General features: G+C 52.6%; 39 protein-coding genes (1 of these 39 running past the window's edge). 25 read left to right on the top strand and 14 right to left on the bottom strand.

The genetic code is table 11. The features are described from left to right. Window positions 1-222, top strand: partial view of an alpha-L-fucosidase gene (locus JIN87_RS18975; protein WP_200357188.1) — the 3' end only. It extends 1281 nt beyond the left edge of the window; 222 of the gene's 1503 nt are visible here — the last part of the coding sequence; the start codon falls outside the window, past its left edge; it ends in the stop codon at window positions 220-222. 11 nt (window positions 223-233) lie between these two features. Next, a complete protein-coding gene (locus JIN87_RS18970) occupies window positions 234-2015 on the top strand; it encodes an arylsulfatase (RefSeq protein ID WP_200357187.1) in 1782 nt (593 codons plus the stop codon). 35 nt (window positions 2016-2050) lie between these two features. Here the strand turns inward: JIN87_RS18970 and JIN87_RS18965 are convergent, their stop codons facing one another. The 9 genes from JIN87_RS18965 to JIN87_RS18925 form a co-directional block, all read right to left on the bottom strand. Beyond that, window positions 2051-3040: an alpha-L-glutamate ligase-like protein gene (locus JIN87_RS18965; protein ID WP_200357186.1), complete on the bottom strand. Its 990-nt coding sequence runs from the start codon at window positions 3038-3040 to the stop codon at window positions 2051-2053. After that, window positions 3037-4587 (bottom strand): inactive transglutaminase family protein, encoded by a 1551-nt coding sequence (locus JIN87_RS18960; protein ID WP_200357185.1) that lies wholly within the window; start codon window positions 4585-4587, stop codon window positions 3037-3039. Before JIN87_RS18960 ends, JIN87_RS18965 begins: the two co-directional genes overlap by 4 nt. After that, window positions 4584-5162: an ATP-dependent zinc protease family protein gene (locus JIN87_RS18955; protein ID WP_200357184.1), complete on the bottom strand. Its 579-nt coding sequence runs from the start codon at window positions 5160-5162 to the stop codon at window positions 4584-4586. Before JIN87_RS18955 ends, JIN87_RS18960 begins: the two co-directional genes overlap by 4 nt. A 181-nt stretch (window positions 5163-5343) precedes the next feature. After that, a complete protein-coding gene (locus tag JIN87_RS18950; RefSeq protein ID WP_200357183.1) occupies window positions 5344-5958 on the bottom strand; it encodes a hypothetical protein in 615 nt (204 codons plus the stop codon). A gap of 76 nt (window positions 5959-6034) precedes the next feature. Continuing rightward, the gene (locus JIN87_RS18945) at window positions 6035-6391 is read right to left on the bottom strand and encodes a DUF2200 domain-containing protein (RefSeq protein ID WP_200357182.1); all 357 of its coding nucleotides are present in this window, start codon (window positions 6389-6391) and stop codon (window positions 6035-6037) included. Window positions 6392-6482: 91 nt separating this feature from the next. Next, window positions 6483-6752 carry a hypothetical protein gene (locus tag JIN87_RS18940; RefSeq protein ID WP_200357181.1) on the bottom strand — a complete coding sequence of 90 codons (270 nt, stop codon included), beginning with the start codon at window positions 6750-6752 and terminating at the stop codon, window positions 6483-6485. 123 nt (window positions 6753-6875) lie between these two features. Beyond that, complete coding sequence (locus tag JIN87_RS18935; protein ID WP_200357180.1) at window positions 6876-7511, bottom strand: DUF1349 domain-containing protein; 636 nt, start codon at window positions 7509-7511, stop codon at window positions 6876-6878. Window positions 7512-8000: 489 nt separating this feature from the next. Then, window positions 8001-9416 (bottom strand): BNR-4 repeat-containing protein, encoded by a 1416-nt coding sequence (locus JIN87_RS18930; RefSeq protein ID WP_200357179.1) that lies wholly within the window; start codon window positions 9414-9416, stop codon window positions 8001-8003. A gap of 499 nt (window positions 9417-9915) precedes the next feature. Further along, window positions 9916-11442: a sulfatase family protein gene (locus tag JIN87_RS18925; protein WP_200357178.1), complete on the bottom strand. Its 1527-nt coding sequence runs from the start codon at window positions 11440-11442 to the stop codon at window positions 9916-9918. 258 nt (window positions 11443-11700) lie between these two features. Here JIN87_RS18925 and JIN87_RS18920 point away from each other — a divergent pair, with 258 nt between their 5' ends. The 9 genes from JIN87_RS18920 to yjfF all read left to right on the top strand — a co-directional run bounded on the left by JIN87_RS18920 (window position 11701) and on the right by yjfF (window position 25995). Then, window positions 11701-12546, top strand: coding sequence for a helix-turn-helix domain-containing protein (locus tag JIN87_RS18920; protein WP_200357177.1), 846 nt, complete (start codon window positions 11701-11703; stop codon window positions 12544-12546). Window positions 12547-12924: 378 nt separating this feature from the next. Next, window positions 12925-14643 carry a sodium:solute symporter family protein gene (locus JIN87_RS18915; protein ID WP_200357176.1) on the top strand — a complete coding sequence of 573 codons (1719 nt, stop codon included), beginning with the start codon at window positions 12925-12927 and terminating at the stop codon, window positions 14641-14643. Beyond that, a complete protein-coding gene (locus JIN87_RS18910; RefSeq protein WP_200357175.1) occupies window positions 14640-16928 on the top strand; it encodes an FAD-dependent oxidoreductase in 2289 nt (762 codons plus the stop codon). The genes JIN87_RS18915 and JIN87_RS18910 overlap by 4 nt, the downstream gene beginning before the upstream one ends. 260 nt (window positions 16929-17188) lie before the next feature. Further along, on the top strand, window positions 17189-19567 hold the full coding sequence (locus JIN87_RS18905; protein WP_200357174.1) for a glycoside hydrolase family 2 protein: 2379 nt from the start codon (window positions 17189-17191) through the stop codon (window positions 19565-19567). Window positions 19568-19880: 313 nt separating this feature from the next. After that, on the top strand, window positions 19881-21149 hold the full coding sequence (locus JIN87_RS18900) for a glycoside hydrolase family 117 protein (RefSeq protein WP_200357173.1): 1269 nt from the start codon (window positions 19881-19883) through the stop codon (window positions 21147-21149). Window positions 21150-21367: 218 nt separating this feature from the next. Continuing rightward, on the top strand, window positions 21368-22348 hold the full coding sequence (locus JIN87_RS18895) for an ABC transporter substrate-binding protein (protein ID WP_200357172.1): 981 nt from the start codon (window positions 21368-21370) through the stop codon (window positions 22346-22348). 156 nt (window positions 22349-22504) lie between these two features. Further along, a complete protein-coding gene (locus JIN87_RS18890) occupies window positions 22505-24049 on the top strand; it encodes a sugar ABC transporter ATP-binding protein (RefSeq protein WP_200357171.1) in 1545 nt (514 codons plus the stop codon). Continuing rightward, on the top strand, window positions 24033-25037 hold the full coding sequence (locus JIN87_RS18885; RefSeq protein ID WP_200357170.1) for an ABC transporter permease: 1005 nt from the start codon (window positions 24033-24035) through the stop codon (window positions 25035-25037). Before JIN87_RS18890 ends, JIN87_RS18885 begins: the two co-directional genes overlap by 17 nt. Window position 25038: 1 nt before the next feature. Then, window positions 25039-25995 (top strand): galactofuranose ABC transporter, permease protein YjfF, encoded by a 957-nt coding sequence (gene yjfF, locus JIN87_RS18880; protein WP_345780804.1) that lies wholly within the window; start codon window positions 25039-25041, stop codon window positions 25993-25995. A gap of 122 nt (window positions 25996-26117) precedes the next feature. Here the strand turns inward: yjfF and JIN87_RS18875 are convergent, their stop codons facing one another. The 3 genes from JIN87_RS18875 to JIN87_RS18865 form a co-directional block, all read right to left on the bottom strand. Then, entirely contained in the window at window positions 26118-27941 is a 1824-nt protein-coding gene (locus tag JIN87_RS18875; protein ID WP_200357168.1) for a DUF5060 domain-containing protein, read from the bottom strand. A gap of 46 nt (window positions 27942-27987) precedes the next feature. Then, window positions 27988-28950 carry a Kelch repeat-containing protein gene (locus JIN87_RS18870; protein WP_200357167.1) on the bottom strand — a complete coding sequence of 321 codons (963 nt, stop codon included), beginning with the start codon at window positions 28948-28950 and terminating at the stop codon, window positions 27988-27990. 71 nt (window positions 28951-29021) lie between these two features. Continuing rightward, on the bottom strand, window positions 29022-29699 hold the full coding sequence (locus JIN87_RS18865) for a GntR family transcriptional regulator (RefSeq protein ID WP_200357166.1): 678 nt from the start codon (window positions 29697-29699) through the stop codon (window positions 29022-29024). 589 nt (window positions 29700-30288) lie between these two features. Between JIN87_RS18865 and JIN87_RS18860 the strand changes: the two genes are divergently transcribed. Further along, entirely contained in the window at window positions 30289-32595 is a 2307-nt protein-coding gene (locus JIN87_RS18860; protein ID WP_200357165.1) for a sensor histidine kinase, read from the top strand. 116 nt (window positions 32596-32711) lie between these two features. Here the strand turns inward: JIN87_RS18860 and JIN87_RS18855 are convergent, their stop codons facing one another. After that, window positions 32712-34646 carry a family 43 glycosylhydrolase gene (locus JIN87_RS18855; RefSeq protein ID WP_200357164.1) on the bottom strand — a complete coding sequence of 645 codons (1935 nt, stop codon included), beginning with the start codon at window positions 34644-34646 and terminating at the stop codon, window positions 32712-32714. Beyond that, entirely contained in the window at window positions 34532-35005 is a 474-nt protein-coding gene (locus JIN87_RS18850; RefSeq protein WP_200357163.1) for a glycoside hydrolase family protein, read from the bottom strand. The genes JIN87_RS18855 and JIN87_RS18850 overlap by 115 nt, the downstream gene beginning before the upstream one ends. Window positions 35006-35208: 203 nt before the next feature. Here JIN87_RS18850 and JIN87_RS18845 point away from each other — a divergent pair, with 203 nt between their 5' ends. From JIN87_RS18845 to JIN87_RS18785, 13 genes are all read left to right on the top strand, one after another. Further along, window positions 35209-36741: a sulfatase family protein gene (locus JIN87_RS18845; RefSeq protein ID WP_200357162.1), complete on the top strand. Its 1533-nt coding sequence runs from the start codon at window positions 35209-35211 to the stop codon at window positions 36739-36741. A 90-nt stretch (window positions 36742-36831) separates the two neighbouring features. Next, entirely contained in the window at window positions 36832-37920 is a 1089-nt protein-coding gene (locus tag JIN87_RS18840) for a glycoside hydrolase family protein (protein WP_200357161.1), read from the top strand. A 433-nt stretch (window positions 37921-38353) separates the two neighbouring features. Next, entirely contained in the window at window positions 38354-39283 is a 930-nt protein-coding gene (locus JIN87_RS18835) for a dihydrodipicolinate synthase family protein (RefSeq protein WP_200357160.1), read from the top strand. Further along, complete coding sequence (locus tag JIN87_RS18830; RefSeq protein ID WP_200357159.1) at window positions 39280-40449, top strand: mandelate racemase/muconate lactonizing enzyme family protein; 1170 nt, start codon at window positions 39280-39282, stop codon at window positions 40447-40449. The genes JIN87_RS18835 and JIN87_RS18830 overlap by 4 nt, the downstream gene beginning before the upstream one ends. Window positions 40450-40455: 6 nt before the next feature. Further along, window positions 40456-42201 carry a sodium:solute symporter family transporter gene (locus JIN87_RS18825; protein ID WP_200357158.1) on the top strand — a complete coding sequence of 582 codons (1746 nt, stop codon included), beginning with the start codon at window positions 40456-40458 and terminating at the stop codon, window positions 42199-42201. A gap of 3 nt (window positions 42202-42204) precedes the next feature. Further along, a complete protein-coding gene (locus JIN87_RS18820) occupies window positions 42205-43758 on the top strand; it encodes a sulfatase family protein (protein ID WP_200357157.1) in 1554 nt (517 codons plus the stop codon). A gap of 658 nt (window positions 43759-44416) precedes the next feature. Then, window positions 44417-45820: a sulfatase family protein gene (locus JIN87_RS18815; RefSeq protein WP_200357156.1), complete on the top strand. Its 1404-nt coding sequence runs from the start codon at window positions 44417-44419 to the stop codon at window positions 45818-45820. A gap of 20 nt (window positions 45821-45840) precedes the next feature. Next, window positions 45841-46941, top strand: coding sequence for a glycoside hydrolase family protein (locus JIN87_RS18810; protein ID WP_200357155.1), 1101 nt, complete (start codon window positions 45841-45843; stop codon window positions 46939-46941). A gap of 123 nt (window positions 46942-47064) precedes the next feature. After that, on the top strand, window positions 47065-49014 hold the full coding sequence (locus JIN87_RS18805) for a glycoside hydrolase family 97 protein (RefSeq protein WP_200357154.1): 1950 nt from the start codon (window positions 47065-47067) through the stop codon (window positions 49012-49014). A 9-nt stretch (window positions 49015-49023) separates the two neighbouring features. Then, complete coding sequence (locus JIN87_RS18800; RefSeq protein ID WP_325176398.1) at window positions 49024-50496, top strand: sulfatase family protein; 1473 nt, start codon at window positions 49024-49026, stop codon at window positions 50494-50496. Between the two features lies 1 nt (window position 50497). Further along, window positions 50498-52999, top strand: a complete 2502-nt coding sequence (locus JIN87_RS18795; RefSeq protein ID WP_200357152.1) for a glycoside hydrolase family 2 protein — start codon at window positions 50498-50500, stop codon at window positions 52997-52999. A gap of 19 nt (window positions 53000-53018) precedes the next feature. Then, window positions 53019-55544, top strand: coding sequence for a glycoside hydrolase family 2 protein (locus tag JIN87_RS18790; protein WP_200357151.1), 2526 nt, complete (start codon window positions 53019-53021; stop codon window positions 55542-55544). A 35-nt stretch (window positions 55545-55579) separates the two neighbouring features. Further along, entirely contained in the window at window positions 55580-57613 is a 2034-nt protein-coding gene (locus JIN87_RS18785) for a sulfatase-like hydrolase/transferase (RefSeq protein ID WP_200357150.1), read from the top strand. The last annotated feature ends 58 nt before the right edge of the window (window positions 57614-57671 follow it).

The following is a 57671-nucleotide window of genomic DNA, read 5'->3' as shown; positions in this document are numbered from 1 at the left end:
ACCAACAATGGAAACCTGTATGCGATCGTTTTGGATCCACCATCAACGGATATCACCATCGAATCCCTGACAAAGGATACCATCGGTATCGAGTCAATCGAGCTTTTGGGTTGGGATGGTGAGCTTGAATACAGCCAATCTAGTGATGGAGTGAAGATCTCTATGCCTCAAGGGGTTAATCTGAAGTACTCTTGGGTCTTCAAAATTAAGCCCTCAAAGTAAGCGGAACGAAAATGCTTAAGCACGGAGTTTGCTTGTTCGTTGTCTTGCTGCTCGCAGGTCTCCTATCTGCGAGTCAGCGTCCCAATGTTGTTTTGATTGTGACGGATGATCAGGGCTATGGGGATGTCTCAGCCCATGGCAATCCGGAACTGCAAACTCCGAATCTCGATGCCTTGCACAGGCAGTCGCTTCGTCTGACTGACTTTCACGTCGATCCGACTTGTGCTCCTACACGTGCGGCGGTCATGACAGGAAAATACTCTCATCACGCAGGGGTATGGCACACTGTGCGAGGTGGAAACCATCTCCGTCGTGGTGAGGTAACCATGGCCGAAGTGTTTAAGGAAAACGGATACGCAACCGCCTTATTCGGAAAATGGCACCTCGGGGCAAACTATCCTTATCGCCCGATGGATCGCGGTTTCGATGAATGGCTTGGAATTGGTGATGGCGGCCCTGGGACATCGGATGACTACTTCTGGAACGATCGTGTGAATGATGTGTATTGGCATAATGGGGAACAAGTGCATCGCGAGGGATACAACCCGGACGTGTTCTTTGATGCAGCCTTAGATTATATCAAGGGATACAATGAGCCGAACCCGTTCTTCGTCTACCTGCCGACTTACGCTCCACATGATCCCTGTACCCTGCCGGATCCAGGGCTTGCAAACAAGTACTTGGACGCTGGAACTCCGAAAGGGCGTGCTCTCTTTTATGCGATGATCGAACGTGTTGATCAGAACGTAGGGAAACTATTGGAGACTTTGGATGGCCAAGGCTTAGCGGATGATACGATCGTTATTTTTATGACCGATAATGGGAGCACGCATGGTCGCAGCTCCTTCAATGCAGGCATGTCGGGTGGAAAGGGGAGCACTCAAGATGGAGGTCATCGTGTGCCTTGTTTTATACGTTGGCCTAGCGGTGACCTCGGTGAGGCGAGAGATATTGATACGCTTTCGGCTCACATCGATCTGCTTCCAACACTGACCGAACTCTGCGGTTTAGAGCTTCACAAGAAGATCGACTTCGACGGAACGAGTTTGGTTCCTTTGATGAAAGAAGAAGAGTCCGATTGGCCCGAACGTACCTTGTTCGTGGAAGTCCAGCGGAAGGCGGAGTACGAAAAGGGCTGGCGAAGTGCGGTTCTGACTCAGCGTTGGCGTCTACTTTCACTGGATGAGCTTTACGACATCAAGGCGGATCCTGCTCAGAAAAACAATGTGTCGGCAGAGTACCCTGAAGTGGTTGAGCAACTACGGAAACGGTTTGATGACTACTGGGCTTTGGTCACTCCTGAGGATCGTGTGTTTCCGTTGCCGATTGTGGGGACTGAGTTTGACGAAGAAGTGTACCTTGGGGTCTCCGAACTGAGGGAAGGGACCTTATGGAACCATGCTCACACAGCTTCTGGAAAGCCGATAAGTGGCCTGTGGCATTTTGAAGTAGAAACGCCCGGTGCCTTCGAAATTGAGATCCGTCGCTGGCCGAAGGAGGTGGATGGTGGAACGATTTCTGGTGTGCCTCCGGTTACCAAGACTGTGGATGCTTGGGATTACGGTCCGAAGACGCATTTGCTGTATGGTGATGAGTTTGTGGCCCTCCCGATTAAGGAGGCGTATTTGAGAGTTGGAGACGTTTCGGATTCGAAGCAGGTGACGGTATCGGATGAATCGCTCGTTTTCGAAGTTGAGCTGGGTAAAGGACTCCATGAGCTAGATGCCATCTTTTTGGACGAAGCGGGCAAGCGGCTGACAAGCGCTTATCATGTTTATATTCGCAGGAGGTAGGGCTTTGTGGCCGCTAGGGACAGCGGCCGCTACCTTTAGGCGGCGAATTCCTTTTTGCTGAAATCGACTCGTTCTTCCGGGGTGCGCGGTGTTTCGTGGTCTAGCGACTCGATGCGGCTGAGGCGGGACTGCAGCCCGAGCCCGTTGGCGGTTTGGATCGCTAGGCCGGGGCGAGCGTTGAGTTCGAGAATGAGCGGGCCTCGTACTCTGTCTAGGACGACGTCGGCCCCGAGGTAGCCCAAACCTGCCATTTCGTAGCAGCGAGTTGCTATGAGCAGGTGTTCATCCCACAGCGGGATCTTTAGCTGGTCGAAGGGCTTGCCGGTGTCGGGGTGGCGTTTGATGGACTGGTCGAATTGCACGGCGTAGCGGGCTCGGCCTGTCGCCAGGTCGATGCCGACGCCTACGGCGCCTTGGTGAAGGTTTGCTTTGCCGTCCGAGGCTTCGGTGGAGAGGCGTGACATTGCCATGACGGGATAACCCTTGAAGACGATGATTCGGATGTCGGGGACGCCTTGGTAGCTGTAGCCGTCAAATGTATCCGTAAATTGGATGATTTCCTCGATCATCGCCGAGTCTGTCACGCCGCCAAGCGAATAGAGGCCTGAGAGGATATTGGAGATATGCCGGGTGAGATCGGCTTTGGTGACCTTGGCTCCGCTTGGCTTGAAGTAGAGGTCTCCTTCTCGTTTGGAGATGACGAGAATCCCTTTTCCGGCTGAGCCTTTTGCGGGCTTGATGACGAACTCCGATTTGTTTTTCAGCAGCTCGAGGGCGGAAGGGACCTGGTGCTGGAAATTTATGATCCCGATTAGGTCCGGTGTGGGGATCTTGTGACGAATGGCTAACTTCTTTGTCTGCGTTTTGTCGTCGACGATTGGATACAGTTTACGGTCGTTGTAGGCTTGAATGTAAGCGTGGTTCCTCGTGTTCATCCCGAGAACGCCGTCTTGGCGAAGCGATCGGACTGAGGCGAGTTTCGGAGGGAAGGACTCCTTCAAGCGTTTGAGCCAGTCGATGTTCATTCGCCCTTCTTAGTGTTTTCGACCAATGGCTGGAATCGGTGGAGCTCGGTTAATCGGTAGCCGGTGTAAACGCCGAGGAGAAGGATGATGCCAAGGATTATGAGATTGGCTTCAGGAAAGGCGTACATGAAGTGGGTGATATGCTTGTTGCTCATCGTGAGGTAGACGATGACTGCCACGAACAGGCTGCCGCCTAGCTGGATAAGGACTTCCCGTATGCCTTGCTCTTCGGCGGCGATGGACATTCTTTCGATCGTCCAAGCGATGATGATCATGGGGAAGAAGGTGACTCGCATGCCGGTCTCGAGGCCCATTTTGAAGCTGATGATGCTCATGGCGGCCATGATGAAAATGACCACGATGATGCCGACGGAGATGCGAGGGACGAGTAGGAGGTTCAGTTTGGACAGGTAGCTGCGGATGCCGAGACCGGCGGCGATCATGACGAAGAGGATGATGAGTCCGGGAAGGAGTTTGGTTTCCAGGAAAGCCAACGCGAGGAGGATAGGCATGAAGGTGCCGCTGGTCTTGAAGCCTATGAGGTTGCGAACGATGACGACGATGAGCGCTCCCAAAGGGATGACGAATAGCTTTTTGAATACGTTTTGCTCCTTGATGGGGAGGGTGTAGACGGACAAGTCCCACAGGGCGGACTCGGTGAGGTCTTTTCGTTTTAGGATAAGTTCGTTTGTAGGGCGGGCCTTTTGGATGACGGAGACGGATACCTTCGAGCCGCGTCCGCCTTCGACGTCGAGAAGCGAGCTTTCGCCACGTTGCCAGAGCAGGAAGCGGGAGGGGATTCCTTTTTTGCCGGTAGTCGGGTCGAAAAGCTCCCATGCGTCGCCGGTGTAGATGTCGATGAGCTGGCGCATGGGCTCGAGGCGACTGTCCTTTTCAAGGGATACGCCGCGGGTGAGGCGTGAGGGGATGCCTTCGAGAGCGAGCAATTTTCGCGTTAGGGAGACGAGGTCGGGGTCCAGTTCCAGGAGCGTTTGAAGGGCTTCGTTTCTTTTGTACTGGGATATTTGTCGAATAAGCTCTGAAGCGAAGCTATCGTCGTCGGCGCTGCGTTCGTGAATGGAAGCCACCAAGTCGAGGGCGGTGGTATTGTAGGGCTCTTCGAAGCGCGGTTTGTTTGGGGTGGGGGGCGGATCCTGTTGGAGGAGGACTTGGCCGCCGACGGCGTCGAATACGTCGAGGCGGTAGAAGATCTTTTGCGGGCCTTCAGCGCTCCGCTTCGACCAGATTGCCCGTCGCCCGGAGTCTTGCTCCTGAAGTGAGACGCTGTATCCTGGGGCGATGCTCTTTTCGTCCAGGATGTGGAAGGCCGAGGAGTCCTTGGGGACGGCTAGGGATACCTTTACTGGTTCTCCATCCGCGCGGAAACTGATGGCTGCCTCTACCAGCCAGACGGGCTCTTGGGCCCTTTGGGTGAGGGAGTAGCCGTAGACGGTCGCTTTTTTGTAGATGCTCCAAGAGCCGAGGAGGACGAGGAAGGCGACCCCGAGGTAGAGCGGCCATTTTTTCCCGCTTGATGAGCTGCTCATTGTTGGGACAGGGATTTCCCGAGTGCGAATTCGGTGGAGACGTCGACCATGTACTTTCCTTCGAGGACGTTTCGCCCGATGAGGACGGGGTATTCGTAGTTCTCCCGATTGGTCAGGGTGAACTCCACGAAGACGGGCTCTTGTCCGTTGAAAACGAGTGAGAGTCTGGCGACGTAGCGACGTTGCTTGGGGCCTTGCTGTTCGATAACGGCGACGCGCTCGATGGGACGCTTGAGGCGTAGGCTGGCGTCGCTCTCGCGATCCTTGATGGTGAAGGCTACCCACTCTTTTCCGTCGCGCTCGAAGGGCTTGATATCGCGAGCGTCGATGGAGGAGGTGGTGGCCCCGGTGTCGATGCGCGCTTCGAGCGGGAAGTCGAACTCCTCGAAGCTCGCTTTTTCGACGGCGCCGATGATGATAGAGGGGCGGTCGCGGTCGAATTCGGTGACCGTTTCGGGGCCATTGTCGACCTTAGGCTCGGGAACGTTTTCCTGGGTGGGAACTGATTCGCAGCCGCCGAGACCGAGGGTGGCAAGCAAGGCAACAAGAGATAGGACCGGGAATGGTTGAGACATGTTGGTCTGAGTGGATCGGGAGAAGCCGCAGATAGTTGGGAGTCGGTGTTGCCGAGTCAATATCAGGATCCAGGGGCGCTCTTCGCTCGTGCCGCAGGCTGGTTTGAGGGCCAATCTAGGGGCGGGAAGGGGGAGGTATTAGGCATTTTGTGGCCTGCTCCGCCTCGCTGGGTGGGAGCTCCTAGGTGTTTCTCAAATGGGCCCATCCGATGAATGCGATGGCTAGTACGCCAGCTAGCAGGATCAACCATCCATACCAAGGTGTTCTTGGTCTGGGCGCGGCGAGGTAGTCTTCGTCGAAGGTCTCGTTGGTCTCTCGGTTCAGGCGAATGATCTCGTCGAAGGCTTCGATTATCTCGGGTAGCTCGACGTATGATCCGATGGATACCTTTCCGCGATTCGTTACTAGATCCAACCAGACCGAGTTCCCTTTTCCTTTTGTGATCTTTGATGTGTAGATTCCAGAAAAGGGAACTGCGACCTCATCAAGAACCTTGTCGCCGGCGAACTTTGTTATGAAGCGATAATTTCGGAAGAACGCTAAGCCAGTATCGTAGTCCAATTCTATCTCGGTCTTTTCCTCGCCCTTCGCCGTGTTTCTCAAGATTAGGGCGAAGAAGAGTAGGATGAGGGCGGGAATCGCCAGTATCCACAACTGGTCTGGGGGAATCGATTCGGTACCGAAGTTCGTAATGCCAAGGTAGACGGCGATCGGAGTTGCGAGCGAATAGAACCAGAGGGATTTTGTTCTCTTTTTCCGGTTTGATTCGGATGCTAAGCTCCAGTGTTTGTTCATCGGGGCTGCCGAGGCTGAGTTGTTGCGGTAAGGGGGGCGAGGCAGCTATGCATCAGTCCGCTGCTTTGAATTCTCTTCATAAAGCGGACCGTAGGATCTTTGACATCGGTCTCCCTTTCGCGAGCTCGTCGATCAGTTTGTCCAGGTATCGTATCTCCTTCATGGTTGGCTCTTCGATTTCTTCAATTCTCACACCGCAAATCTTTCCCGTGATCGACTCTCGGGCAGGGTTCATGGAGGGAGCTTCGGCGAAGAAGGTCTCGAAGTCGGTTCCGGTGTCGAGAGCTGCTGCAAACTCTGTCTCGCTGTAGCCCGTGAGCCACTGTATGATCTCATCCACTTCGGACTTGGTGCGTCCTTTCTTTTCTGCCTTCGCCACGTAGTGGGGATAGACGCTTGAGAAGCTTGTTTTGAAGATGCGGTGTGTTGGCATGGCGTGTGGTATTAGTCTGCCCAAGCATTGCCAAGTCGGAGTTGTGAGGCGAGGCGAAGTTTGCGCACCGCTTTGCAAATCGTCCTCTGCTTCAGTGATTTCGGATGATTCTCGGCAACTCGATTCTGGACTGGACAAAGGAGTCTGCGTCTCTCACCTCTTCGGGGAAGCCGTACCGCTCGGCCACCCAATCGAGGGGATGGTGCCCTATGTCATCGAATGCCTGCTCTAGAGTTGATTGGGAAAGAGCGCCTTGGTTTTTCTCTCGCATGGCTTCGAAGGCCGGCTCGTACAGCTTCTCTCCTACGGTGGACGCGGGAGCAAGGTAGTCGTCTAGATCGAATATGAGAGTTCGAATCATGCGTTTTGGTTTCCCTTTTAATAGTAAAACCGTCGTCTGGTCGCTATGTTTTGTTGTTGTTGTTGTTGTTGTTGTTGTCGTTGAAAAGTGGATACGGTTTGTGGGCGTGTCTATCGTACCTTTTTAGGTAGCGGCGTGTGCGTGCCATCTGCAGGGCTCGAACTGGAAGTTCGTGAATTGAGCGGTGAACGATGAATCTAAGGGGCTGCATGCGTAGACGCCAAACTGAATTACGTTTTTTGCAGGAAGAGGTGGGTTCGCTTTCCCCATCTCTTCCGTTGTCTGTTCCAAGCTATGCAAATGAAAGATTCGCATCTGCTTAAAGTCGGTTCCATCGTAAGAAAACTCGATTAGGAAGTCCGGACCTCTTCGACTTAATCGGTAATGGATTTCGGGAGGTAGGGGGATATCGCTTGTCGCCCAGTCAGAGTACCCTGTGTTTGTCACAACGCTACCAAGCCGCGAGAACTGGTCGTTCTCGAATTCGATGGACGCTTTGAACCAGTTTTCGTTGTCCAGGTATACTATCAATCCGCATTGGTCGAACTGTTTTCGATAGTCGATGTTAACTTTCACGGCGAAGGTGAAGTTAGCATCGCTAGACCATAGAAGTGCTGGGGCATTGTCGTTTCTGAAACCATAGAATGATCGCTGCCAGAAATCGGTACCCGGCTCTGTGGTGATCGATACTGTCGTTCCTTTTACTTCGCTGCTTCTAGGCTTATTTAGCCATTTCGCTGACTTTAGGTCTAGTTTCATCTCATTTTTTGAAGGAATTTAGGCGTAAACGGCGTGTTGCCAAGTGATCGCTTAATATTGTTTGTATTCACATTATGATACCTTTGGGGAATGGACGATGTGCTCAGGCTACCGCGAAGCTCCGACCGGAGTTGTATGGGGCGACTGTTTTTCGTCTGTTTTCTCCTTATAGCCTGAAGGGTTCTTTTGCCCCAGCTTCTCAGAGTCTGTCCAATAATGTGGGGATTTCCGAACTGAAGATAGGTGGGAGCATGCTTGTCGCGCGGTTCGAAAGGGGAAAGATAGCTAGCTATCACGCTCCCACAAATACTGGACAGTCTCTTAACGCTCCAGAACGAGCACTTCGTTCGCATGACTCCTAATCACACGAGAATGAGTCTAACTAAATTTTAGCCTACAGGATACGGATAGGATCCGAGGGCGAAAAACGGTTGGTCTCTCAATTTTTGAAGTGAAGGAGCGTATGCCGAATATGTATCGATCGTCTGACTACGAATTCTCGTGAATCAGGAAGGCCTTTGCGGTAGGAAGGTCTTTATCTCTCCATCCGTAAAAGAGAAGCATGCCGTCTACTGGTGTCCCATCGGGACGAGCGATTGGTTGGACGTGGTTAAACCGCCAGCCGGGGTATCGTTCGCGATCGGGTGTGAGGTCACGGTTTTTGCCCCATGTCTTTCCTTTGTCATTGGAGATCCATTCCTCGACGCGACCACCACCACGGCCATCCATATAGCCGCCTCCTAGAAATCCATCTCCTGTGATGAGGTAAGCGTAAATGCTTCCGTCGGTGCGATGAACCATGTAGCCGCCGTTCCAGTTGTGGTTTGAAGAGTTGATCCTCGTCTGAAGCCACTCGCCGTTTTCACGGCGCACGTAGTAGTAGCCATGTGTTTTCAGATCGCCTTCGGAGAGAATGTGCAGAAAAGTCGGATCTCCTTCCGTATCCAGAGCAATTACGGGGGGGATGCCTGAGCCTCGCCCCTCCGTGTCCCAGATCAGGCAATGTTCCTTCGAATAGTCGATGTCGATCGGCGTTCGGAGCGTCTTTTCCTCAGCATTGGTGACCTCGTGGGTTTCGAGGTCGATCTTAACGTAGTGTAGGTTGTATTTCCACTCGTTGCTGACGTTCTGGCCGTAACGGGGATTGTAGAGGCGGTCTGGAGTTAGCTGTGTTTTGTAGTCATCATAGTCTGTGTAGACCATGTGCAAATGCCTACCGTCCTCGCTCGGCAGCACGGTACGGTAAGATGACCAGTCAGTTCGGCCTTTGTTGTCGAGGTCGGTGACATCCTGTTCCGGCCCGGTCCAGGTTTGGCCGTTGTCGTCGCTGATCCGATAGGTCCAAGAACTGGTGTGGCCATTGGTTCGATAAGCGATCACTTCCTTTTCGCTGTAGGCACGGAAGACTGTTGGGTAAGACAGCTTTGGTGCAATCCGAGGGGCTTCTTCCCATTGGATCGCCAACGTTCCCGCGACGACGGGCTTCGCTGAAATAAGGTGAGTGCCTGGCGTCCTGTGACAACCATGGAGCACATGCAGGTGATCCGATTCGTCGGCCCAGATTATCGGGCTGTAATGGTGATCGCTACTTGCTGGGCCGATACGCACGGGCTCTGTAAACTGGCGCGTCTTCGGGGAATAGGTGATCATCATGGGATAGGCTATGCCCTTCTTGTCCTGGGTCGGTGTTGCGTTGGCGTTGAAGACAATGTACACACGACCGTGCAACAACACCGAGTGTGGTCGCTGACGGGCGTCGTAGAGCATGTTGCGTTTGCCGTTGGTGCCAAACTGCAGAATCTGAACTTGCTCGGGAGCTTCGACGGATTGAGATTGGACTTCTACGTTCGTGGAGGCCCACAGCAAGGATGTTATAGCCAGAATCTTGTGGTGTTTTTTAATCATTGCTGAAGGGGCAAGACAACGGGTGCTGGCTGTGGAGAGGTGCCTTTGAGTTTGGGGATTAATTGAGTGCAGAGTCAGATGTTATCCGGATAGTCGAAATACATTCTCCTTTTTCGTTGCCATCGTAGACAATTACAAACCCGTCACTCTTCGAACTTCTTGATTCGATTCGTTTGGTAAGATTTATAACGAGCTGCACGGCGTGAATGTACTGTAATGATATACTGGATACATGCTGCGGTATGTCTCCTTCGCTGGGGTGAGTCGAATATTCTTGGTACTTTTTCCTGAAGGGGAGACAGAAAGAGAGGTGGAGTGGGGTGAAAAGTGGAAGGGGTAGTTGGGCAGTGCGGTGCGTCGCGAGCGACGACCCTACGGAGTGGGGATGGCCGCCGGGACACGTCGGTTGGCGGTTTGTCGCCTCGGCGCGGCGACCTGCAGCTTCTTTGTGCTGATGGCCGTTGAAAGGCGTGGGGCGGCACCCACGCCCTGTCTTGGGTTAGGCGCCGGCGATGCGGGTCATGGGGGTGGGCTCCTTTTTGATTTCGGCGTGGAGCATCTCCATGATGAGTTTGGCCTTCAACTCGGCTGACGCGGGATCGTTCCAGAGGTTCTTGAGCTCCTTGGGGTCGTTCTCGAGATCCCACAGTTCACCGTATTCGTGGCCTGCATACGTGGTGATTTTGTAGCGGGCGTTGATGTACGTCTTTGCATTAATGGTGGTGGGCTGGTGACGATTCTCGACAATGGCGTGGTCGCGCTGGCTGGTTTCTTCACCCGTCCATGCTTTGGCCTGGGAGATTCCGGTCATTGTATTTGGAATCTTGGTACCGGTCGCTTCGAGGAAGGTAGGGGCGAGGTCGACAAGAGATTGGATCTCGGAGCTGGTGGTGCCGGCTTCGATCTTGCCGGGCCAGCTGGCGATGAAGGGGATGCGGATGAGATCTTCGTAATGGAATGGACCTTTGGCTATGAGGCCGTGGTGCCCGAAGAAGTGACCGTGGTCGGAGGTAAAGACGATCAGGGTGTTGTCGGCGATGCCAAGCTCGTCGAGCTTGTCGAGAATCTGGCCGATGTATTTGTCCATGCAACTGATCATGCCGTAGTAGACGGCGATCTCCTTGGAGAGCGACTCGCGGTCTTGAAGATGCGATTCGCAGCCGTGCATGGTGTTGCCGCCTTCTTCCTCCCAATTAGAGAAGTCGGGGTTCTCTTGCTGGGTCTTTTGGAAGTGCTCGGGATTTTGTTCGTGCTCGCCGGGCGTGATCTGTGGGACGGTGACCTTTTCTGGGTCGTACATGGTGTCCCATGGTTCGGGCACGATGTAGGGAGGGTGCGGGTCGAAGAAACTGGACCAGAGGAAGAAGGGCTTATCCTCTTTGACGTACTCTTCCATCAGGGCGTTGGAGCGTTCGGCGATCCAGGTGTTGTAGTGGTACTCTTCCGGGATGCTCCACTTGAGGTACTGAGGTGGGTTTGACTCTTCGGCGAAAGAGAATTCGCACCAGTCGCTCTGGTAGTGCTTGGCCCAGTCGTTGAGGCCTTTTTCTTCCATCCAAATGGCGTAGTGCTGGCCGGCGTGGGTTTCGTCGGTGTGATTGCGAGCGAGCTCCACGTGGTCGAATCCGTAGAAGGGCTGGTCGAAATCTCGCCAGAAATCGAGGTCGCGAAGAATTGGATACGACTCGAGTGAGGAGAATTCTTCGGTTTCGCGAAGAGGCTGGAAGTGTGCCTTGCCGACCAGAGTTGTCTGGTAGCCCGCGTCGGAGAGCGTTTGGCCGATGGTGACGCGGTCTTCTAGGAGCTTGGTCCCAAGCGTGTAGGCGCCATGCTGGCTTGGATACATGCCGGTGATGATGGAGGCACGAGTGGGCGTGCAGGTCGGATTGGGGCAATAGGCTCGGTCGAAGAGGCAGCCTTGCTTGGCGAGCCGATCGAGATTGGGTGTGTGGATCTCGGGGTTGTTGAGACCGATGGTGTCCCAGTGTTGCTGGTCGCTAGTGATGAGGAGAATGTTTGGACGCATGGTTTTGAAAGTTTGGAGTTTGAAGTTTGAAGTTTGGAGTGGGTGCTGGGTGCTGGGTGCTGGGTGCTGGGTGCTGGGTGCTGGGTGCTGGGTGCTGGGTGCTGGGTGCTGGGTGGTTGGAAAAGTGGAAATGTGGAAGGGTGATGTGCTGGGTTCTGAGTTCTGGGTGATGGAGGGGCGTTGTTTCGGGAATTTTAGCAGTTTCTTTTTGGGGAGAACATGCGATATTGTCCGATAAACCTATAAAATCGTCTGATCGTGGAACTGCAACATTCTGTCATTCCTAGTGCTTCGCTTGAGCTTGCGGAGTCGCATCCTATTTTGAGTTCGCTCTTTGTGCGCTCGGTGGGACGCTTGCCGCCTGCAGTAGGCTCGGAGACGAGACGGAAGCGAGGCATGGATGAGTTCATCCTACAGTATTGCGCGGAGGGAGTCGGCTGGGCGGAAAATGGAAGTGATAGGTGGGAACTGAGGCCTGGGACCTGCATTATTGTCCCGCCGAAGACTCCGCATGCTTACGGGGCTATGGAGAGCGAGCCCTGGCTCAACTACTGGGTCCACTTTAGGGGTAAGCAGGCGAAGGCGTTCTCTGAATTGCTGGGTTTGTCGAAGGGGGAATGGAGGGTGGAGCTGCCGCAGGACCCGGAGTGTGTCGCGGAGTTTGAGATGCTCCTGGAATTGTATCGGGGCGAAATCGGTTTCGAACAGCTTTTACGAGCTTCGACGCATTTGCGCCAACTGCTGCAACGGTTCTTTGTCCTATCGCAGCGGCGGTTAGGGGGAGAGGGCTCTAAAGGGGTGGAAGCTGCGGTGCGCTATATGGAGGATCACCTCGGGGAGAAGTTGGATTTGGCGCGGCTGAGTCAGGTGGCCTGCTTGTCTCGAGCTCGATTCCATGAGCTGTTTCGCTTGGAGATTGGCGACACGCCTAACCGGTACTTGACCCGCCTGAGGGTACGGCGGAGCTGCGACTTGCTATTGTCTACGAAGCTGAGCCTGGAGGAGATCGCCTTGCAGTTGGGATTTTCAAGTGCCTTCTATTTTTCGCGGGTGTTTCGGCAGACGATGGGGATGCCGCCGAGCGCGTATCGGCGGGAGTGGTGATGTTTTTGGGGTTAAGGGTTATGGGTTATGGGTTATGGGTTCTGGGTGGTAGGGGAGAGTGTTTTTTGACAGGGGGCCGCCTGCGGGCGGAGCAGGATGGCCTTTGGTCGGCAGGAGTTTTGGGGGATGGCGGGTCGGCGCCCCGCCCTACAGAGGGGGGAGGTTGGGGGCTGGGTTCTGGCTGGATGTCGGTGCGGAGCGAGCGACGACTCTACGGAGAGGGGGGGGGGGCATCGGGGATGATGGCCGCTACCTTGGGCGTGTGTTTGCGGATTGCGCGCAGTCAACGGTTGACGGTGGAAGGGTTAGCCGAGGAGCTTGGGGGCTGCGACACTTCGAAATTACCCGGATTTACCTCCGTCTCTCCCAAACCCAATCATGTCATCTTTAGACTACATCGTCATTCTTGTGTTCACTGCAGGCGTCCTGACTGCGGGCATGTCTTTCTCGAAATCGGGCAAAAACATGAAGACCTTCTTTGCTGGGGGCGGCGCGGTGCCTTGGTGGATTAATGGGCTTTCGCTGTTCATGAGCTTCTTCTCGGCGGGGACCTTCGTCGCATGGGGGTCGCTGGCTTACATCAATGGTTTGGTTTCGATTTCGATCCAGTGGACAATGTGTCTGGCGGGCTTCATCATTGCTGGATTCATCGCTGCCCGGTGGCGTAACACGGGGGTGTTGACCGGGGCGCAGTTCATCAAAGCTCGCCTAGGTGCTGGGGTGCAGAAGGTGTACACTTATCTTTTTGTCGCGATTTCGGTATTTACCAGTGGCGCGTTTTTATACCCGGTGGCGAAGATCGTGGAGGGGGCAACCGGCATTCCTTTCGAATACGCGGTGGTTCTTTTGACGGTGGCGATCGTGCTCTACACGGCGACGGGTGGCTTATGGGCGGTGATCGTGACGGATGTGCTGCAATTTATTATTTTGACCGCGGCGGTGATCATCATCGTTCCGTTGGCCTTCGACAAGATCGGCGGCGTCAGTGGCTTTTTCGAAGGGGCTCCGGAGGATTTCTTCAATTTTACCACCAGCAAGTACACGCCTTTGTTCTTCCTAGGCTTTGGGCTGTATAACCTCTGTTTCATTGCGGGTAACTGGGCGTATGTGCAGCGTTATACCAGCGTGAAGACGGCGAAGGATTCGCGAAAGGTGGCGCTCTTATTTGGCTGCCTCTACACGATCAGCCCGATTGTTTGGATGTTGCCGCCAATGATCTACCGCATCTACAATCCAGGGCTGGATGTCGCGGCGGGCGATGCGAATCACGCTTACATGAACATGTCCAAGGAAGTCCTTCCGGCGGGCATGTTGGGGCTGATGGTAGGCGCTATGATTTTCGCGACCGCGAGCTCGGTGAATACCACGCTCAACATTGTTTCCGGTGTATTCACAAATGACATATACAAGGGCATCAAACCGGAAGCTTCGGATAAGCAATTGATCACAGTGGCCCGTGTTTCGACGGTGGTGTTTGGCTGCCTGACCATGGTCTTGGCTTTGACGGTCGATCATCTCGGCGGCATTTTGGATGTGATCTGGATGCTGGCGGCTGTGACGGGAGGAGCGATGTACATTCCTCCGCTTTGGGCTCTGTTTTCGAAGCGGCACACTGGTAAATCAGTGCTCGGGGTGACTTTGATCTGCCTTACGGTGAATCTGATTTTCGAAGGTTTAAAGCGATCCGGTGTATTTGCCCTGAGCCCCGCACAAGTGCAGGTGTTGGGATCGTGCCTGCCTTTGTGTTTGATGGCTGGATACGAGATTTACGCCATGAGAAAGGGCAAGGAGACGCAGCAGTACCGGGACTATGAGATGGGTCGGAAAGAGCGTCTGGCGGCAGAGGCTGCCAATATAGAATTGAAAGCTGAAGAGCAGGCGGAAGCGGACCGCGAGAACAAGCACGGTGTGAAGGTGATTGGAATTGGTATCGCCCTGACGGGTAGTGCAATCGCTGTACTCGGCGCGTTTTCAGATTATGGGCGACTGTTGGTGGTAAGCGTTGGACTGCTTGTCGCTGCTATAGGTGTAGCCGTTCTGATGACGAATCGCAGTGGCGTGAAGCAAACGCAAGAAGCTGATTTGATTTTAAAATGATTGTAGAGAATTTCTCAGAAGAAGTACGTGGCCTAAAGAAGGTCTCCATCGATGCTGGCCTCGTTGTGGTCGGTGGCGGCATGGCGGGAGCTTGTGCGGCGATTTCTGCGGCTCGCGAAGGAGTGAAAGTCGTGCTCGTTCAAGACCGCCCTGTGTTGGGTGGAAACGCTTCGAGTGAAGTGAGATTGTGGATACTGGGGGCGACATCGCACCTAGGTAACAACAATCGCTGGTCGCGTGAAGGCGGGGTGATCGACGAGATCTTGGTGGAGAACCTATATCGCAACAAGGAAGGTAATGCGATCATTTTGGATACGATCATCCTGGAGAAGGTACGGAGCGAACCAAATATCACCTTGTTGCTGAATACGGCGGCCTATGAAGTGGAGAAGAGTAGTCCGACGAAGATCTCAAAGGTTTGGGCCTTCTGTAGTCAGAACCTGACTCGCTATGAGTTAAACGCGCCGCTTTTCTGTGATGCTTCCGGTGATGGAGTGGTCGGCTTCGCTGCGGGAGCTGCGTTTCGCATGGGTGCAGAGAGCAAGGACGAGTTCGGCGAGCTCTTCGCTCCTGATGCTAAGTACGGTGAGCTGCTCGGGCATACGATTTACTTTTATACTAAGGACATAGGCAAACCGGTGGATTATGTCGCCCCGGACTTTGCCCTGAAGGATATAACCAAACTTCCCAAGTACCGCTCGATCAATGTGAAGGACCATGGTTGTAAGCTTTGGTGGGTCGAGTATGGTGGAAGTTTGGATACGATCCACGATTCAGAGGAAATTAAGTGGGAGCTCTGGAAAATCGTCTACGGAATCTGGGACCACATCAAAAACTCAGGCGAGTTTCCGGAGGCGGAGAATCTCACTCTCGAGTGGGTGGGTACTATCCCAGGGAAGCGCGAGTCGCGTCGCTTCGAAGGCGACTACATGTTGACGCAACGCGATGTAGTGGATCGGGTCGATTTTAAAGACGCCGTTTCTTTTGGCGGCTGGGCGATCGACCTGCACCCTGAAGACGGTGTGTACAACGAACTGCCAAGTTGCACGCAGTGGCACGGCAAGGGGGTTTATCAGATTCCGTACCGTTGTTTCTACAGCAGGAACATCGAGAACCTCTTTCTCGCCGGGCGCATTATCAGCGCCTCGCATGTAGCCTTTGGAACCACCCGTGTGATGGCGACGTGTGGCCATGGTGGCATGGTGATCGGTCATGCTGCGGCTCAGTGTCTTGAAGAAGGCGTTAGTCCGCGTGACTTGCTTGAGAGCGAGAGAATGAAGCGTTTGCAGAACTCGCTGAACAAGGAAGGTCAGAGTATTCCGAAGTTTGAGCTAGAGGGCGATGGAGATCTCGCTCAGGCGGCCACGCTTTCCTGTTCCTCGGTCGATGCCCTCGCTTCTTTGCCAGCTAGCGACAGCGAGTTCATCAGTCTGGAGAATGCTTCAGGTCAGTGGCTTCCGCTAAAGGCGGGTGTGCAATACCGGTTCACCGTTCAGGCCTTGAGCAAGGGCGAGAGCGAGATGCAGGTGAAACTTCGGGCAGCGGAGGAGGGAGATCACTACACTCCAGATCGACTGATCGAGTCGAAGACGGTCACGCTTGTTGACGGAGAGCAGACGGTAGAGGTCGTATTTGAGAATGCTCTGGATCGTGATCAATACGCTTTGTTGTCATTCCATGGTGATGCCTCTGTTAAGCTCAGGGCGAGCGATGTTCGCCAGACGGGTACAGTTTCCGCCTTCAATGTAGGAAATGCTGCGGTATCCAATAACGGAGTACAGAGCCCGCCAGAAGGTATTGGTATCGACAGTTTCGAGTTCTGGCGTCCCTTGCGTCGCCCCGATGGCTTGAACATCGCTTTTGAAGTATCTCCCGCTCTGGAAGCGTTTGGTGTTGATCTTTTGAAAAATGGTTACACGCGCCCGAATGGACGCAGCAACGCGTGGGTAGCCTCGCTTGCGGACGAGTCACCTGAGCTCACGCTCAACTGGTCGGACAAGATTACGGTCAAGGAGATCTACCTCTATTTCGATTCTGACTTCGATCACCCGATGGAGTCGTCGCAGTTCGGTCATCCAGAGCGTGTGGTGCCGTTTACGGTCAACAACTACCAGGTTGTGGATGGAGAGGGGAATGTGCTCCAGACCGTGAAGGGCAATCACCAGACGATCAATCGGATCGTGTTGCCGGAAGCTATCGAGACAGACCGGCTCGTGGTGAAATTGGAGCATCCGTCTGAAACCGTGCCCGCCGCTTTGTTCGGGCTGCGTTGCTACTCGGAATAGACCTTGCAGCCCAAGCTGTTCGCTTAATTAGTTAAGCTTCATTTCAGCGCTTTTGCGTGTTTCATGATTGTGTACAATCGACGAAGATTTATATCTGAAATGCAGTTTTAAAAATGAATATAGCGTTTCGGTACCTCTTTTCGTGTTCTCTCGCCTTGTTTTGTTTGGCGGCACCGCGAATCCTAGCACAACCTGAGTCTGTTATTAGGCAGGACTCCGAATCCCAGCGGATTCGCGATTTTTCCGGATTTACCTGGAAGATGAAGAAGATGAATCCTGGGCAAGGGGTGAGGGAAGGAATCCACCAGTTGCCCCCGGAGGACATTGAGACGCTGGTGTGGAATCCGGCTCATGTCCCTGGTGATGTCTATACTGATCTTTGGAAAGCCGGGGTGATTGATGATCCCTATTTCGGTCGTAACAGCGCTAAGGCTCAATGGGTGATGTATGACGAATGGTGGTACGCCTATCAGTTCAACATGTCGGAGGATCTCACCGATAAGGTAGTGCGCATCGATTTCGATGGTGTGGACTATGCCTGTGACGTGTGGTTGAACGGGACGTTCCTAGGACGTCACGAAGGCGCGTTTTCACCGTTTTCCTTTGATGTAACGGAAGCTCTTAGGTCTTCAAAGAAGAGTCTCGCAGGCCGGAATATGTTGATCGTCAAACTCGACCCACCGCCTCAGGTGAACGCTCGTGTGGCCGGTAAGAAGACACCTTGGTTTGGTGACTATTGGCGCGACCTGATTCCGTTTGGGATATGGCAACCGGTCAAGATGGTGACGACTGGGCAGTGTCGGATCTTGGAAGTGTACGCGAATCCAAAAATCAATGACGATGGGAGCGCGTCGGTGACGCTCGAAATGGAGCTTGAAAACACGACAAACGCTCCGCGCTCGATGCAGGTGGTGGCCAGTCTGCAGGGAGAGAACTTTGAGTCGGAAAAGGTTTGGAGTGAGTTCGATGTCGAGCTGCAGCCGGGAACGCAGATTATTAAAAAGACGCTTAAGGTAGAAGACGCGAAGCTTTGGTGGCCATGGGATCTAGGAGATCCGAATCTTTACCAGGCAAAGGTGTCGCTCAATGAAGGTGACGCGAATCATGACGTGACCGAAGAGACATTTGGTATCCGTGAAGTCACTATGGCTTGGAATCCTGGGTTTGGACCAGATGAGGTGAGTTTTCCGCGCACGACATTGATCAATGGTAAGACCCATTTTATACGCTCCGCTTGCTGGGGTGGACCGCCGGACATCTTTGTTGGCCGTACCTCCGTGGACGAGTACAGAAAACTGATCCAGATGGCGAAGGATGCGAATATGAACAATATCCGTATCTTCGGATGGCATCCGCCAGAGATTCGCGAGTTCTATGAACTTTGTAATGAAGCTGGCCTTACGGTTTGGCAGGATGTGGTTCCGCTCGGTACGGGGAACTTGCCCAAGGACGAGGCGTTTCTCGATGGGATTATTGAAGAGGCTGTTGCAGTGATCAAGGAGCGTCGCAATCACCCTTGCTTGATCATGATCGAGGGTGGGGAAGAAATGTTCCTCCGTTCAGGCGATGCTATGTTTACCCGTAATTTCCTAGAGAAACTCGGTTCGACGTTGCAAGAGTATGTGGATCTGCCGTACGTGCCAGACTCGCCGCTGACCTGCGCTACAGCTCAAGAAGCTGGTTACAAGCCGAAGGAAGCGGTACACGCCTTGGCCTATTTCTACGGAATGGGACGTTGGCTGATGGAAGATTGGTACTCGAGTCTCGATTTCCCGATCGTGCCCGAGCTGGCGATTACCTCCGTACCGTCTGTCGAGAGTTTGAAGAAGTTTATCCCTGCTCAAGAAATGTGGCCTCCTGGTCTAAGTTGGGGGTACCATTGGGCGGATCTCGATCGTTTGCGTATGCAGAACTGGGATACGTTTGGTGATGAGATGACCGGTTCGCTAGAGGAGTTCGTAAATGCGACTCAGGATTCTCAAGGCACAATTTTCCAGTTGTCCGTGGAGCATTTCCGTCGAGGAAAACCGCGAGTAAGTGGCATCGCTCTTTGTCACTACATCACCTATTGGCCAGATATGAAGTGGGGCATCGTCGACAACTACCAAGAGCCAAAGCGTTCCTACGAATTCGTAAAGCGTAGCTACCAGCCATTGCTCGTTAGTCTGCAGTTCGATAAACGACGCTGGTTCAATGAGGAGTCCTTTGCGGGAGAACTGTGGATCGTGAACGACTTGTATGAGCAATATGAGGACTGCTCGATTGAGGTCCTAGTGAAAAGCGATACGGGGAAGGTGTTATCTAAGGATCTCTTCGACGTAGATTCGATCGCCGAAAACAGTTCAGAGAAAATGCTCGATTTTGCAGGTCCCAAGCTGAAGCGAGTGGAAAAGCGTTTCTATGTTGAAGTGGCTTTAAGGAATCGTTCAGGCGAGATGTTGTCGGAAAATGAATACATGCTTTTGATCGGCGACCAAGAAGCGGCTTCTGCGGAGTACAAGCGTTGGGGGCAGGAAGTAGGCCAAAAGCGTCGCGAGCACGGTTCGGCGAACTATTTGCGCTATTATCCCGATATGATTCGCGAAGACGGCACGGATCTTAAAAGTGATACGGAAACCCCGAGGGCTTCAGGATTTTAGTTCAAGCGAATGAATATGTTTAGATTTCCCACGAAGAGCACTAAGAGTCACGAAGATGGGCTTTTAAAGCGAAGGGCATTAGTGTCCATTCGTGGGGAATACGCACCTACGTTTAGAGGTGGATCGACTTTGGGCTCTTCACTTTGTCAGCCACAGGCCTCGGTACCGAAGGTGATCTGGACGTCTTCGGAGAAGCCGTCCCACCTAGGGAGCTGTAGGGCGGGGCGTCGACCCGCCTTTATCATGACTCATGTCGCCTCGGCGCGGCGACCTACAGTTTCGAATTACAACCAAATCGAATACACACCAACTTATGAGAACACATCTACCAAGAATCATTTCAGCTGCATTGTTTGCGATTATTTCGAGCGCCTGCTCGGCTGAGGAAGATGTGTTTCCACATAAGATGCCGGAGTCGAAACCGGATATCCCATTGAGCTCCGCCATGGAGCGGATGTTCGACTATCCCGCGCCTCGCGTTCACGACAACGAGCTGTTCTCACAGTTCAAATACACGCGTCTAGAGGGATTCGACTACAATGGAGGGAATGGAACGATTACCCGTAGGGATCCATCGCGTCCCATACTCGCGAATGGCAAGTACTACGTTTGGTACACCAAGCGAGACACCGCGGTGAGACCTGTGGGGGCTCGTAATGCAGCTCAGGCGACGGATACGATCCCGTCGACTGACTGGGACCTGTGCGAGATCTGGTATGCCACGAGTGAGGATGGATTTACGTGGAAGGAAGAGGGGGTCGCAGTGTCGCGTCCTGCCAAGCCGAACATAGGTTGGCGATCTGTCGCGACGCCGGACATCCTTGTTTGGAAGGGAAAGTATTACCTCTACTATCAAGCCTTCAACGAGCCGAGTGGAACGAAAGGAGATTGGTGTCCGGTCACCGTATCGTATTCGGATTCTCCGGACGGTCCGTGGACCCCTGTGAACAGGCAAATAATCCCCTTTGGCAAAAAGGGCGAATGGGATCAGGATGCTACGCACGACCCGCAGCCAATCGTCTACAACGGGAAGATTTATCTCTACTACAAGGCAGCCTATAACAAGTGGCCGGACGTAAGAGATAAGTATGCCGTGGCCCATGGGCTTGCGATAGCGGAAGATCCCTTGGGGCCCTTTGAGAAGCATCCGCTCAATCCGGTTTTGAACTCCGGTCACGAGACAACCTACTTTCCGTTTAAGGAGGGGATCGCTGCGCTTGCGATCAAAGACGGTAACGAGCGCGATACGATGCAGTATGCCGAAGATGGAGTTAATTTCGAGTTGGCGGCTTGTTTATCGTTCACTCCTACGGCTGCTGGACCGTTCGCAGCGGACGCGTTCACGGACACTGATTATGGCCGTGGGGTCACCTGGGGGCTTAGCCACTTCATAAATGCTGGTGGACCGAATGGAAGACACTCGATGATCGTTCGCTTTGACTGCGACCTCAGCCTCGATTTAGACGATAAGTCCTTCAAAAATACTGGTGTTTGGCATAAGCCCGAGGTCTATTTCAAGCAGGGACTGAGCAAGGCCCAGCGCGACCGTATTCAGAAAGCGAATCAGGAGCTGACGAAGTAGAAGGTGGCTGAGTCATTTGTAGGTGCGTCGCTTGCGACGCACCGCGATGGATTGATCAAGGCTTTCGTGCTTAATCAATTAAGCCGTCGTTTCTCGGTGAGAATCAGTGACATCTGCCCCTCGCAAAGCTCGCCTTTTTAGGTCAACGTTTAGCCGATTGTGTACAATCTGCTCATTTCGGGCTTTCCTCTGGGCCCGATTTCGCGACAATCCGCGGCATGTTCCCTGATGTGCTCAAAAAGATTCCCCTGACATTTCTCATTATCACCGGCTTGTTCCTCAGTGGCTGCGGTGGCGGTTCGGACGACAGCTCTGCTGATTCCGATACGCTTACGATCGGTTTTATTCAAACCGGCGCGGAGAGCGATTGGCGCAAAGCCCATACCGTTTCGGTAAAGGAGGAAGCGGAGAAACGCGGCTACAACCTCAAGTTTGCGGATGGACAGGGTAAGCCAGAGAATCAGATCAAGGCGTTTAGCTCCTTCGTGGTGCAGCGTGTGGATGCGATCATTCTCGCTCCGATCGTGGAAACGGGTTGGGAAACGGCCCTGCGTAAGGCGAAGGCTGCGGGTATTCCGGTTCTGATCTTAGACCGCACAGTGGATGTCTCGGATGACTCGCTCTTTGCGACTTATGTCGGAGCAGATACCTACCAGGAAGGCATCCAGGCTGCGGAATGGGTCGTCAAGGAAACGGGCGGCAAGGCAAACATCGTGGAGCTGCAGGGGACTCCTGGCTCTTCGCCGGCCATCAATCGTTTGAAGAGTTTCAAGAGCGTGATCGATCAGCATCCAGGTTTGAAGATCATCGACTCTCAGAGCGGTGACTTTCGTCGCGCTAATGGCAAGCAGGTCATGGAGGCGATGCTCAAGAAGCATGGCCCTGAGAACATTGACCTCGTCTACGCCCACAATGACGACATGGCGCTCGGCGCGATCCAAGCGATCGAGGAAGCGGGACTGAAGCCAGCGGTCTATATCAAGTTGATTTCAATCGATGCGGTGCGTGCGGCCTTTGAGGCAATGGTGGATGGCAAGCTGAACTGTGTGGTCGAGTGCAATCCGCTGCAGGGGCCGCTCGCGTTTGATCTTCTCGAAAAGATCCTAGCTGGTGAAACCGTGGCCAAGGACAACCGAGTCAAGGACGAGGTCTTCGAGATGGCTCACGCTGCCGAAGATATTAAGACACGCGCTTACTAGTACTCGGAGGGCAATGTGTCTTCGCTTCGCTCGAGTGTCGTCATTGCATTCCTCGGTACTGTCATTGCCTTTTTTTGGCTGGGACGGCTTCGGCAATGACGGAGCATTGCCCTCCTTTTCTCGAGTATCCACCAGAGACAATCATTTCTTCAATCCATGCCTGATCCTCTCCTTTCCATGCGGGGAATCTCGAAAGCGTTCCCCGGCGTGCAAGCCCTGTCGGAGGCGAATTTAACCCTGTATCGAGGTGAGGTTCATGCGTTGATGGGCGAGAATGGCGCGGGCAAATCGACCTTGATCAAGACGCTGACGGGGGTGCACCAGCGTGACGCTGGAGAGGTGCTGTTCGAGGGTAAACCGATCAAGCCTGCTGCCCCGCTTGAGGCAGAAGGCTTGGGCATTAGTACTGTTTTTCAGGAGGTTAACCTGATTCCGCACCTCTCCGTGGCTGAGAATATCTCGCTCGGCCGCCAGCGTTCCCGTTTCGGTTTCATGCAGTGGAAGGAGATTCGCGAGCGGGCGGAACGGGCTTTGAAGCGATTCGATGTCGAGATCGACGTGACGCAAGAAGTCTGCAGCTACTCGGTGGCGATCCAGCAAATGGTGGCGATCGCTCGTGCGGTAGATATCGACGCAAAGCTTCTGGTGCTCGATGAGCCGACCTCCAGCCTGGATGAGAATGAGGTGGAAGAGCTTTTCGCTGTGATGCGTAAGCTCTGTGCTCAAGGAATGGGGATCGTATTCATAACCCACTTTCTGGATCAGGTGTACTCGATTACGGATCGGATAACCGTGTTGCGGAACGGGCAATCCATTGGCGAGTACGAAACCGCTAAGCTTCCTCGGATAGAGCTGATTTCCCATATGTTGGGCAAGCCGGTCGATCAGCTCGCGGATACAGGCTCGGATGGGCTCAGCCGTAGTGAAGCTGCCAGCCAAGGAGAGGCTTGGCTGGAAGCCAAAGACCTGAGCAAGGAAGGCGTTATGTCATCCTTCGACTTTGAAATCCGAAAAGGAGAAGCTGCCGGGCTAGCTGGCTTGCTTGGTTCGGGCCGTACTGAAACGGCGAAGCTGCTTTTTGGTATCCTGAAGTCAGATACAGGCGAGACCAGCATGGCGGGCAACAGCGTCGGGAACCCGAAGAGCCCACGTCAAGCGATTGCCCGGAAAATTGGATTTTGCTCGGAGGACCGGAAGCGGGAGGGGATTATCCCCAACTTGTCGGTGCGTGAGAATATCGTTCTGGCTCTGCAAGCTCGTAAGGGATTCATAAATACGATTTCGCGTCAGGAGCAGAACCGGATTGCGGACAAGTTCATCAAGCGTCTGCGTATCAAGACACCGTCTCGTGAAACGCCGATTCGAACGCTATCCGGTGGAAACCAGCAAAAGGCTTTGTTGGCCCGTTGGCTGGCGACGGATCCAGATCTGATCATTCTCGACGAGCCGACCCGTGGTATCGACATCGGGGCTCGAGATGAGATCGAGGAGCTGATTCGCGAGCTACAGAAAGAAGGCATGGCTGTGCTTTTAATTTCCTCTGAACTGGAGGAGATCGAACGCTTGTGCGAGCGGGTTTGGGTGCTTCGTGATCGACAGTTTGTGGGTGAATTGAGCGATGAAGAAATCAGTGAGAAAGCGATCATGAGTTTGATTGCCCATTCTGACGAAATGGAGGGTTCGGATGAAGCAGAGTCTTAAATCAAGCTCATCACTTATCTGGCCTCTGGCGGGGCTAGGGCTGTTGCTTTTGTTCAACGCGGTTTTCAATCCGTCGTTCTTCAGCATCTCCATCGTCGATGGGAATCTTTATGGGAACCTGATCGATATTTTCCGGAACGGTTCAATCACCATGATCTTGGCGCTAGGCATGTGCTTGGTGATCGCGACTGGGGGAGTGGATCTTTCGGTTGGGACAATCATGGCGATCACAGGCGCCGTGGTGGCTATCATTTACCAGAGCGATCCCGACACGTCGCTCTTTGTCGCATTGTTGGTCGCTCTTGGTGTGGCTGGGGTAGCAGGCGCTCTCAATGGCGCTTTGGTTGCCTACGCGCGGATACAGCCCATCATTGCTACTTTGATCCTGATGGTGACGGGGCGAGGTATTGCTAGCTTCATTACAGGGGAGAAGCAGATCGCCGTGGAAAACGATGCGTTTGGTTACCTGGGAACGGGCCATTTGATCGCGTTGCCGTTTTCCATGGTGCTGGTGTTTCTGCTCTATGGCCTAATGGTCCTAGGAGTCCGAAAAACGCCGGTGGCTCTGTTTATCGAGGCGACCGGTGATAACGAGGACGCAGCCCACTTCAGCGGGGTGAATTCGAAGATGATTAAACTGCTCGTGTACTTGGTTTGCGGATTGTTCGCAGGACTCGCGGGTTTGGTTGAGACTTCGAACATTGCCAACTCGGATCCAAGCCAACTTGGCATCTACCGTGAGCTCGATGCGATTTTTGCAGTTGTCGTCGGGGGAACCGCTCTCTCAGGGGGACGCTTTTCGCTGATTGGAGCAATCATCGGAGCGCTGTTGCTGCAAACGCTCACAACGACTTTGTATTCATATGGTGTGGACTCGGCTTTGTCGCCGATTCCAAAGGCGGTGCTAATCGTGACCGTCTGCCTGTTGCGCTCGGATCGGTTCCGGAAGCAATTCACAAGTCTCTACGCTCGGAAAAATGTCGCTTAAGATTTCCAGGAAGTATGTGCCTTTGACGGCAACGTTTGTTGTATTCGTCGTGTTGTTCGGGATCGCCTCGTTGCGTTACGAAGGCTTCGCATCGGCGGCTGTTGTAGTGGAGTTGTTCTCTGAGAACGCATTTTTGGGAATCTGCGCTCTTGGCATGACGCTGGTGATTCTATCTGGAGGCATCGATCTTTCGGTAGGATCGGTCGTCGGTTTCACAAGTACGTTTGTGGCAACGATGATCATGGAGTACGCGTGGCACCCGATTAATGCCTGGGCAGTGGCCTTAGTGCTGGGGACAGTCTTTGGAGCCGGCATGGGCTGCTTGATCCACTTCTACAAATTGCCGGCGTTTTTGGTTACGCTCGGTGGACTGTTTTTTGCCCGAGGAATGGCGTATGCCGTGAATCGCGAATCCTTGGGTATCAATCACGATTTGTACAATGGTCTAGCTTCGGCGAACATCCCTCTTGGTGGGGGCTTATCGCTTTCCCTGACTGCCTCTCTCTTTATCGCTTTCTTCGTGCTAACCTTCTATATCGGCCGTTATACGAAGTTTGGTCGAAATGTGTATGCGATTGGTGGAGACGAAGATTCGGCACTCTTAATGGGCTTGCCCGTCGGGCGGACGAAAATTGGCGTATACGCGTTTAGTGGATTCTGTTCTGCGGCGGCGGGTATTGTGATGACCCTCTATACCTGGTCAGGAAACCCGCTCAACGGAGTCGCTCTTGAGTTGGATGCGATTGCGGTGGTGGTTGTCGGGGGAACCTTGTTGACTGGGGGTGTGGGGTTTGTGGCCGGTACGCTTCTTGGTGTTTTGATCTACGGAACGATTCAGCAAGCGATTTACTTCGACGGCAACCTAAGCTCCTCGCTGACAAGCGTGGCGATCGGAGTGCTATTGCTGATCTTCATTCTCCTCCAGAAGGCTATTGTGTCGAAGGGCGAGGAGGCATAAGTTTCCTTTTCCGGGTTGGCGCAAAAGGTGGGACGAGCGCTCCGCGCACGTCCATATTGTTGGATGGTCATCAGACCGATGCGGTGCGTCGCGAGCGACGACCCTACCTTGATTTGTCCATTTTACTTCTTCTTGCGGACGAGTATGATCCAGTCTTGATCGATCACCTCGGGTGCGTGACCGAGGTTCTTTATTCCCGGGCCTTCTACTTCTTCAACACTGCCCGCTTGTAGCTCACCACCAGTGATCGGATTGTACCATGCGACCGAATACACTTGTTCTGATGATCCAAGATCGAGGTCGGTCATCGTAGAGTCGGGAGTGTAGATCGTGTAGATCTCTCCTTCTTTGGCGAAGCAATAGTCGTCCGTGCGGAGGGTGAGATCATTGCTGGGTGTCATCTCCCAGTAAGGTAGATAGTTTTCGAAGAAAGTAGTCGCGTGGCGCGTTTGGTCCCAAAGCGTGTCTCGTGAGCGCCAGTCCTCGAGCGTGAGGTCATTGTGTTCGTAGTGAGCCCCGAAGTACCACTCGACGCCAGCGCTCCCGGCGAGCAGCGCTCCCCAGAGGGCGTAGTGACGCAGTGTGTCGTGCCTTGGGTCAACGGAATCGGGTAGGGCGCCACGGTACCACTTTCCTTGTTCATCGAAAGTTATGAGCCACTTCTTGCCGGCTTCACGTGACTTGTTTTGCCACTTGATCACTTCGCCATGTGTTTGCTCGCGACGGTCGATTTGAAAGGATAAGCCATCGAGTGGCTGATGTCCGAGAAGGGCGGGGAGCAAGTGGTCTTTATCCGCAATCGTGGAGTGAGTGTGAATTATAATCGGGTGGTTGTAGGGATCGCTGGCGTCAAGGTAGGTCGCCATTGCCTTTTGTTGTTCGGAGCTTTGTCCGACAGGGGACCAATGTACTGGCCCGTTCTCTTCACCAAGGTTCCAAACGAGGGCGAGGTGATGTCCGAAGCGAGCGATCAGTTCGCGGTAGTAGAGTTTACGGTGGAGCCCTGTGTTCCCCTCGTCGAGTAGGGTTTCGTTTTCGGTTTCTTGAGTGACTACATGCAGGAGGAGTCCCTTCGCTTGCATGTGTTGGAAGAGAATCTCCCATTGGTCGAGTTTTGAGCAGTCGAAGCGTTCGCGTTCTTCGTAGTCGGTGTAGGGCCACACGTCCTTTCCGTCTCCAAGTATATTGAGTGTGAGGAAATAGAACGAGTTCATGCCTTTGCCTGCGAGGTAGTTCATGCCGCCTATGATGCCTTTGCCTTTCCCTCCTTGCCAGGTCGGGTCGCCCGCCTTCCAGTCCTGTATATGAGGTTCGAATACGTGAAGTTCTTCGGTGGTAGCTGCTTCACCTTTTCGTGCCTCAGCGGCTTGGCGGAAGGTGCCATCGAATCCGACGTAGCCGAGCAGGTTTTCTGGGCTGCCCGCTCCGCCTTTTATCCAGTGCTTTCCGGAGCCTTTGAATTGGAAGTATCCATCATTTGAGACGATCCTGCCGTGTGCTCGAAAGTCGCGTCCGCTTTTGTCTGAGGGGATAACAGTGAAGCTGCCCTTGGAATTTTTGAGGTCGATGTTTGTTCCGGCCGAAGGGGAGTCATCTATCGCAATGTATTCTCCTTTTCGAAGGGAGGCGGTGTAACTCCACTTGCCAGTGTGTTCCGGTGTGAATCGCACTTTCCAGACGTTTCCCGAGTCAGCACTGGATTCAGCGGCGTTTCCATCTGCAGCGTAGAAACCTCGTACGGTTGTCTCGGACTTCTGGTGGGTGAAGGTGACGAGCAGTCTGTATTCGGTGAATGGATTCACCTCATCCGTCTCCGATGACTGAGGACCATCGAAGGATAGCTCGAGTGTGTGCCATTGCTGAACGGTTTCCGCTTGGGCATAGGTCAGAGAGAGTACACTGACCAAAGCAAATGCGAAGAGAGGTGCGGAGAGTCTTTTGAGCATAGTTGTCGGGGCTGAAAAGGGGATGCTGAAATTTTGGAGGTGCGTCTTATTTGACCTTGAGGCGTTCCATGGTGGTGAGCTCTGGATTTCCTCCGCGGTTCCCACATCCAGAGCAGGTGTAGAGATGGTCGCCAAACAGAAACATTCCAGTGCCGTGGCGCCCTTGGATGAGGTCAGGTAGAGAGGACCAAGTGTCGGTCTGCGTGTTGTAAGCTTCGACCTCAGCGTGTGCTTCGACCTGCGATGCGCTTTCTCCCCCTGCTACAATAATGTCTGGGTGGAGTGCCAAGGTGAAGGATCCAGCACGCGGGGTAGGTAGTGGTTTATCGAGTACGGACCAAGTCTTGGATTGGAAGTCGTAAACATCGACTTCTGGAATAACGTGTAGGAAGCCCTCGTTCGGAGCTGTCGAAGAGAGGCGCCCGCCGGCTGAGTACAATTTCCCGTCCAGAAAAGCGGCTTGGAAGTGATCGCGCTTGTGAGGAGCGTTGGGTAGAGAGCTCCACGTTCCTGTGGATGGATCGTATTCATCGAACCAGTCTACGTGACCATCTATATGGCCGTTGATGATTCCGCCCGCGATATAGATCTTATCGCCAATGTGTACGACACCCGCTGCCGCTCGTCTTCTGTCAGCTGGGATCTCGTGGCTCCACTCCCAACTGTCGGTAGCTGGAACGTAAGCGAGGACCTTATCTAAGGGCGTTTCCTTGGGCCATTTGCCGGTGAATGCGCAGATTAGAAGTATCCGGTCCTCCCATACTACGGGTTGGAAATGGTGAACTTCGACCGGGGGAGGCGTTCCTTGTTTCCAGCTATTGTCCTCAGGGGAATAAATGCTAACAGGGCGTATTCCGCGTCCGCCGAGCAGATAGAATTTCCCTTCGAACTCGATAAAGGCGGCTTCGTGTCTAGCGACGGGTTCGCCTTCGCTTTGGACTGATTCCCAATTAGCCTCGAGAGTATGAGTTGCTAGGAAGAGCGAGAGGAGACAGGTGAAATATTTCATGATTGGTCGGGTCAGGGAGGCGGTCGGTGCAAATTGAGTTTGGAAAGATTGTAATGGGAAAGTGAGGACACTTAGGTCGCCGAGACTGGTTCCTCGAGAGCCTCAGCCTCCTCTTGTTCGAGTCGTTTGCTTAGTTCGATGCGCCCGCGGGATAAGTGCTTGCGCATTAACTGCTCTGCTTTGTCTGCGTCCTGATCGCTCATGGCTTCGATCAGTTCGAGATGATCTGCTAGAGTAACTTCCGGCGGAACATGTAAGCCCATTTGGTAGGCGATGATTGGAATGTTCTGCACGACACGATAACGTTTGAGAACCGAGCCTGAACCGATTTCCAGCACCTTGCGGTGGAAGCTCTGGTCCGCTTTTTCGTAGGCGGTACAGTCGATCTCGGTTTGATCAATGAAGGGTGTGAAAAGAGCACGAAGTTGATTCGTTTGCCGACTGTCCATTCGTGCTGCGGCCCGTTTGGCCGCGAGTCCTTCCAGGACTTCCCGTAGCTCGAAAATCTCGATCAACTCTTGTAGATCGTATTTCTTCACGAAAACGCCGCGGCGTGGGATGAACTCCACTAGCGACTCGTGTTCAAGCATTTGCAGAGCTTTGAGAAGTGGAGTGCGACTTACGCCGAGCCGTTTTGAGACTTCTTCTTGGCGGATTTGCTCACCCGGCTTCAGCTCCTTTTTGTAGATGAGAGCCTTCAGCATATCGTAGACGAGCTGCCCTAGATCCTGTTGTTCGATTCGCTTCACAATATGGAAACAATCGATTGTATTCAATTTTGAGAAGGCAAAGGAATTCGTGGGCGACGGCTGTGCTTACAGAAGAGTGGGGAGTGTTTGGCTGGCTGGTAGTGGGTGTTTGGAAGCGGGGGAATGGAGTACAGATTACACTGAGTTCAGGGAATGGTGATTGTTTGTAGGGTAGTCGCTTGCGACGTACCGCAATGGTATGTGGTTGAAACAGTACGCTTTCGCTTAAAGCGAATTAGCCTTCGGTGATCGCTTGGAGGTGGGCTCGTAGAGATTCCGTATCGAGCTAAGCGATTTGGACGGGCGCGGAGCGCTCGTCCCACCTTGGGTGCGGTGATGGCAATGACGGAGCATTGCCCTCCTAGTGAGGTGTTCCTCCTGTAATCCACTGAGGGGATCGAGAAGGTGCTTACCTCAGTTGGAATCATGGAATGTAAAATAACTCATTAAGTGATTCGCAGTACTGTTTTTCCCCTTTGTTCTGGGCGTTTTCTTGTTAGCGATGATAATGCGTCCCACCGTATCGAGTTTATGCATACTTTTTTTACTTTTCAGATTTCCTACTGTTTGGGGTAGTTCTGAGTTGGAGTTGAAGGAGGCCAACGTGCAGTGGCTTGAGCTCTATGAGCAGATCGATGAGGCTAGGAGTTTGAGCCTTAGGTCGGCAACCGATCGAATCCGAAAACTTCAGCAGGAGACCGAGGCGAGTTCGATTAATTATCTTCGCTTACTGCGTGAGGAAGCATTGGTCGCGATCGATTGGCAGGGAGATCAAGCGTTTTTAAAGCTGGTCGAGAACCTGTCGGATAAGGCTGGGAGTATTGCTGAGAGCTCGATCAAAAAGGCCTTGATCTTGGATCTCAGCGCTTGGTTGAACTATCTTGATTACGAGTCAGGCGATTATGAAACAGCCTTAAGATGCGCGAGTGAAGCAGTCGATCTTGTGAAGGAGTTTGGGACTGAGCGCGAGATCGTCAGTGTGATGATGAATTATGCCTTCGTATCATCGCTACAGGACCAAGATGTCGAAGCTCGGCTGTTGGAAGGAGCGAAAGCCCTGGCGCAATCCTGGGGAAACGAGGCCTTGGTGCATGAGACGAATATTCAGCTATCCTATTTAGGGTCTGATGATCCGACTGTGCAAAAGCAGCGTATCGAAAATCTTCTGCAGTCGAGTCAGTATTTCCGAGAGAAGGGAAATAACTACATGTTGGTCAATGCAGACTTTGCGGTGTTGTACAACTCAGGCTCGAATGATCCGGAGAGTCTCCTCTCTCGGATTGATGAGCAGATCGCTTCGGCGGAGGCCTTGGAGTTCAATGTATTGCTGCTAAACCTTTATCGTAAAAAGGCTCACGCTCACGAGCGGAAGGCGGAGTTCGAAACCGCAGTCTCTGTTTGCCAGAAAGCGATCGAAAAAGCGGTTCAGCTTGAAAGCCCTGAGCTAGCAATGTGGGTGAAAGCAGATATGGGGTGGTTCCTCGTGCAGGAGAATAGGCCAGAGAAGTACGGATTGACCGAGCTTCTCCTCTTGGAAACCTTAGAAGAAGCAAAAGGGTTTGGAGATGAATTCAACATCGCTTACCTGAGCTTGTCGCTAGCTGAAACGTATGTGCGGATGGAGGCCTTCGAGAAAGCGGAGGAGCATATCAAATTCCCGCTAGAATGGTTTGGAGAGCAGGGGGGCGGGAAATTGCGCAGAGCACGTTTTCTGCAGTCGAAAATTGAATATGGATTAGGACGCATTGAGGACGCGTATTCAATGATCGAGGACTTGTATGTAGAGACTCGAGATAAATGGAGCGAAGAGTACCAGGCAGAGCTTCTTAAGCAGTCTCAGAAACTCAATACGGCTGCTTTGGACAACAAAATGAAGTTGCTTGAGATAAAGAGCGAGCTCGACGAGTCGCGCTTAAGTGAACAAACGCTTTTGATCGAGGCTCAGCTGTTGAGAGCGGACACCCAACAGAGTCGAATCCTTGTGCTAACTCTGGTGATTGGGATTGCTGCTGTATCCATAACTGCACTCGCGTATTTCTTCATTCGACGGAATCAAGTGAACCGGCAGCTAAGAGGTTTAGCCAGCGAACTTGAGCGTGAAAAGCATGCGTTAGAGCTCGAGCACGAGCGCTATGTGCAGGCGAACTCTGAGTTGAGCGAAGCGAATGCTCACCTCAAGGAAATTGATGAAGAGCGAAAGACCATTCTCGGCATCGCCGCTCATGACATGAAAAATCCCTTGGGTGCGATTGAATCGAGCTTGGAGCTGCTGAAGATGGATCTAGAGGGAGATGAACCTCTCGATAAGGAGTCTCTCGCGGAACTTGTAGAATTGAGCGAAGAGGGAACGGTGATCCTGCGTCGCTTAATCGAAAACATCATGAATGCGCGGCGAACAGAGAAGCATTCAGAGCGGATGTCGTTACGTTGGGTTGATCCGCTGGAAGTAGTTGAACAGACAATACAGCTAAACTCTCAGAATGCGGATTCGAAAGGGATCAGTGTTCATTTAGAAAAAGCGGACCGGTTCGAATGGCACTGCGATGTGCACTCGTTACGCGAGGTTTTGGATAACCTGATAAGCAACTCGATCAAATACTCGTTCCCCGACGCGCAGGTGCGCGTTAGAATGAAGTGGGAAGACGAGTCAGGTCTGATCGAGATTCACGATGGCGGACCGGGGTTGCAAGAATCCGACTACGAGAAACTGTTTCAGGCCTTCGCAAAACTATCGGCTCGACCGACCGGAGGGGAGGTATCCACGGGGCTCGGCTTGTCTTCGGTCAAGCATTTGACGGATGCGATGAACGGAGAGGTAAAAGCGGAAAACCACCCCGAAGGCGGGGCGGTCTTCTCGCTAGTGATGAAAAGCCGGTTGCTGGAGCAGGCTGGTTAGGCTTTGGTGCGGTTGTGCGAGTGTTTTGTTGATTGTAGGGGCGTCGCTTGCGACGCACCGCGATAGTCTGATTAGGCAATGCGGCGTGGTGGCGAGCACCAGCCCTACAATAGACCTTAGTTTCCTGTTAACTTCTGATTGGTTTCTTGGATACGTTTCTTCTGTTCCTTGCTGAGACCCCAGCGGTAGTAATCTTCGGGTTTCCAGAGGTAGTTGTGGTATTTCAGACTTGGATCGTGGAGATCGAGGCTTAGGTCGCAATCGAAGCGGGCAATCTCTGAGTGGAACTTGCCAGTTGGTCCTCGGACGTTACGGAAGTGGCAGACGCCCCAGGTGATGCCGCGGCCGTTTTTGCTGTCAGTGAAGGCGTCTGGAATGTATCCGTTTGGACCTATCGGCATCATCTCGGTGATGGCCTTGATCTCGAAGTTTACCCAATCTTCGGCGTATTGGATGGTGAAGTGTTCAGGTCCGTCGCGGATGACAAGTGAGGCGAGGCCTTCCTTGAAGGGGAAGAAGCAAATCTCGTGTCCGGAGTTCTGGATGGGATTGAGCTCATGTTTCTCGAAAGGACCGAGTGGATCAGATGCCGTGGCGAGTCCGATGCCGCTCCAAACAGTGCCAGGACGATTGAAGGCGGCCTTATAGTAGAGGTAGACCTTTCCGTCTTTATCAAGCGGGGTGGGGTCTTGTACTGCGAACTGATCCCATTCGCCTTTCGCTCCAGTAGGTACAGCTAGCTTCTCGGCGTGGGTCCAAGGGCCATCAGGTGAGTCAGCGTAGGCGACTCCGATGCTGCAGTAGTCGCCGCGTAGACCGCTCGGTTCATCGAAGGTCTGATAATAGAGGTAGAACTTGCCCTTCCACTTAAGGATGTCCGGAGTGGCGATGGCTCTCCAGCCAGGAGTTGGTTTGGCAGGGCGTGGAACGGCAAGACCTTGTTCCTCCCAGGTGAATCCATCCTTACTGGTGGCGTAGAAGATGTCGGCTAGGTCCCAGTCGGTGGCAGGGATGGTGTCGGTGGCTTGGGCGGCTCTGCTCGCTCCGATCGGCGGCACAGGAGTGTCACGTTTGGTGTACCACATGTAGTACTTCCCGTTTTCGAGAATGACTTTGGACGGGTCACGCCGTGAGACCGTGCCATCGCCGCCCGCGTAGTCGAGTCCCTCGATTTTCGTGTATCTAAACTGAGAATACAGTTCGTTCTCGGCGTTGAGCGGAGTCGGAAACTGATTGAGTGCTCTGTCAGTTGCCGCGCTAAGCGGGCGCTGCTTACTGTATTCGGTTAATTGGTAGGGAAAGGTCTTTGTCTTTGGTTTTGGGGTTTTGAGGGGAACGATTACCGCGAAGGAGTCCTCTTCACCCTTTGGCAAGACCGCGATTATCAAGGCTTTCGGGAGTCCGTTCTCCATGTAGAACTTCGGCATATCCGCCGTTCTGTGGGTCTTGGTCGAAGTCCCATCAGTCCACTTTATCTCGCCTGCTTTGATCGCTAGGAAGTTGTCTGAAGGTTTCCACTCGAGACCCATGTCGGTTGACTCGAAGAGCATAGTGGAGCCGTCCGGATAGTCGCTCCACGCTCCGCGCGAGTCTTTGGCGATGCAGTAGTAGTTTCCGTTGAAGACCCACTCGACATGATCGTCGATTGCGAAACTGGCGGTTGGGTGCGTGATAAAGGGGATGTTCGTATCGACGAAGGGACCTTCTGGGGAGCGAGAAACTGCAGTGACATGAATGACGCGTCCGCCCTTCATAGAGTCATCGTCCTCAACGTACTTGTAGGCCATGAGGAACTTCCCGTCGGTGCGGCGGGATACGGTAGGGGTGGAGACCATACGTCTGCCTGGTTTGATGTCGATGAACGGCTCGTCGAGGCGCTTCCATTCACCATTTAGGTCATCCGTAACCGCAAGACCGATACGCTGATTATTGCGGTTCACCCACCACTCTTCGTGCTTAATCGATGGCATGTGATCGTCTGGAGTCTTGTCCCAATGACCGCTGCCGCGGTTGCCCATGTGGTATAGATAGTACTTTCCATTGTACTCCATGACGTGGGGTTGTGAGTGCAGTCGCCGTCCCAGAAGTCCTTGCCGCGAGCGGGAAGTACTAAATTCTTGAACACGTATGGACCTGTAAGCTTGTCGGATACAGCGTGTGCTATTTCGGAGTGGGTTACCCAACCGTGGTGCCCGCGACCCTTTGGCCAGCGAGAATAGATTGCGTGGTACTTCCCGTCCTTGCCCTTTAGGATGTTAGTTCCCCAAACGTTATAGTCTTCCTCCTCGATGATGTTCGCCTTGTCGAAGTGCTCAGGAAGAATCTCTTGGAAATTGAAGTCTTGGGCGACAGACGGACTGATTGAGAACCAGAGAGTCGCAGCCAATAGCGAGAGAGATTTGATAGTCATAGTTAGAGTAGCAGATTGGGGTTTCTAATCCGATGCATAGGTTTGCATGCAAAACACAATTTTACCAATGAAGGCTTGGTCAACCGTTGAGCAGTCGTGGCGTTGTGGGGGGCGGGAAGTGATGGTTGAAGCGTCAATGTACTGTTTTAGGGCTGATCAGGGTGTTCGTTTCGCGAGTACTGTTCAGACTGGACCTTAACATGATGAATACCCCCAAAATTGTAGTTTTGCTATCCTTCGCGGCGGCTCTTGTGAGCAGTTTGTCCGCTGTCGACGCGCGTCCGAATATTCTCTGGATATTCACGGATGACCACTCCTATCAGACGATAGGAGCGTATGGCGGGAGGCTGAAAGACATCACACCGACGCCGAATCTGGATCGGCTGGCTGCGGAGGGAATGCGCTTTGACCGTTGTTACGTAGAAAACTCGATTTGTGCCCCGAGTCGGGCTGCTTTGTTGACTGGAAAGCTGAGCCACAAGCACGGGAAGATAGACAACAAAGTGCCGTTTAACCACGATCAGCAGCAATTCCAGAAGGTCCTGCAAACGGTAGGTTACCAAACCGCCATGGTTGGCAAAATCCATTTGAACGGGAAGATGCAGGGGTTCGATTATTGGGAAGTTCTCAAAGGGCAGGGGCAGTACGAGAACCCGACGTTCTTCAGTGACGAGGGGGCCAAGAGTTACGAAGGTTACACTACGGATATCATCACGGATCAGGCTTTGAAGTGGCTCGATGGGAAGCGTGATACGAGCAAGCCTTTCATGTTGATGGTCCATCATAAGGCTCCGCATCGGGCTTGGATTCCGAAACGGGAGCATATCGATATGTTTGAGGATGTCACGATCCCTGAGCCGGACACGCTTTTCGATGACTATTCAACACGAGGGGTTGCTGCCCACGAACAGGACTTGAGCATCGACAAGAGTATGAACCTGCATCGTGACCTAAAGCTGAACTGGGAACTGTTCGCTACAGGAAAAAATCCGAGCGAGCACCATCGTCGTATTCAAAAGAGTCTAGATGATCGCTTCGACAAGCGACGCGAAGAATTCAAGCGATTGAATCCGCAAGGCAAGGATCTGGTCCGCCACAAGTATCAGACTTACCTGAAGGATTATCTTCGTTGTATCCACTCCGTGGATGAGAATATTGGGCGTCTGCTCGACTACCTTGAAGAGTCAGGCCTCGCTGAAAATACGATCGTGATGTATGCGTCGGACCAGGGATTCTACATGGGGGAACACGGCTGGTTTGATAAGCGTTTCATGTACGAGGAGAGTTTTCGTACGCCGTTCATCGTGAAGTGGCCGGGTACGGTTAAGGCTGGCTCAGTCAATAAGGACTTGGTACAGAACATCGACTTTGCAGAGACGTTTCTCGATATCGCAGGAGCGGAAATTCCAGCAGATATGCAGGGGCGTAGCGTGGTTCCGCTGCTGAAGGGGAAGACGCCGAAGGATTGGCGAGAGTCCCTCTACTATCATTACTACGAGTATCCAGGTGCCCATAGCGTGCGTCGTCATGAGGGGGTCGCGGGGAAACGTTTTAAGTTGATACGATTCTATGGTCCAGATGTGCCCAACGGTGAGGAGTGGGAACTCTACGATTTGAAGAACGATCCATCGGAACTTAACAATTTGTACGAGAACCCCGAATACACGAAACGCATTAAAAAGATGAAGGCTGAGCTCGATCGCCTTAAAGTGCAGTACGATGTGAAGGATGCCTAATTTACTTTGTAGGGCAGGGCGTTGACCTGCCTTCAAGAAGCCGGCCCTAGTCGCCTTGGCGGGGCGACCTGCAATTTCTCGATTACCTTTATGAACCTACCCCTAAAATCCGTCGGCATCGCTTGTGCCGCACTTCTAATGACTGCGTGTAGCACCCAAGATAAAGTGGACGAACCCTTTTCGCTGGATTTGGGCAAGCCTCCGTTGACTGCGAAATTCGAAAGCGAGGAGAAGAGCATATGGGGCGGTTCCCTCGTGAAGGGAAAGGATGGTCTGTACCACATGTTCTATTCTCGCTGGGATAAGGCCTTGGGCTGGGCTTGGGTGACGCATTCCGAGATTGCCCATGCGGTTTCGAAAAGTCCGTTTGGACCCTTTGAGCACAAGGATGTGGCGCTGCCGATTCGAGGAGCCGAGTATTGGGATGGCCTGTGTACTCACAATCCGACTGTGCACGAGTTCGATGGAAAGTACTACCTTTACTACATGGGCAATACGGGAGACGGGAAGGTCGTGGGGGAGCCCGGAAATGTGAAGCTCAACTGGACCCACCGAAACAACCAGAGAATCGGAGTCGCCGTTGCGGACAGCCCAAATGGCCCATGGACGCGCTCTGATGTGCCGCTAATTGATGTGAGCGAAGGAGACGATTCGCTTGATGCCTTGATGGTTAGTAATCCCTCGGTCACCAAGCGTCCTGACGGTGGGTACCTGATGGTTTACAAGGCGGTCGGCAAGAAGATCAAGCGCATCTCCGGCGGGCCTGTAGTGCATTGTGTTGCTACATCCGATAGTCCGACTGGTCCCTTCGTGAAATACGACAAGCCCGTGTTTGAAGCGAAGGGGCATGAGTTCCCGGCGGAGGATCCCTTTATTTGGTATCAAGACGGCAAGTACAGAGCCATCGTGAAGGACATGCATGGCGCGTTTACCGATGCGGGGCAGTCTTTGGTTTTGTTCGATTCGGAGGATGGTTTTGATTGGAATCTAGCGGAGAACCCGCTCGTGTCAGATTTGAAGATCAACTGGGCGGATGGGAATGTACAGAAGGTGAAGCATCTAGAGCGTCCTCAGTTGTATCTGGAGAATGGCAAACCAGTGGCTTTGCTTTGCGCCTCTGATGTCCTTGACGAGAAAGGGGTTCTGCAATCGTTCAACGTGCAGGTCCCGATCGAGTAGGGGGGGTGATGATGATACGGCCTTTGGCCTGCATGATCGCCTGCGGCGAGCAGGATTGGACAGAATCTAGCTGAGCAGAAGTGGCTCTACGATTGATCGTGTTGCGGAGCATCGCTGCTAGCGAAGCTATCATCATCCCTTATTCGATCCGGCAGAAGCCAACGGTCGTTTGGTTTAGTCAAACGAAGTCAACTGTTGACGTATTGGGTGGTTGTCAGCGGGCTTATTCGGAGCCTTAGTTAAGGAGGATCTGATTGAGATCTACCTATTCCAATTTTTACCCCTTCAAATCGTATTCAAAATTTTGATCTAAGGATCCTTGCCGGGTCCTGTAGGGCAACAGGTATGTAGTTCGGCGGGCTGTTCTGGGGAGAGCAGCCCGCACTTCATACACTCGAAGCTTGGTCAAATTTTTACCCCTAGCGCCGAACCTATGAATTCTTCTGCCTTGCAAGGCATTTTGCCCGTTTTACCGACTCCATTCAATGAGAGCGGTGTTGTCGATTACTCCGCGATGGAACGCGTGGCCCAGTTTTGTCTAGAAGCCGGAGCGAATGCTCTGGTGTTCCCAGGAGTCGCGAGCGAGTACGACTTTCTAGAACGCTCCGAACGCGATGAGCTTCTGGAAGTCGTTTGTAGAACTGCCGAGGGAAAAGTCCCGGTGGTTTGCGGCGGTGGTAAGGGAACACCTGAAGTCATTAGCGAGAACATTGGGCGTGCCCAAAGCTTAGGTGCCTCCGCTGCGATGCTGCTGATTCCCGCTCAGTTTTCAGGCGACGTGTCTGGAGCTTTAGACTTTGTTAAGTCCGTGATTAGCGGCACGGATGGGGTTAGTTTCGTCCTGCAAAATGCTCCGACCCCGATCGGTGCGGGGCTCGATGCCAAGGATTTGTTGCGAATCGTAGAAGAGTGTCCAGAAATCAACTACGTTAAGGAGGAAGCCCTTCCTTCTGGTCCTCGGATCACCGAGGTGCTCGCTTCTGCTCCGAATCACCTTACGGGAGTTATTGGGGGCGGCGGTGCTCGCTACCTTATCGATGAAATGAATCGAGGCGCCATCGCTGCGATGCCGGCTGCGGAAATTACGGATCTACATGTGAAAATGTGGAACGCTCATGTGGGAGCGGATATGACCCTTACCCGAAGCCTCTACATGCGCAGCCTACCGCTTCTCGTTATACAGACCATCTACCGGATGCGCTTGACCAAGTATGTGCTAACGGAGCGTGGCGTTTTGAGCAACTCGATCGTGCGGGCTCCCTTACCGGGCTTCGACTCCTACGATAGGGCTGAGATCGCTGTGCAGTTGGAGAGCCTGAGTGATTTGTTCGAAATTTCTCGATTGGAAGAAAGTAAAGTATGAGCCGTGTTGCCAAAATCGAAACCTACACCTTAACACTCCCTCGAGATGGGGAAACTCTGTACCTCGGAGATCAAAAGTCGGGGGAGAGCGAAAATGCTCGTGGGTACTTTGTAAGGAAAGGGAATCGCACCGTTTACCCAACCGTTGACCGGTCGATTTTACTTCGCCTAGAGACGACGGATGGAATTGTTGCTTGGGGTGAAACCTATGGACTCGTAGCTCCGCGTGCCACGATGGCTCTCATCGATGATTTTCTGGCTGACTTTGTTATTGGACGTGATCCTTTTGATGCAGCTGTGATTCACGAAGACTTGTACAACATGATGCGGGTCCGTGGATACAATGGAGGCTTCTATCTTGATGCCCTTGCCGCCATCGATATCGCCCTCTGGGACGCTGCAGGAAAGGTCGCTGGACTCCCTGTTGCGAAGCTCTTGGGAGGTCGGCGTCACGACGAGGTCTCTGGCTATGTATCCGGTTTACCTGGAGCGACCTTGGAGGAGCGTGCTGGGTTGGCTAAGTCGTGGCAGGAAAAGGGATTCAACCGTTTCAAGTTCGCAGCACCACAGGCTGATGAGGATCTCGGGCAGGAGATGGATTCACTCCGGACGACTCTTGGAAAAGATGCGAAAATTGCCTGCGATATGCACTGGACGAATTCTTCGGCTGAAGCCATCGCTAAGATCAAAAGCATGGAACCCTATGGGCTCTGGTTCGCGGAAGCTCCTGTTGATCCAGAGGATGTTAAGGGACTTGCTCGAGTCGCAGCGGGTGTCGGTTGCCCAATCGGTGTTGGTGAGGAGTGGCGTACCGTATACGACGCACAACTACGAATTGATGCTCAAGGAGTGGACATTGTTCAGCCTGAGATGGGGCATACCGGAATCACGCAATTTATGAGAATAGGGCAGGCTGCCCAGAGCCGAAATCTCAAGATCCTCCCTCACGCTACGATTGGATCTGGTGTGTTCTTGGCTGCCAGTTTACAGGCAAGTTCTGCTCTAGAGAATGTGGTCGGTCACGAGTTTCAGCATACTGTCTTGAAACGTAGTTCCAGTTTGGTGACGAATGGTGTTGTTTGCGAAGAAGGAATGTTCCGAATTAGCGATACTCCTGGGATTGGTTTAGAGCCGACGGAGGAAACCATTTCCAAGCTCGAGAAGTAGCTTACTATGCAGACTATCGACTACCTCGTTGTCTTTCTTTATGTTCTAGGGATCGTGGCGGCTGGCATGGTGTTCGCCAGCCGCATGAAGAACTCCAAGGAGATGTTCTCAGCTGGAGGTCAATCTCCTTGGTGGGTTTCCGGGCTTTCTGGATTCATGACCATGTTTTCGGCGGGAACGTTTGTCATCTGGGGCGGGATCGCCTATCGCTACGGTGTCGTTGCGATTGTCATTAATCTTGGATACGGAGTTGCAGCCATACTAGTTGGGCGGTTTGTCGCAGGCTATTGGAAGAAGCTTGGCGTCGACTCAGCTCCAGAGTTTTTGCAGATGCGCTTTGGTGGTTCGGTCGTGCAATTCTACACTTGGTACAAGGGAACGATTCAATTGTTTCAAATGGGTGGTTCGGTATACGCTCTATCGAAGATTGTATGTACATTGATGCCTTTGCCTGCTGGCCACTTTCTCGCTGATCCATCAACTGGGCATCTGTCAGTGTCGCTCGTATCGATAGCCTTGTGCGTGATGGTAATCATCATCACGTTCGTTGGCGGTTTATGGGCTGTATTGATGACGGACGTGCTGCAGTTCGTCATCCTTACGATATCTGTCATCTTTGTTGTGCCACTCATTTTGGGCGAAGCTGGTGGCTGGGGCTCGTTTATCAGTCAAACTCCTGAGGGATTTCTGCACCCCGTGGCGGCGGATTTTTCCTGGTGGTTCATTATTGGTTGGATGTTGGTGAATTTCTTCAATCTCAGCGGCGAGTGGACCTTCGTACAACGTTACCTCTGTGTGCCCACAGCTAAGGACGCAAAGAAGTCAGCCTACCTCGTCGGTGTCCTTTATCTGGTGAGTCCAGTCATTTGGATGATTCCTCCGCTTGTATACCGAGTGCTCAACGAGGGAGTTGACCCAGAGCAGGCTTACATACTTTCCTGCCAACTCGTGCTTCCTGCCGGTATGATGGGCTTGATGGTTGCGGCGATGGCTTCGGCGACTGCAAGTATGGCGACTACGAGATTGAATGTCTTTGCGGGCGCGTTCACGACTGAAGTTTATCATCGAGTGATTAACAAGGATGCTTCCGAGCGACGCCTTGTGGCAATAGGACGTCTTGTTACAGTGATCCTTGGCTGTATTGTAATTGCGGGCACGCTTCTGATTCCACGTTACGGGTACACTAGCTTCATTATTGATATTAACACCTTGCTCTCGGGACCGATGTTGTTGCCGACGCTTTGGGGCTTGTTCTCTAAGAAGATCGACCCGAAAGCGATCTGGATAACGGTTTCTGTGGGGTTTGTATCCGCATTCTTGATCAAGTTCGGACTTTCGCGGGATGGATTTTTGACGGATGTTCAGGCCTTGAGCTGGCTTGTTGATTGGATCGCAGGAAACTCCCGTATTGTTGACTTGTTAGCAGGCATCGCTGCTCCCTTGCTGATTCTAAGCTTCCTGGAAATCACGGGACAGAAGGAACACGCCGGATGGGGACGTGTGATGGAGTTCAAGAAAAACTTCAGAGAGCACGAGAGAGTTAAGGCGTCCACCTTACCTGGAAAGATGGTGGTGATCTCCATGCTGATGATTTCCGTCGTTATGGGAATCCTGGCTCTGGTCAGCGAAGATGACGCTGGAATTCTACTCTCATTCTCGCTCGTGGTTCTGGCCTTGGCTGGTGTTGTCTACTATTTCTTGCGACGCGCGGATGAGAAGTCTTCGAAGTCAAGCGAGAGAATTGCCGCTTAATTTATGAAGTTCCTGAATTTGTTAGGTTTTGTCGTTTGTGCGCTGCTGGTTCTGCGTTCCGAGGCAATTGCGGAAGCGAATGAGGCTCCGAACATCATTATCATCTTGGCCGATGATTTAGGAATCGGTGATGTTTCAGCCTATAATGAAAGCTCAGCCTGGGAGACGCCGCATATCGATCGCCTGGCAGCCAGTGGAATGCGATTTACGGATGCCCATTCGAACGCCGCACTGTGTACGCCGACACGTTATGGCATCATGACGGGCCGCTATGCTTGGCGCACCCGCTTGAAGAGCAGTGGATTCAATGGGTATTCGCGGCCTTTAATCGCCGACGAACGTCTGACGATGCCAGAAATGTTGTCTGAAAACGGATACGAGACCGCTCTTATCGGAAAGTGGCATCTCGGCTGGAATTGGCATTATCTTGAAGATCGTGAGCTTGCCATCGAAGAAGGCCGTTTTCCGAAAATCGATTTCTCGAAACCGGTGAGCTCTGGACCGAAGGAGAATGGGTTTAACTATTCGTTCGGCTTGATGGCTTCCTTGTCTTCCCCTCCGTTCGTTTACGTCGAAAATGGAATGCCTACCTCGATTCCTGAGGCAACGTCTGTGAATTACGACGAGAAGGCCTTTTGGCGAAAGGGGCCGATAGGCACTGACTTTAAGCATGTAGATGTTCTTCCAGAGCTGACAAGGCGAGCAGTGTCCTACATCGAGGAAAAAGCGAGCGAGAATCAGCCGTTCTTCTTGTACTTCGCCATGACTGCTCCTCATGCTCCGATTATCCCGCCCTCAGAGTATATCGGAAAAAGCAATACGAACGCATACGGGGACTTCGTCCTGATGGTAGACGATATGGTGGGGCAAGTTCTGCAGGCGGTGGAGAGCGACCCTCGTTTGCGGAAAACGCTTATCGTATTCACAAGCGACAATGGGCAGTTGCCGAGAGCGGATTTTGACGATGACGAGCTGCCGTTGGCTGGGCAGAAGGGGAGCTACATTTATCGCGGCAAGAAGTTCGACATTTATGAAGGCGGGCACCGTGTCCCATTTATCGTAAGCTGGCCGGGCGAAGTGGAAGCGGGAAGTCTAAGTTCGGAGACGATTTCGACGGTGGATTTTATGGCAACCTTTGCAGAGCTACGCTCGGTAACTCTCTCTGATCAAGAGGCTGAAGATAGCCTCAGCTTCTTGCCAGTATTGCGTGGTGGTAAGATGGATACTGAGAAGAGAGTAGCGACAGTCGTGCACTCAAGCGATGGACGGTTCGCGATTCGGAAAGGAGATTGGAAACTCGTATTGTGGCCGGGCTCCGGCGGTTGGGCCTATCCAAAGACGGCAGACGAGATGGCGGGGCTTCCGCGTTTTCAGTTATACAATCTCGCGAAAGACCCAGGTGAGACCTTGAATCTCTACTCAAAGCATCCTGAACGAGTTACGGAGCTTAAGGCGCTTCTGGAAGAGTATGTTGACGCTGGTAGAAGCACTCGTGGCGCGAAGCAGCGAAATGATGGGGATGCCCGCTGGGAACAGCTAGAGTGGATGTCCCGGTAGAGCATGCGAGTGGAGTCGGTCGTTGGCGTTAGGGCAAGAAATGATCTTCGGCGGAAAGAATGGCTTAGTTTGGCAAGCGACAACTTGATAGTGTCCGCTAGGAGTGTTGTCGGGCTGTTTCGTCTATTACAATGGTGTATTGTGAAAGGTGAGTGTGCGCAGTTTTATGTCGAACGTTCGACATGAAACTGCGCAATAAGAACAAGGGCTCTTCCTACAGTAGATTCCGTAAGGAGGAAACTCTCCCCGCAAAATGGCGATGAACTTTTTGGGGGGAGTTGGTGTGTCGGGTGGCATTGAAGGCCAGCCAAGTTCTGCTGCTATTCTCGATCAGCGTCTTCCGCTCAGAATCATGATGTACCTTAATCTTAAAAATCAGGCGCGTATCAAAAGGACTTGTTCATTTGCATATTATTGTAGTTTAGCTGTTTGGGGATTTAACCGTTTTGCTCTAAGAGGGTTGTAAGAGGGTAAAAACTGGTCAACTGTTGACGATGCGTAGGTTGGATTCAAGAGGGGGCAATTGTGAAGCTTCGTACGCTTGGGGCTGCGTGCAAAAACGGCTTCTTGCTGATTCCCCTAGTGTGGTGTTGATCCCAAAAATTTAATGAAAAGAGAGAGTATTTCTATCTGGTCGAAGTCTATCGTTGCCTGCTTTTTGAGCATCTTTGCAACGGGAGCGCTTCTCAATGCGTCTTCGGAGCGCCCCAACTTCGTTTGGATCATGCTAGAGGACTGGGGCCCGGACATGGGGTGTTACGGTACCAAGGGAGTGGAGACGCCGCACTGCGACCAGCTTGCTGCCGAAGGCGTCCTCTACAAAAATGCTTGGGGAACTTCTCCGGTTTGCTCGACCTCCCGCTCGGCGATGATCACCGGATTCCATCAGAATTACATCGGTGCCCACCAGCATCGTTTGTCTAAGGACCAGAAAAAACCGTTGCCCTATGGGGTGAAGCCGATGCCCGCGCTTTTGCGTGATGCGGGTTACTACACGGTGCTCATGCAGTCGGGAAAGACGGATTGTAATTTCTCGGATGACCTCGGCTTCATGGGGCGCAAAGACTGGTCGGCTCGCAAGCCTGGACAGCCGTTTTACGCTCAGATCACCCTGCAAGGGACACACCGTAAGTGGAAAAGGGATACGATACGGCCTATCAGTATCGAAGATGTGGAGCTGCCGCCTTATTATGCGGATACGCCATTCAATCGCCGAGATTGGGCAAACGGCTTGGAGCAGATGCAGATTTGTGATCGCGAGATCGGGGCAATCTTGAAGCGTCTCGATGACGAGGGCGTTGCGGAGAACACCATTGTCTTTGTGATTGGCGACAACGGAAGCTGTCACTTCCGCGGGAAGCAGTTCCTTTACGAACCCGGTTTGCAAGTTCCCATGATCGTACGCTGGCCAGGAAAAATCGCCCCAGGTCAAGTGAGCGAGGAACTGGTCCAGACCATCGATATTACTGCCACCATCTTGGATGCGGCAGGAGTGGAGGCTCCACACGAGCTTCATGGTAAACACCTTCTAAGCAGCGAGGTCTCAGGTCGTGAGTTCATGTTCGCGGCGCGTGGTCGCATGGGAGCAACTCACGATGCTATGCGTAGCGTGAGAACGGATCGGTTTAAGTTGATCCACAATCTGATGCCCGAGCGCCCTTGGCTTCAGTATAGTGGTTACAAGGAGGATAGCTACCCGATGCTGGCGGAAATGAATGTCCTCTTTCTGGAAGGAAAACTCAACGAGGATCAAATGAGACTTTTTGCTTCGTCCAAGCCGGAGTTCGAGTTGTTTGATCTCAGCGAGGATCCGTATGAGTTAAATAATTTGTCAGGAGATCCCGAATACGCGGCTATAAAGGACGAACTTCTCACCGAGCTCTACGCGTGGCGTTCCCGTATCAAGGACCAGGGTGTTTCCAATGAATTTCGCTTTGGTGGCCTGTCCGCTGAGTTTCCAACTCGTTCGCTAAAAGGCTGGAAGGAGCGACTCGAGCAATGGAAACCATGGGTTTTCAGAGAGCCTGAATCTTCAGAGCTGCATCCATTCTACAAAAAATAAGATTATAGTTAATACCCCTGATGAAAGCAGTTTTAGCGACTCTAGCTCTCGGCCTGGCACTTGTTGGCTGTCAGAGCGAGACTGAAGATAAGGACTACAAGGTAACGTTCGGGAAGATCCCGATGACCGCGAAGTTTGAAGACGATACTTGGAGTATTTGGGGAGGCTCGCTGGTAAAGGGCGATGATGGCCTCTACCATATGTATTATTCCCGTTGGGAAAGAGATAAGGGCTGGGCTTGGGTGACTGATTCCGAAATTGCCCATGCGGTATCCGAAAGTCCATTTGGCCCTTTTGAGTTTAAGGATGTCGCGCTGCCGCCTCGAGGTGAGGAGTATTGGGATGGGCTTTGCACGCATAACCCCACTGTCAGAAAATTTGGGGACAAGTATTATATCTATTACATGGGCAATACGGGGGATGGAAAGATCATTGGTTACCCGGGCAAACATATCATCAATTGGGATCATCGCAACAATCAGCGAATTGGTGTTGCTGTCTCGGATAGTCCTTACGGTCCATGGAAGCGTTTTGATGAACCTCTCATCGATATCAGTCCGGAAAAGGAGGCTTTAGATTCCCTTTGCACTTCTAATCCTTCTATCGTGCAGAGACCAGATGGTGGTTTCCTCATGGTCTACAAGATTGTTGGCCAGGAGTATCCGCTACCTCAGGGTGGGCCGGTGTTGCACGGAATCGCTAACTCGGATAGCCCGACTGGACCTTTTGTGAAGCATGACAAGCCGACGTTCAAGGTCCCAGGGGAACGTTTCCCAGCTGAGGACCCCTACATCTGGCACCAGGACGGCAAGTATCGCGCGATCGTTAAGCGTATCCAACATTTGAAGAACGAAGAGACAGGTAAGACGCATCGCGAATTCTCGCTCGTACATTACCAATCCGAAGATGGTTTTCAATGGGACCCGGCCAAGCATTTCCACGTTTCAGATCGTACGATCGAGTGGGAAGATGGAACGGTAGAACGACTCGATCATCTCGAGCGCCCACAGGTCTTTATCGAAGATGGCAAACCCATCGCCTTGCTCTGTGCAGGAGACATATACGACGAGAACAACGTTCGCATGTCTTACAACGTTCAGATCCCGATCACTTACGATTGATCCGCGTCTGACGAATTTTAACTTACGGGCGTTTTCTCGAAGTACCCCTTTTCTCGAGAAGCGCCTTTCACGCTAACTACAATATCAGCCTTCATACTCGAAGGCGCACCACCTACGTCGAAAATGAAACTCAGAAGCGCAACGATTCTAGTAGCAGGTCTTGCTGTCGCGACTATTAACTATGCTGGGGAGCGGATGACGAGTCCCAGTGGAAACATCGAAGTCGAATTCGATACGGATGGAGCGTCCGTACTGCAATACAGTGTCGAGTTCAAGGGCCATGAGGTCGTTGAGCCTTCTCGCCTCGGAATCAGTATTGACGGAGTGGATCTGGGTGAAGGTGCGACCATCGGGGCTCCACGTGTCGGGTCCGTGGACGAAACATACGAGACGCGTGGGACGGATCCTCATGCTCGCAACCACTACAAGGTTTGGACGTATCCAGTAACGCATGAAGCCAGTGGCGATGTTTATTCAGTAGAGTTTCGGGTTTACGACGATGGCGTGGCGTACCGGTATATCGTGCCAGGTTTTGAAACGCACCATGTAGACGGTGAGGCTTCCAGTTGGAAGATGATTGGAGGATCGAAGGTTTGGTACTTCGAGCGTCTACAAGGAGACTGGAAGCTCAAATCTTACGCTGGGGAATGGTTGAAATCCGATATTGAAACCTTGGATACAGCTACCCCGGAACCTTTCGGATCGGTACAAGGAGTACCTTTAGTTTGTGATCTGCCGGGCGACCTCGGCTACGCGGTGCTTACAAAAGCGGCGACCTACAATTACAGTGGGATGCGATTGGATGCAGTTGGAAATCGCACAGTGGTTGCGAACTTCACGGAAGGGGATGCAGGCTTCGACGTTGATGGCCCGGTTGTTACTCCCTGGAGAGCGACGCTTCTGGCTGACGACCTCAATGAGCTCGTGAACAGCGATTTCATCAATAATCTTAATCCAGCCCCTGACACGGCTTTGTTTGCGGACCCGAGTTATATCGTTCCGGGAAGAAGCGCCTGGAGTTGGGAGTCAATTGGTCTTGGTAGTCCGGAGGATCAGCATGAGTTTATCGACCTCGCAGCAGAAATCGGGTTCGAGTATTCAACCGTTGATGACGGGTGGAAGGACTGGGACCAGCCATGGCAGAAGATGAAGGAGCTGGCTGACCATGGGAAGCGAGTCGGTGTCGGCGTTTGGCTATGGGTTCATTCGAACGATATCGACGACCCTGCTAACGACTATCAGCAAATGCGGGACTACTTTGACAAGGTGGTCGAAGCAGGCGTGGTTGGTCTCAAAATCGACTTCATGAATGGGGAGAGTAAGAAGCTTGTCGATTTCGAGATCGCAGTCCTTGAAAACTCGGCGAAGCGAAGGCTGGTGATTAACTTCCACGGCTGTCACGCTTCCACGGGGGAAGAGCGAACGTATCCGAATGAGCTGACACGTGAGGGGATTCGTGGGTTAGAGGTGAATAAGCATAAACTAGGGCCATTGCCCGCTTCGCACAATGCCGCTTTGTCGTTTACCCGTTTTGTGGTTGGGCAAGCGGACTACACTCCGATCCTTTTTACCAATCCGGGACCTACTACCTGGGCTCACCAGTTGGGGACGCTGGTAACGTTTAGCTCAGCCCTGCAGTCTTATGCAGAGCACCCTGAAACGATGCTTCGAGGCAAGAATGTGAGTCTCGCGGCAGGCGTGATCAGAGATATGCCGGTAGTATGGGATGAGACTCGTGTTTTGGAGGGAAGTGAGATCGGAGAGCTTTCAGCCTTCGCTCGTCGTTCAGGTGATGATTGGTATGTGGGCGTCGTCAATGGAGGCAGTCAGAAGGGGTACTCGCTCGACTTAAGTTTCCTCGGAAAAGGGCGCTATCAGGCGGAAATTTTGAGTGACGACTTAGATGCGGATCCAGCGGATGTGAAGTCTCTAGGCATTAATCAAAAGGCGACACTGAAGCAGTGGACTACGACGGTTCCTCTTAAACGAGAGGTTAAGAAAGTGAAATCTTCCCAGTCTATCGACGTATCCCTTGCGGAAGGCGGTGGATTCGTGGCGGTGTTTCGAAAATAGGTTAGTACCGTGAAGTATCCCTCATTACTCCTATTGCCGATTCTGCTGTTCATTGGGTGTTCCGACTCAAAGTTGAAACGCCCCAATATCCTTTGGATCGTTGCGGAGGATATGTCACCTGATTTAGGTTGCTACGGTAATCAACTCGTGAATACACCCAATATCGATTCTCTCGCTTCAGAGGGGATGAGATTTGAAAATGTGTTTACGACAGGGCCAGCGTGTTCGCCGAGTCGTACAGCTCTAGCGACTGGAGTTTATCAAACCACGCTGGGGGCGTTTCATATGCGCTATCCTGAGGAGTTGATGCCTGACCTTCCGGATCATGTGAGGTTATTGCCTCAGCTTCTTTCAGATGCCGGATACGCAACAGGAAACCTAAAGGACGTTCGCGGGGCTGGAATGGGTAAGGACGACTGGTTGTTTAAGAGCCCTGAGAAAGTCTGGGATACGCATGATTGGAGTGAGCTCGTGTCGCAGCAGCCGTTTTACGGTGTGATCAATATGAAGGAGTCTCATCGGGCGTTTGCTCGCTCTTCTAAGGCTAAGGTAGATGCGTCTAAGGTGGTTGTTCCCCCGTATTATCCGGACCATGAGATATCACGTGATGACTGGGCAGGATACTTGGAGGATGTGAATCGAGCAGACGAATTAGTCGGAGGCATTTTGCAACAGCTCGAGGAAGATGGGCTGAGAGAGTCGACGATTGTTGTTTTTCTATCCGATCACGGTCGTCCGATGATGAGAGCTAAGAATTGGTTGTACGATAGTGGAACGCAGGTGCCCCTCGTAATTTGGTATCCAGATTCGTTTGACGCTCCCGCTAGATTTCGAAAGGGGGGAAGCAGCGACCAACTGATCAGCGGAGTAGACCTTGTTGCGGAAACGCTCCGTATGGCTGGAGTGGAGATTCCTGGATGGATGCAAGGGCGTAGTTTTTTGAGTTCTGATGCGGTCGACCGAGACTACGTTGTTACGGCAGTGGATCGAATCGGCAACATTGACAGCAGGAGTCGGGCGATACGAAGCAAGCGTTACAAGTACATCGAGAATTCGAAGCAACCTGGCTCTGTAAACGATTGTGCGACTGCTTATCGCCGGGCGATGCATCCTACTCATCATCTGTTGGATGTTATGGGTGAGCGTGGTCTGTTAAATGACGCACAGGAACGTTTGGTGAGAAAAATTGATGCTGAAGAGCTCTACGATCTAGAGAAGGATCCATTCGAAACTACGAATCTCATCGATGAGATTGCATATGCCGACGTTGCAGATGAGATGAGGAGGCAGCTTGCCTCTTGGAAGATCGAAACGTCCGATCAGGGCTTTGAGCCTGATAGTCCGGCTGTTGTGGATTATTTCACCAACTATGGAAAGAAGAGCAGCAAGGATCTCAAAAAGTACGGAGCTACTTCTTCGGACAAATTGACGACGCAATATCTGAAATTGAGAGCGAAGGTAGAAAGCAGTTTCGAGAAGTAAGATGCGTAAGATCGCAGGTATCCTAATTTTCATCACGTTGACGATCCAATCTGCATCGTCTGTCGAACTTTCCCTGTCCCTTGATGGGGATTGGAAGTTTGCAGACAAGAGTCTCAAATCGATGGGGGAATGGGATGTCCTTCCAGTTCCAGCGAGTTGGAACACCTTTACCGAGTATGCGGATTACATCGGTGATGCTTGGTATGAGCGGACGTTCACGGTTCCGCGCTCTTGGAAGGGGAAACGCATCTATCTTAAGTTCGATGCGGTTTATGATATCGCGGATGTTTGGTGCAACGGCGAATACCTCGGACAGCACACGGGGGGATACACGCCGTTTGAGTTCGATGTGACTGAGGTGGTTGATCAGGGAAAAGAGGCGGAGCTATTGGTTAAGGTAAACAACGAACACGTGGTGGGAGCATGGTTCCAATGGGGTGGGATCAATCGGAGCGTGTCACTTTTTGCCAAGGAAGAACTCAGGATCATCCGACAGAAGATAGAACCTATCTTGGATCTAGAAACGGGTACGACTCAGTTGAGGCTGGTCGTGACGGTTGAAAACCGGTCGAATGAAGCTGCTTCGGTTCAGCTGGAGGCGGATATCGAGGAGCTCCCCGATGTTTCCTTGCGATTGAGAGGACGAGTCGAGAGCGGAGAACAGGTAGAGCTCAGTCAGCAGGTTACGCTAAATACCGAGCAAACTCGTCTCTGGCATTTCGACGACCCTCAGCTCTACCACCTGCAGACAACATTGTATTCAGATGATGAATCCATTGATTATTTGGCCGATCGTTTTGGGATTCGTAGTATCGTTGTGAAGCCCGATGGCCTTTATCTAAATGGCGAAAAGGTCCGCCTGATGGGGTATAACCGTGTCCATGACCACAGAGCGTATGGCAATACGGAGCCCCTTCATCTCGTCCGTTCGGATATCGATATGATGAAGCGTTCAGGAGCAAACTTCTCTCGTATCATGCATGCTCCCTCTGCTCCGGAGCTATTGGATTACTGCGATGAAGTCGGCTATTTGCTTTGGTGCGAGATCCCGATGTGGCAGCCAGTGTATCGCGTTCCGATGGGGAGCAGGGAGGACGCTAAGAAGTCGCTCCAGTCCTATCCCGGGACCGCGTTGCGAGAAATGATCCAACGTGACTGGAACCACCCGTCGATTATCGGATGGTCTCCCGGCAACGAACTTCGCCAGGAGGCGAGTTACTATGTCGAGGAGATGCGACCGTTTGTTCTGAACCTCGATTCAACAAGGTTGTATGCGAATATCCACGACCAAGGATTCAGCAACGACTCCAAAGGGGGCTGGAAGGGAGTGGATGCTCACAGCGTCGATGTGATGTTAATCAACAAGTACGGTAAACACGACACCAAGATTAACAACGTGTTATCGCATCATGAAAAAGTGCCTCAGCTTCCGATCTTCTACAGTGAGTTTGGTGAGACCCGCAGCGAGTCGCTCAATCATATGGTTGAATATCGTTCGCTCTGGGAACGGCTGGGCAAAGAGGAATACGTTATTGGAGGGGCTCATTGGACTTTCAATGACTACCGCTCGCTTTGGACGCGCAGTCCGACTCCTCATAGTCAGAACCGTGATTGGGGTGCGGTAGACATTTGGAGGAATCCAAAGACCCTCTATTACCACTTTGCAGAGATTCAACAACCTGTGCGATCAATCGATATCGAGCAGACAGGGAAAACGGCGACAGTATCGATCGTTCCGCGGGGAAGGTTGGAGATTCCATCCTTCACTTTAAGAGACTACTCATGGACGTATGAGCTCCTGGACGAAGAAGGGCGAGTTCTCGAGGGGCAGTTACGACGTCTAGACACCATAGAGCCTGATAGTGAGGCTGTTGTTAACACAATTAACTGGGAGACCGAATCGGCTAAGGAATTGGTTGTTTCACTTGTCAGTAAAATTGGATACACTGTCGCGGAACGACGGTACGATTTGATTGGAGGAGAGTATCTCTCGCTCCCGAGCTTTCCTGCAGCAGAAAACCCAGAGGTGCGGAAGGTCTTGCCCCTTGATCGTAGCTTTATGGTTGGGGTAACCAGTCTCGATGGGGACACCGGATTGGAAGTACGTTACGGGACTGCAAGCGGACGGTTAGATCAGGTAGTGAGCGCTCCCGTTCGCGGAGGGATTAGAGTTCGTGGACTCGAAAATGGCCGGCAGTATTTTGGTCAGATAAGACGGATCGAGGCGAATGGTCTAGGACCATGGTCTCCCGAATTCCAGGTGGTGCCCGATGGTGGTTTAGTTCCGAGTGCTCCGGAGATCTTTGGAGTGGTTCTTGGGGAATCGCAAAAAGCTGTTCGGTTCAAGGCGGATGAGAAGGTGAGTGCCTACAGGGTCGCATTGAGCAGTGGGGAGGTCGTCAGTATAGAGTTCTCGAATCCAGGTTTGTTGATCGTTCCGCTTGCAGCGGAGAGCGTTGCAGCCGTGGGAGAGTATGGAGTCTCAGAATTTTCAAAATTATAGATTTAGAAATCGTTTTCGTATGAAGTGGTTAAGCTTAAAGAAGTTGCTTGCGATGCTTTCCGTCGCTGCTGGAGTCGTTTCAAGTTGTCCTGCATTTGCGGCCGAAGAAGGTTCAGATGTACTATCCTTGGATGGTGATTGGGACTTCGCTTTGCCGGAGTCCGCCGCTGCGGACGAGTGGGATGTATTGCCGGTACCTGGTAGTTGGAATACTTTTACCGAGTATGCTGACTACATCGGGAGTGCTTGGTACAAGCGGACGGTTACGGTTCCGAAAAGTTGGAAAGGACGTCGTATCTATCTGAAGTTCGATGCGGTGTATGACATTGCAGACGTGTGGTTGGATGGTGAATACCTAGGTCAGCACACGGGTGGATACACTCCGTTTGAATTTGATGTTACAGACTTGGTGAGACCAGGTGGTAGATACGAACTTAAACTGAAAGCCAATAACGAACACGTTCTGGGTGCTTGGTTTCAATGGGGCGGTATCAGTCGAAGCGTTTACCTATACAACAAAGACCAATTGAGGATAGTGCGTCAGAAGATCGAGCCGATCCTCGATGTGGAAACTGGCACTGCTCAAGTAAAGCTTCTTGTTACAGTCGAAAATAAAGGGAATTCGAGGGAGAGAGTTAACCTGTTAGCGGATATTGAAGAGGTTCCTGATACGGGCTTTCGTATGTCAGGATTTGTTGACGCTGGGGAAACGCGAGAGTTTTCGGCTCAGATCACTTTGAATACGGAACAGGTGCGGCCTTGGCATTTCGATGACCCTCAGCTCTATCACCTGAGCTCCAGTCTCTGGGTTAAGGGAGAGGAGTTGGATGTATTGTCGGATCGATTCGGGGTACGTTCGGTCGTCATCAAAACGGATGGTATGTACCTCAACGGGGAGAAAATCCGCCTTATGGGATACAATCGCGTGCATGACCACCGTGCCTACGGCAACACGGAACCGAAACATCTTGTACGTGCGGACATCGATCGAATGAAGCGTTCAGGCGCCAATTTTTCTCGAATCATGCACGCTCCGGTTGCTCCCGATATGCTCGATTACTGTGACGAGGTAGGCTATCTCTTGTGGTGCGAAATTCCGATTTGGCACGAGGTCTATCGTGTGCCGATGGGGAGCCGGGAGGACGCTCGCAAGTCTTTAGACACATTTCCCGGAAACGCGCTGCGCGAGATGATTCAGCGGGACTGGAATCATCCATCGATAATCGGTTGGTCGCCAGGTAATGAAATGCTGCAGGAGTCGAGCTATTACGTTGAGGAGATGGAGCCGTTCGTTCGTGAACTCGATCCGACGCGTTTGTATGCGAATGTGCACTACCTTGGCTTTAGCAATGAGCAAAAAGGAGGCTCCAAGGGGATTTACGCTGAGCCAGTGGATGTGCTTATGATCAATGGCTACGGGAGTACGGAGCAGAAGATCAAGAAGTTGCTCAAACAGCATGAGGATGTGCCGCAGTTGCCGATCTTCTATAGCGAGTTTGGTGAGACTCGTAGTGAATCGCTCAATCACATGGTGGACTTCGCTCCCATGTGGGAGAGGCTCGGGAAAGAGGATTATGTAATCGGTGGTGCTCACTGGACCTACAACGATTATCGGAGCTATTACGCCAAGACGCCGGCGAGTCAGAATCGAGACTGGGGGGCTATGGATATTTGGCGTAATCCGAAAACTTTATACTTCCACTTTGCGGAGCTGCAGCAGCCTGTTCGCTCGATTGAGATCGCCCGTGATGAAAAGAGCGCGGAGGTGACGATTACTCCCCGCGGGAAGCAGGAGGTTCCCTCGTTCACGCTTCGCGGCTATGCTTGGACCTATGAGTTGCTAGACGCGAAGGGGCGTGTCCTCGAGGGGGCTTTGAATGAACTCGAGGACATTGCTCCTGAAGGCGATGTAATTACCAAGTCGATTTCGTGGTCATCGAGTGACGCGAAACAGCTTGTTGTGTCTTTGATCAACAAGGTGGGTTATACCTTGGCGGAACGTCGTTATGATTTAACTACGGATTCGTACACAAGCCTGCCGACTTTTCCTGAACCGGCGAATCCAGAGGTGCGGAAAGTTATGCCACTCGACCGAAGCTTCATGGTTGGAGTGACTAACCTGGAGGGGGACAAGGGATTGGAGGTTCGATATGGCACAAGTTCAGGGGCCTATTCAGAGAAGATTGAGGCTGAGGTCTTTGGGGCGATTCGTGTTCGAGGCCTTGAGAATGGTGAAACTTACTTTGGTCAAGTACGACGTATCGAGGCTGAAGGGCCCGGCCCGTGGTCTCCTGAGTTTTCAGTGACACCTGATGGAGGATTGCCTCCGGCGGCTCCGGAAGTGTTGGGGGTTGTGCTCGGGGAGACAAAGAAAGCGATTCGACTCAGAGAGCAGGAGAAAGTTGAAGCTTACAAGGTGACACTTTCATCTGGGGACACGCAGCGAATTGATCTCTCAGTGCCTGGATTGCTGATCGTACCCCTGGAGGTTCAACGATTAAACGCGATCGGACCGCACGGAATTTCAGATTCGGTTGAATTATAGCTGCACTTGGTCCTAGGTTCTTGGGGTAATCAGCTATGAAGTACCCCTCCCTTGATTCCCTACGCACTTGGGGAGCCCTATGGGCTCTCGCTATTCTCGGTCCATTTGTTGCCTCGGTTCAGGCAGATCTTGGACCCAAGCAGCCAAACATCATTTTCATCCTAACCGACGACCTCGGTTGGGGTGATTTAGGTGTATTCTACCAAAATTCTCGAACCGAGGATAAACGCCATTTTACGCCGGAGCTCGATCGCTTCGCAGCTCAGGGCATGCAGTTGCGCCAGCACTATTGTCCGGCTCCTGTTTGCGCTCCATCGCGGGCCTCCTTGCTGTCAGGCCGTCACCAAGGACATGAGCCAATCCGCAATAGCCAGTTCGACAAGGCGCTTGCGGATTCGCACACGCTGGCAACAACTCTTAAAACGGCTGGGTACCGCACTGCAGCGGTCGGAAAGTATGGTCTGCAAGGGGGAGTGAAGCACGTTTACGATCTCGATAGCTGGACCGCTTATCCAACGAAACGCGGCTTCGATGAGTTTTTTGGATACGTGATGCACATCGACGGGCACCTCCAGTATCCGGCTCACGAGTGGCCGATTGGAAACAATGAAATGCACCAGACGAAGAAGCATGTGTATCACAATGACCGTGAGCTCCATGCCGATCTGGAGCTTTGCTACACGACGGATCTCTTCACCGCGTTTGCCAAGAACTGGATTGTGGAGCACAAGGACGCCAATCCCGAACAACCGTTCTTCTTGTATCTTGCCCACAGCACTCCGCATGCGGCTCTACAGGTGCCGACCGGGCCTTATCCGAAAGGGGGAGGGCTTGATGGCGGTGTTCAATGGCTGGGTAAGCCTGGGAAGATGATCAATACGGCCGAAGGTGAGATCGATTCCTGGATACACCCAGACTATGCGGGAAAGAACTGGTCGGATGTGGAAAAGCGCTTTGCGACCATGGTTCGTCGCATTGATTCCACCATCGGTGATTTGGTGAAGACCCTGCAAGACCTAGGAATCGATGAGAACACGCTCATCGTCTTTTCTAGTGACAACGGTCCTCATAGCGAGAGCTACATCAAGGATGTGAATTACGACCCGGATTCATTCGACTCTTTTGGTCCCTTCAATGGTATCAAGCGCGACACGCTTGAAGGTGGAATCCGCATGCCGACTCTGGCTCGTTGGCCTAGCGAGATCCCAGTCGGTAGCATTAGCGATCGGAAGTCGCAATTTCACGACTGGATGCCGACCTTTGTCGAAGCTGCCGGTTTGGCGGCTCCTGCCTTGTCGGATGGCGTTTCATTGCTTCCTTCGCTGAGCGGAAAAGGGAAGGCTCAAGACAGCACAGTATATATCGAGTACACGCAAAACCAACGGACGCCGAATTACGCAGAATTCGAAGAGCGTTTTCGCGGCCGTCAGCGAAAGGAAATGCAGGTCGTATTTGTAGATGGATACAAGGGGCTTCGCTATAACATTAAGAGCCATACTGACGACTTCGAAATCTACGATCTGCGGAACGACCCGCATGAATCCAAGGATCTCAATGGGTCGAGCGAGTACTTTGTAGAGCTCCAGCAGCGTATGAAGGACCGTGTGCTTCAGCTTCGCCGCCCAAATCCGACTGCGAAACGTCCTTACGATGGCGAGCTCGTTCCAGGAATAGATGCTAAGGCGTACGACTCTAAAGTCAGTTGGAGCGTGTATGAAGGAGAGTTCCCTTGGGTTCCACAGACTGTAGGACTAAAGCCCGTAAAGGAGGGAAGTTCCAAGGCCGTGGACTTGAAGGTACGGACACGAAAGAATGACGTCGTGATCGAGTACAAGGGCTTCGTGAAGGTCGCTGAGTCGGGCAACTACGAGTTCACAGTCGATTCCGATACAGGGGCAATCCTTCGTTTGCACGATGCGGTAGTCGTAGACAATGAATCCGTTCTCGACGGTGAGCGTGCGACTTCTGGCGAAATTCTTCTAGAGGCAGGTGTTCATCCTTATACGCTTACCTATCAAAGAGGCAGCGAAGGGAAGCCGCGTCTAGAGTTTGGCTACGAGAAGTTGTAGGTGGTAGCGGCCGTTGTCCCCAACGGCCATATAGCCAGAGTGGTGGTCGTTGGGGACA

This window comes from Pelagicoccus mobilis (genome assembly GCF_016595505.1).
Lineage (GTDB): Bacteria > Verrucomicrobiota > Verrucomicrobiia > Opitutales > Opitutaceae > Pelagicoccus > Pelagicoccus mobilis.
The sequence above is the reverse complement of the archived record's forward strand: the minus strand, read 5'-3'. Positions and strand labels throughout refer to the sequence as shown.

Coding starts and splice junctions, on each gene's coding strand:
- JIN87_RS18935 (WP_200357180.1), bottom strand. CDS start 7,511: ATGAAACTAGACCTAAAGTCAGCGAAATGGCTAAATAAGCCTAGAAGC.
- JIN87_RS18855 (WP_200357164.1), bottom strand. CDS start 34,646: ATGGAGTACAATGGAAAGTACTATCTATACCACATGGGCAACCGCGGC.
- JIN87_RS18790 (WP_200357151.1), top strand. CDS start 53,019: ATGAAGTGGTTAAGCTTAAAGAAGTTGCTTGCGATGCTTTCCGTCGCT.
- JIN87_RS18785 (WP_200357150.1), top strand. CDS start 55,580: ATGAAGTACCCCTCCCTTGATTCCCTACGCACTTGGGGAGCCCTATGG.
- JIN87_RS18930 (WP_200357179.1), bottom strand. CDS start 9,416: ATGATTAAAAAACACCACAAGATTCTGGCTATAACATCCTTGCTGTGG.
- JIN87_RS18850 (WP_200357163.1), bottom strand. CDS start 35,005: ATGACTATCAAATCTCTCTCGCTATTGGCTGCGACTCTCTGGTTCTCA.
- JIN87_RS18915 (WP_200357176.1), top strand. CDS start 12,925: ATGTCATCTTTAGACTACATCGTCATTCTTGTGTTCACTGCAGGCGTC.
- JIN87_RS18950 (WP_200357183.1), bottom strand. CDS start 5,958: ATGAACAAACACTGGAGCTTAGCATCCGAATCAAACCGGAAAAAGAGA.
- JIN87_RS18845 (WP_200357162.1), top strand. CDS start 35,209: ATGAATACCCCCAAAATTGTAGTTTTGCTATCCTTCGCGGCGGCTCTT.
- JIN87_RS18960 (WP_200357185.1), bottom strand. CDS start 4,587: ATGAGCAGCTCATCAAGCGGGAAAAAATGGCCGCTCTACCTCGGGGTC.
- JIN87_RS18870 (WP_200357167.1), bottom strand. CDS start 28,950: ATGAAATATTTCACCTGTCTCCTCTCGCTCTTCCTAGCAACTCATACT.
- JIN87_RS18835 (WP_200357160.1), top strand. CDS start 38,354: ATGAATTCTTCTGCCTTGCAAGGCATTTTGCCCGTTTTACCGACTCCA.
- JIN87_RS18955 (WP_200357184.1), bottom strand. CDS start 5,162: ATGTCTCAACCATTCCCGGTCCTATCTCTTGTTGCCTTGCTTGCCACC.
- JIN87_RS18840 (WP_200357161.1), top strand. CDS start 36,832: ATGAACCTACCCCTAAAATCCGTCGGCATCGCTTGTGCCGCACTTCTA.
- JIN87_RS18970 (WP_200357187.1), top strand. CDS start 234: ATGCTTAAGCACGGAGTTTGCTTGTTCGTTGTCTTGCTGCTCGCAGGT.
- JIN87_RS18795 (WP_200357152.1), top strand. CDS start 50,498: ATGCGTAAGATCGCAGGTATCCTAATTTTCATCACGTTGACGATCCAA.
- JIN87_RS18910 (WP_200357175.1), top strand. CDS start 14,640: ATGATTGTAGAGAATTTCTCAGAAGAAGTACGTGGCCTAAAGAAGGTC.
- JIN87_RS18900 (WP_200357173.1), top strand. CDS start 19,881: ATGAGAACACATCTACCAAGAATCATTTCAGCTGCATTGTTTGCGATT.
- JIN87_RS18875 (WP_200357168.1), bottom strand. CDS start 27,941: ATGCTCAAAAGACTCTCCGCACCTCTCTTCGCATTTGCTTTGGTCAGT.
- JIN87_RS18965 (WP_200357186.1), bottom strand. CDS start 3,040: ATGAACATCGACTGGCTCAAACGCTTGAAGGAGTCCTTCCCTCCGAAA.
- JIN87_RS18895 (WP_200357172.1), top strand. CDS start 21,368: ATGTTCCCTGATGTGCTCAAAAAGATTCCCCTGACATTTCTCATTATC.
- JIN87_RS18810 (WP_200357155.1), top strand. CDS start 45,841: ATGAAAGCAGTTTTAGCGACTCTAGCTCTCGGCCTGGCACTTGTTGGC.
- JIN87_RS18925 (WP_200357178.1), bottom strand. CDS start 11,442: ATGCGTCCAAACATTCTCCTCATCACTAGCGACCAGCAACACTGGGAC.
- JIN87_RS18885 (WP_200357170.1), top strand. CDS start 24,033: ATGAAGCAGAGTCTTAAATCAAGCTCATCACTTATCTGGCCTCTGGCG.
- JIN87_RS18825 (WP_200357158.1), top strand. CDS start 40,456: ATGCAGACTATCGACTACCTCGTTGTCTTTCTTTATGTTCTAGGGATC.
- JIN87_RS18940 (WP_200357181.1), bottom strand. CDS start 6,752: ATGATTCGAACTCTCATATTCGATCTAGACGACTACCTTGCTCCCGCG.
- JIN87_RS18820 (WP_200357157.1), top strand. CDS start 42,205: ATGAAGTTCCTGAATTTGTTAGGTTTTGTCGTTTGTGCGCTGCTGGTT.
- JIN87_RS18830 (WP_200357159.1), top strand. CDS start 39,280: ATGAGCCGTGTTGCCAAAATCGAAACCTACACCTTAACACTCCCTCGA.
- JIN87_RS18945 (WP_200357182.1), bottom strand. CDS start 6,391: ATGCCAACACACCGCATCTTCAAAACAAGCTTCTCAAGCGTCTATCCC.
- JIN87_RS18905 (WP_200357174.1), top strand. CDS start 17,189: ATGAAGAAGATGAATCCTGGGCAAGGGGTGAGGGAAGGAATCCACCAG.
- JIN87_RS18890 (WP_200357171.1), top strand. CDS start 22,505: ATGCCTGATCCTCTCCTTTCCATGCGGGGAATCTCGAAAGCGTTCCCC.
- JIN87_RS18805 (WP_200357154.1), top strand. CDS start 47,065: ATGAAACTCAGAAGCGCAACGATTCTAGTAGCAGGTCTTGCTGTCGCG.